Here is a 57671-nt window from a genome sequence, read left to right as displayed (position 1 = left end):
CGCAGGGGGGCTCGGTGCTCAGCAACACCACGCAGACGACGAGCAGTTCGGGGGCGCCCACGGTCAAGCGGGTGGTCCGTGAGATCCAGTCCCTGCTGCGCTCGGTGGCCGCCGCCGGCGACATCATCGAGGCCGCCGACACCCTCGCCCCCACGCACCCCGAACTGGCAGAGTTCCTCCGGGTCTACGGCGCGGGCCGCACCTCCGACGCGGTCACGCACTACCAGTCCCACCAGAACTGATCCCCCGCCCGGCGGCCGAAGGGGGTTCGGCCGCCGGGGACGCGCGGAAGACGGGGGACACCGCAGGGGAGGGGCGACGCACAGCGATGGGTGAGGTCTTCGCCGGCCGGTACGAACTGGTCGATCCGATCGGGCGCGGGGGTGTCGGTGCCGTCTGGCGCGCCTGGGACCACCGCCGCCGCCGTTATGTGGCCGCCAAGGTCCTGCTGCAGAGCGACGCCCACTCCCTGCTCCGTTTCGTGCGCGAGCAGGCGCTGCGGATCGATCACCCCCATGTCCTGGCGCCCACCAGCTGGGCCGCCGACGACGACAAGGTCCTGTTCACCATGGACCTGGTCGCCGGCGGTTCGCTGGTCCACCTGGTCGGCGACTACGGCCCGCTGCCGCCCGCCTTTGTCTGCACCCTGCTCGACCAGCTGCTGGCGGGGCTCTCCGCGGTGCATGCGGAGGACGTCGTGCACCGCGACATCAAGCCCGCCAACGTGCTCCTGGAGGCCACCGGCACGGGCAGACCGCGGCTGCGGCTGTCGGACTTCGGCATCGCGATGCGGCTGGGTGAGCCACGGCTGACCGAGACCAATCTGGTGGTGGGCACGCCGGGTTATCTCGCGCCGGAGCAGCTGATGGGCTCCGAACCGGACTTCCCCGCCGACCTCTTCGCCGTGGGCCTGGTGGCGCTGTACCTGCTGCAGGGCGCCAAACCGGACGCCAAGGCCCTCATCCAGTACTTCGCCGACCACGGGACACCCGGTGCGCCCCAGGGCATCCCCGAGCCGCTGTGGCAGGTGGTGGCCTCGCTGCTCCAGCCGGATCCGCAGGCGCGGTTCCGCACGGCCACGGGGGCGCGGAAGGCGCTCGCGGCTGCCGCGGAGCTTCTTCCGGAGCCCGGCCCCGACGACGAACTGATCGAGATATTCGACCAACTGGGCCCGCTGCCCGCGGGGTTCGCCGCGGACGGCCCGCTGAAGCGGGCTTCGGGCGTGGGGCGTACGGCCCCGGAGGATGAGCGGGGCTCTCTGCCCGGCACCGGGTCCGGGTCCGGCTGGGACCCGGACGGTACGGACGCCTCCGGCGGCACGTCCGACGGCGTGAGCGACCCCGGGTCCGTCCGGCCGGCCGCGGCAACGGGCACCCGGACAGGCGCTGGAACCGGCCCGAGGGCGCTCGATGCGGGCCCGGACAGGGGCGAAGGCGGCGTACCCGCCGATCCGCGTCTGGGCGCCGCGTCCGGCGCCTCCCCGCGGTCGCCCGGCATGTCGGACACCGGAAGCTTCCCTCTGCCGCCACCCCGGGCCACGATCACCTCCTCCCCCGTGCCCACTCCGCCGCCCTCCGAACAGGCCCCCCGGGCGCCGGTACAGCACCAGTCGGCCGGTGCCGTCCCCGACGCCTCCCCCCACGACCCCACTCACCGGCTGCGTTCCCCCCTGCCACGGCCGACCGCGTATCCCGACGCCTCCACCGCGGAATACACCGCCCAGGCCTCGCAGGCTCCGCCTCCGGGCGGAGCACTGTCGCGGCACGGTTCCACCGCTCCTCGGACCCACCGCCGGCGCAGCCGCCGCCCCGGCCCTCCGGCAAAGGCGGTCGTCCCCCTGCTGCTCCTGGCTCTGGCCTGCTACGCCGTGGGGTTCTGGGCCCTCACACGCATCTGACCTCCGCTGCCCGCGCCGCTCACGGAAGGCCCGCGGCTCACGGGACGGCCCGCCGCCGGGCCGCCAGCGCCCACGCGCCCAGCCCTGCCAGCAGTGCCGTGCCCGCGCCGATGCCGCCCACCGCGAGCGCCCGGAAGGCGGCGTCGTCGCCCGCGGCCTCGCCCTCGGCCGCCGCCTCCCGGTCCTTCCCCGTGACGGCGAAGACGCCCGGCGGCACGGACTCCCCCGCGTATCCGGGCCCCTCCTGTGCCGCACCGCTCAGCCGCACCCGCAGCGTCAGCGGAACGGGCCCGTCGCCGAAGTCGTCCGCCACCGCGGCCGAAAGGTGCGCGACGAGGTAGTAGGAGCCGGCGAACCGCAGCGCCCCGACCTGACGGCCGGCGGCGTACCGATTGGCGTACGCGACCGACGGGAGGGGTGCGAGGCTCTCCGCCTTCTGGCCGCCGTCGTAGCCGACGCCCACGTCCACGACGTGGCCGCGTACGGGGTTGTAGAGGTCCAGGTCCAGCGCGGCTGCGGTATAGCCGCTGCCGTGCGTGCTCGAACTGCCCAGTTCGGCGGTGGCGTGGAGCTGTCGGCCCCAGCCGACGGGAACCCTGTAGAAGAGTGTCTGGCCCGGGCGGATGTCGTCCCGCCAGACCCCCTGGCCGACGGGGGTGGCCCGGGTGAAGCCCGCGCCTCCGGAGCGCCGCTCGGGCTTCCCCGTGAGGGGCTGGGGCGGGGCGGAGTTCCACTCCTTCGGCGCACTCGTCGCACCGGTCCTCTCCGCAGGGGGCTCCGACACCGCGGTGAGCTCCATCTCCCAGGGGTCGGGGGAGGAGCCCTCCCCGTCCGGGTCGACGCGTTCGACGCTCAGGTGGTATGTACCGGCCTCCTGGCACAGGGACCTCCTGGGGGAGATCTCCCGCATGGCCCACGCGGCGACCGGATGGGGGCTGCCGGCGGCGCCGAAGCTCGCCGTGTCCACATCACAGGAGCGGCCCTCGCCGTCCTGCACGGACACCTTGACCCCGTCGATGACGGAGGCGGTGCGGCCGGCCGGAGGAACGGCGGTGACGGAGGTGTAGGTGCTCGTGGTGCCGTCGAGTTCGAGGCGGTAGTGGACCGTGCCGCTCGCCGGGAGGGTGCTCCGGTAGGTGCGGCCGGGCTCCAGTTCCACGGCGTCCGCGGTGCTCACGGCGCCGTCGACCCTCCGCGCGTCCTCGGCGAAGGCGTAAGACCCGGTGCCTTCGGCGGCCTCGCCCGCGACGGCCACCCGCCCCGGCAGCACACCGGCCAGTGCCAGCACCGTCACGGACGCGAGCGTCACCACGCCCGCACGTCCGCCGGCCGAGGGCCCGCCGCTCCCAGCCCGGGCCGTACCCCGCCGTCCCCTCACGCGCCACCCCTCGTCGTCGCCCGGACGTCGCACCGCGCCCATCCTGCCCCGGGGAGGAGGCCCGCCGACAAGTACCCGCCACACAAAACCCCGACCGCGTGGGCGGCCGGGGTCTGTTCAGCGTCGGATATCAGTACTCACGAACCCGTGGGCACGGAGTCAGTCGCCTCCGTCCACAGATCCTGCTCGGCGCGATCCGCCTGGATCTGGCGGTACACGAGGAGCCCGCCGATGGCGGCCAGTGCGACCAGGAGAAGCTTCTTCACCGCGCGACCTCGTCTTTCCTTGACGTAGGGGACCTCTGCCGCCCGACTATACACACCGGTCGATACCGATCGGTGACCTGCGTCGGCCTCTTCAACTGCCCTCCGGCACAGCGCAGTAGAAGCGGAGTACGGCGATCCGACCGGAGGGTGATCACGCCCGCACGAACGGTCACTTCGATGGCTTCTCCGCCACCTTCGCATCTTTTCGCCGCTTATGCGCCCATCCGTGTGGTGTTCATCTGAACATCCGCGCGCCACGGGCGTCGGTCCACCACTTCGCGAGCCTCATACACATCATGAGGAAAGTACGCAAATCGCCCAACCCGAAAGTGAGGGGCCATGGCCCGGAACAAGGTCATGAAGCTGTGGAACGCCATCGTCACCGCCTTCCTCGCGCTGTGCACGGCGCTCGGACTCATCACCACGACCGCCTCCGCGGCCGTACCGCAGACCGGCGGAACGCGCAACAGCGACAGCGCCCCGAACGTGTCGGCGCCGACGACGCCCCTCTGGTCCTGGTCACTGGTCAGGGCCCTGCCCCCCACGATGAAACAGCGCATCCACGCCGAGGCCCACGGCAAGTCTCCCAGCTGCCGGCACCGTCCGCTCCCGGACACGACGGCGGAACCCGACTCCGCGGACTGCTCCGACGACACGACGTCCACCCGCGCGGAAGCCGTCACCGGCCGCATCCCCCTCCAGCGCTGACCGCGGGGCCGCTCCTACCCCCTCCTCGTGCCGTCGCCGCTTCCCCGAGTCCTGGCGAACTTGCGTACAGCACCACGGCCCGAGCCGACACCAGAAGACCCCGGTCGACATCCGACCGGGGTCTTCTTCGCTGTGTGCGGCACGGCGCGGAGGTCAGCCGCCGAAACACCGCCGCGGTGGCTGCCGCAGCTTCCCGCTGTGGGGCGGCCGGCGCATCGGGGGAATCATGGCGGCACTGCGGTTCGTCTTCATCACCCTGCCCTGCCTCGCCGTCGTCGGCTTCACCTGCTTCGCGGCGTTCCGAGCCCGGAAGCACGAGATCTTCAAGGTGTCGGCCCACACATGCCTGTACTTCGGTCTCACCTGCGCCCTCGTCCCTGTCGGGGCCGTCGTCTGGATCTCGTCCCTCCGGGCAAGGGACCGGGTGCCGCCCACCGGCTGATGTCACCCATGGACGTCAAAGACCCCCAGTCCTGATCGACTGGGGGTCTTTACGATGGTGGGGCTAACAGGATTTGAACCTGTGGCCTCATCCTTATCAGGGATGCGCTCTAACCAACTGAGCTATAGCCCCGCCGCGCTCTGCGGAGTGTGTCCCGCGCGCTGACTCCTGAAGATTAGCGCACGACCGGGGCAGTCCCAAAATCGGTTGTCCGGCGACTGTCGGACAAGCCGGGGAAACCGCTGTGATCAGCTCACTCGTCCTCGGCCAGCGTCAGTTCGACACCGCCCACGAAACCCGCGGAGAGGTTGTAGATGAACGCGCCGAGCGTCGCCAGCGCCGTCGCCAGGACGACGTCGATGACCGCGATGATCGTCGTGAACATCAGGACGTTGGGCAGCGACAGGAACGACTGGAGGTCGAAACCGTTCGACTCGTTGGAGCCGGTCGCCTCGGAGATCGTGCTGCCGACCGTCGAGAACACGCCCATGGCGTCCATGACCATCCACAGCACCGCGGACGCGACGATCGTACAGATGCCGAGCGCGATGGAGAGCAGGAAGCTGACCTTCATCACCGACCATGGGTCGGCCTTCGACACCCGCAGACGTGCCTTGCGCACGCGCGGGGTGGTGCGCGCCCCCGTGCGGGGACGTCGTACCGCGCCGGTCTGACCGGCCGCCGTGCCGGCCTGCGCCGGGTAGGCCTGCGGCGGGTGGTACGGGCCCGCCTGCTGCTGCGACTGCCGTTCCCCCGGCAGTGGTGAGGCCGTCTGAGCAGCGGCGCCCTGGGCGGGCGCGGCCTGCTGCGGGCCTCGGGTGTCCGTCACGGTTCCCCCCTGGGATCCCTGCCTGTCGGACGAAGAGGCGTCCTTGGCAGGCGGCTTGATCGCTTTGAGATTGGTCGTGTGCGGATCCGCCGCCCGCGCGGCGGAGCCACGGCCGCCGCCGTCCGTTCCCCTGCTGGTACCGGCCGGTCCGGCGCCCGTGGCTCCGCTCACGCTGTCTCACTCCTCGTGTTACTCGGACGAGGGCGCCTCACCCTCGTCCGTACCGGTGGTCGCGTCCCCGTCGGTGGTCTCGTCCACGGCCACGTCGCCGTCGACTTCCTCCGCCTCGCGTCCAGCCTCGGCGTTACGGGCGATGCCGACCACGGCATCGCGCTTGCCCAGATTGATCAGTTGGACGCCCATGGTGTCACGGCCGGTTTCCCTGATCTCGTTGACTCGCGTACGAATCACCCCACCCGACAGCGTGATGGCGAGGATCTCGTCGGTCTCCTCGACCACCAGCGCGCCGACGAGGGTGCCGCGGTCCTCGACAATCTTGGCAGCCTTGATGCCGAGGCCGCCGCGACCCTGGACGCGGTACTCGTCGACAGCGGTCCGCTTCGCGTACCCGCCGTCTGTGGCAGTGAACACGAACGTACCGGGTCGAACAACATTCATCGAGAGCAGCTCGTCCCCCTCGCGGAAACTCATGCCCTTGACGCCCGAGGTCGCACGCCCCATGGGACGGAGTGTGTCGTCGGTCGCCGTGAACCTGATCGACTGCGCCTTCTTGCTGATCAGCAGCAGATCGTCGTCGGCCGAGACGAGTTCGGCACCGATCAGTTCGTCGTCGGAACCGTCCTCCTGCTCCCGCAGGTTGATCGCGATCACGCCGCCCGCGCGCGGGGAGTCGTAGTCCTTCAGCGACGTCTTCTTCACCAGGCCCGCCTTGGTGGCCAGGACCAGGTAGGGCACCGCCTCGTAGTCGCGGATCGCCCGGATCTGGGCGATCGTCTCGTCCGGCTGGAAGGCCAGCAGGTTCGCCACGTGCTGCCCGCGCGCGTCCCGGCCGGCGTCGGGCAGCTCGTAGGCCTTCACCCGGTAGACCCGGCCCTTGTTGGTGAAGAACAGCAGCCAGTGGTGGGTGGTGGACACGAAGAAGTGGTTGACGATGTCGTCTTCCTTGAGCTTCGCGCCGCGCACCCCCTTGCCGCCGCGCTTCTGGGCCCGGTAGTCGTCGGTCTTGGTGCGCTTGATGTAGCCGCCGCGCGTGACCGTGACGACGATGTCCTCTTCGGCGATCAGGTCCTCGATGGACATGTCGCCCTCGTAGGGGATCAGCTTCGTCTTGCGGTCGTCGCCGTACTTCTCGACGATCGCGGCCAGCTCCTGGCTGACGATGCCGCGCTGGCGGACCGGCGAGCCGAGGATCTCGTTGTACTCGTTGATCTTCGCCTGGAGTTCGTCGTGCTCCTGCACGATCTTCTGGCGCTCCAGGGCGGCCAGTCGGCGCAGCTGCATCTCGAGGATGGCGTTGGCCTGGATGTCGTCGATCCGCAGGAGGTCCATCAGGCCCCCGCGCGCGATCTCCGCGGTGTCACTGCGCCGGATCAGCGCGATGACCTCGTCGATGGCGTCCAGGGCCTTCAGCAGGCCGCGCAGGATGTGCGCCCGCTCCTCGGCCTTGCGCAGCCGGAAACGCGTGCGGCGGACGATGACCTCGATCTGGTGGTTCACCCAGTGCCGGATGAACGCGTCCAGGGAGAGCGTGCGCGGCACGCCGTCGACCAGCGCCAGCATGTTGGCGCCGAAGTTCGACTGCAGGTCGGTGTGCTTGTAGAGGTTGTTCAGGACGACCTTGGCGACCGCGTCCCGCTTCAGCACGATGACCAGGCGCTGACCGGTCCGGGACGACGTCTCGTCGCGGACGTCCGCGATGCCGCCGATCTTGCCGTCCTTCACCAGGTCGGCGATCTTCTGCGCGAGGTTGTCGGGGTTGGTCTGGTACGGCAGCTCCGTGACCACCAGGCACTGGCGGTTCTGGATCTCCTCCACCTCGACCACCGCGCGCATGGTGATCGAGCCGCGGCCCGTGCGGTACGCCTCCTCGATGCCCTTGCGGCCGACCACGAGGGCGCCGGTCGGGAAGTCGGGGCCCTTGATGCGCTCGATGAGCGCGTCCAGCAGCTCCTCGTGCGAGGACTCGAAGTTCTCCAGGTACCACTGGGCGCCGGCCGCGACCTCGCGCAGGTTGTGCGGCGGGATGTTGGTCGCCATGCCGACCGCGATGCCGGCCGAGCCGTTGATCAGCAGGTTCGGGAAGCGGGCCGGCAGGACGGTCGGCTCCTGGGAGCGGCCGTCGTAGTTGTCCGTGAAGTCGACGGTCTCCTCGTCGATGTCGCGGACCATCTCCATCGACAGCGGCGCCATCTTGCACTCGGTGTACCGCATGGCCGCGGCCGGGTCGTTGCCCGGGGAGCCGAAGTTGCCGTTGGAGTCGACGAGCGGCATGCGCATCGACCAGGGCTGGGCGAGGCGGACCAGCGCGTCGTAGATGGAGGAGTCGCCGTGCGGGTGGTAGTTGCCCATGACGTCGCCGACGACGCGGGCGCACTTGTAGAAGCCGCGCTCGGGGCGGTAACCGCCGTCGTACATGGCGTACAGCACGCGGCGGTGCACGGGCTTGAGGCCGTCACGGACGTCCGGCAGCGCACGCGAGACGATGACGGACATCGCGTAGTCGAGGTAGGAGCGCTGCATCTCCGTCTCGAGCCCGACGGGCTCGACACGCATGGCCAGGGCGTCACCCTCGGGCATCGTCACAGGAGTGTTCTCGTCGGTCATTGCTGGTGAAGGTCCTTCCTGGTGCGGTCAGCTGAGACCGACTCAGATGTCGAGGAAGCGGACGTCCTTGGCGTTGCGCTGGATGAACGCGCGGCGGGCTTCGACGTCCTCGCCCATGAGGACCGAGAACAGGTCGTCGGCCTGGGCGGCGTCGTCCAGGGTGACCTGGCCGAGGACCCGGTGCTCCTGGTCCATCGTGGTGACGCGCAGCTCCTCGGCGTTCATCTCACCGAGACCCTTGAAGCGCTGGACGGAGTCCTCGCGGATGCGCTTGCCGGCGTTGCGGCCCATCTCGATCAGCGCGTCGCGCTCGCGGTCGGAGTACGCGTACTCGAAGTCGTCCCGGCCCCACTTGATCTTGTAGAGCGGCGGACGGGACAGGTACACGTGTCCGGCCTCGACCAGCGGCCGCATGAAGCGGAACAGGAAGGTCAGCAGCAGGGTGTTGATGTGCTGGCCGTCGACGTCGGCGTCCGCCATCAGGATGATCTTGTGATAGCGGAGCTTCTCGATGTCGAAGTCCTCGTGCACACCCGTGCCGAACGCGGAGATCATCGCCTGGATCTCCTGGTTCTGCAGGATCCGGTCGATGCGTGCCTTCTCGACGTTGAGGATCTTGCCGCGGATCGGGAGGATCGCCTGGTACTGCGGGTTCCGGCCGGACTTGGCCGAACCGCCGGCGGAGTCACCCTCGACGATGAAGATCTCGCACTTGGTGGGGTCGTTCGACTGGCAGTCGGACAACTTGCCCGGCAGCGATGCCGACTCCAGCAGGCCCTTGCGGCGGGTCAGGTCACGCGCCTTGCGGGCCGCCACGCGCGCGGTGGCCGCCGCGATGCCCTTGCGGATGATGTCCGCGGCCTCGACCGGGTTGCGGTCCAGCCAGTCGTTGAGGTGCTCGTAGACGACCTTCTGGACGAAGGTCTTCACCTCGGTGTTGCCCAGCTTGGTCTTGGTCTGGCCCTCGAACTGGGGCTCGCTCAGCTTGACCGAGATGATCGCGGTCAGACCCTCGCGGATGTCGTCACCCGTGAGGTTGTCGTCCTTCTCGCGCAGCAGCCTCTTGTCCCGCGCGTACTTGTTGATCAGCGAGGTGAGCGCCGCGCGGAAGCCCTCTTCGTGCGTGCCGCCCTCGTGCGTGTGGATGATGTTGGCGAAGGAGTACACGCCCTCGCTGTAGCCGCCGTTCCACTGCATCGCGAGTTCGAGGGACAGGCTCCTGTCCCTGTCCTCCGCCTCGAGGTCGATCACGGTGGGGTGCACCACTTCCCCCTTGCGGGAGTTGAGGTACTTCACGAAGTCGACGATGCCACCCTCGTAGTGGTACGAGACGCTCTTGACCTCGTACTTCTCGTCCTCGCCCGCCTCGTCCGCCCCGGCCGTGGCCTTCGCCGACTCGCGCTCGTCGGTGAGGTTGATGCGCAGACCCTTGTTGAGGAACGCCATCTCCTGGAAGCGCCGCGACAGCGTCTCGAAGGAGTAGTCGGTGGTCTCGAAGATGTCCGGGTCGGCCCAGAAGGTGACCGAGGTGCCGTGCTCCTCCGTGGCCTCGTGCTGGGCGAGCGGGGCCGTCGGGACGCCCAACTTGTAGTCCTGCGTCCAGCGGTGGCCGTCGGTCTTGATCTCGACGGACACCTTGGTCGACAGGGCGTTCACGACGGAGACGCCCACGCCGTGCAGACCGCCGGAGACCGCGTAGCCGCCGCCACCGAACTTTCCGCCCGCGTGCAGGACCGTCAGCACGACCTCGACGGCCGGCTTGCCCTCGGAGGGGACGATGCCGACCGGGATGCCACGTCCGTTGTCGACGACCCGCACGCCGCCGTCAGCGAGGATGGTGACGTCGATGGTGTCCGCGTGACCGGCCAGCGCCTCGTCGACGGAGTTGTCGACGACCTCCTGCACCAAGTGGTGCAGTCCTCGCTCACCGGTGGAACCGATGTACATACCGGGTCGCTTGCGGACCGCGTCCAGACCCTCGAGGACGGTGATGGCACTGGCGTCGTACGAGGCGGTGACCTCGCTGCCCGAGGTGCTCGCCGCGCTGTTCACGCCGGTGTCGGTGGACGGGATGTTCTCGTTGGGGTTGCCGGAATCGGCCACGAAGCGCCCTTTCTGGCACAGCACGAGCCGGGCTCGTCGGCAGGTTGCCGGAGCGGCTGCGGCATGTTGCGTTGGTAAGCCTTGATCAGCGTTGCTCAGCTTTTCCCGGGCGGTCCCCACGTGCGGGGCGGGATTGTCTTCCATTCTACCGGTAGCACTGACATCGATGGGGGTTTGCTGGCACCTGAGTCCGCATGTGCCGCCCTCAACCGGTCTCGCCCGACTCCCGATATACGGATGGGGGCTCCAAGAGCCCCACGAGGGCACTCAGCGCTTCGAGCCGTCAACCCTTGGCTACTTAGGAGTCAGGTGGCGATTCGCCACCGTGTGCGGTGCCGCGACGAAACGGGCACCGACGGCGGGACGGCACCGTTGAGAGCTCTTTTGTGATGTCCATCACGTGTGGCTGAAGAGCCCGAAACGGGCTCCCGGTCACCCGTACGTGTCCCCAGGACCCGTGCTTCCCGGAGCGCGCAGGGGCCCGAAGCGACGGGCGGGACCGCCGGGGCCGACGACCTTGATCAGCCGCACCGTGCCGTGCCCGAGGTCCTCGTTCAGACGCGCGACCAGAGTCGGCGCGAGCAGCCGCAGATTCGTCGCCCACGCCGTGGAGTCGCAGCGCACGACCAGCACCCGCTCGTCCTCTTCGTACCGCTCCGGCTCACAGTGCTTGGCCACGTCCTCACCGACGATCTCCGGCCAGCGCCCCATCACCCCGCCCACCGCGGCCGGGGCCTCCCAGCCGCGCTCGGTGAGCAGCCGGTTGATCGCCGGGCCGAGCGCCATCGGATCACGCCGGTCGGCGCGCGCCCCGGAGCGCAGACCGCCGCGCCGCGCCTGCTTGCGCTGCTGCGCCGCGTCCCCACGCGCGCGTGCCGCCTCCCTGGCCGCGCGCAACGCCACGCGCGCGAGATCGACACCGGACGGCTCGAGGGCCTCCCCCGCACCGCTTCCGGGCGTGTCCTGTTCGCTCATACGCGCTCCACCGTCCCCTCGGTCACGGCGAACCGCGCACCCGCCAGCACATGGGGCACGTCGTCGTCGACCGCCGCGGTCACCAGGACCTGCTCGCCGGGCGCCACCAGCTCGGCCAGACGCTCGCGGCGCCGCGCGTCCAGCTCGGCGAAGACGTCGTCGAGCACCAGCACCGGCTCGTTGCCCTCCGCCCGCAGCAGGTCGTAGGAGGCCAGACGCAACGCCAGCGCGTACGACCAGGACTCGCCATGGGAGGCATAACCCTTGGCGGGCAGCTGCCCCAGCTTGAGCAGCAGATCGTCACGGTGCGGACCGACCAGGGTGACACCCCGCTCGATCTCCGGCTTGCGCGCCTGAGCGAGGGCGGCCATCAGCTGCTCGAACAGATCCTCGCGCGTATGCGCCTCGCCGGGCGCGGACGGCCTGTACTCCAGGGCGATCGGTCCGCCGCCGGGCGCGAGCTGCTCGTACGCCTTGTCCGCCAGCGGCTGGAGCGTGGCTATCAGGTCCAGCCGCTGCGCCAGCAGCTCGGCGCCCGCACGCGCGAGGTGCTGGTCCCACACCTCGAGCGTGGACAGGTCCAGGGTGCGGCCGCCGTGCCGGCGCGCCAGCGCGGCCGACTTCAGCAGGGTGTTGCGCTGCTTGAGCACCCGGTCGTAGTCGGAGCGGACACCGGCCATGCGCGGGGAGCGCGCGGTGATCAGCTCGTCCAGGAACCGGCGCCGCTCACCCGGGTCGCCCTTGACCAGGGCCAGGTCCTCGGGCGCGAACAGCACCGTACGGACGATCCCCAGCACGTCCCGGGGCCTGACCTGCGAGGACCTGTTGATACGGGCACGGTTGGCGCGGCCCGGGTTCAGCTCCAGCTCGACCAGTTGCTGCCGCTCGCCCTGACGCACCTGGGCCCGGATGATCGCGCGGTCGGCACCCATCCGGACCAGCGGGGCGTCGGAGGAGACCCGGTGGCTGCCGAGGGTGGCAAGGTAACCGACCGCCTCGACCAGGTTCGTCTTGCCCTGCCCGTTGGGCCCGACGAAGGCCGTCACCCCCGGATCGAGCGGGACCTCGACCCGGGGATAGGACCGGAAGTCGGCCAGTGACAGATGCGTGACGTGCATGGTCGTTCCGCCGACCTCCCCAGGCGTTGCGGACCGCCGCGCGGTCCTGTGGATACGGGACGTGCCCTGTGGGCTACTTCTTCTCGACCGCGTGGCCGCCGAACTGGTTCCGCAGCGCCGCGATCATCTTCATCTGCGGCGAGTCCTCCTGGCGCGAGGCGAACCGCGCGAACAGCGAGGCGGTGATCGCCGGCAGCGGGACCGCGTTGTCGATGGCGGCCTCCACGGTCCAGCGTCCCTCACCGGAGTCCTGTGCAAAACCCCGGAGCCCGTCCAGGTGCTCGTCCTCGTCCAAGGCGTTCACCGCGAGGTCGAGCAGCCAGGAACGGATGACGGTGCCCTCCTGCCAGGAGCGGAACACCTCACGGACGTCGGTCACCGAGTCGACCTTCTCCAGGAGCTCCCAGCCCTCGGCGTAGGCCTGCATCATCGCGTACTCGATGCCGTTGTGGACCATCTTCGCGAAGTGGCCCGCGCCGACCTTGCCCGCGTGCACCGAACCGAAGTCCCCCTCCGGCTTGAGGGCGTCGAACACCGGCTGCACCTTGGCGACATTCTCCTTGTCGCCGCCGTACATCAGCGCGTAGCCGTTCTCCAGGCCCCAGACGCCGCCCGAGACGCCGCAGTCGACGAAGCCTATGCCCTTGGCCGCCAGCTCCCCGGCGTGCTTCTCGTCGTCCGTCCAGCGGGAGTTGCCGCCGTCCACGACGACGTCACCCGGCTCGAGCAGCTCGGCGAGCTCGTCGATCGTGGACTGGGTCGGCTCGCCCGCCGGAACCATCACCCACACCACACGGGGGCCGCTGAGCTTGTCCACAAGCTCCCGCAGGCTGTGGACATCGGCGAGGTCCGGGTTGCGGTCGTATCCGAAGACGGTGTGACCCGCGCGGCGAATCCGCTCGCGCATGTTGCCACCCATCTTGCCGAGGCCGACGAGACCGAGCTCCATCAGTTGTGATCCTTAGGTATGCGACGTGGCGTGACGGCACGTACGTGCCGACGTCCGAGCCTAAACCCGGACGCCCACGCACATCTGTGGGCATACGCGCTCATACGCAGCCCTTACCTGCGGCTTCGCTCGGGACGGACGCTCAGCCGCTGAGCCGCACCGGCATGATCAGGTACTTGTAGGCCTCGTCCGCCTCCGCGTCCACCGCAGGACGGCCGCTGAGCAGCGCCGGCTTGGTGGACGTCGTGAAGGACAGCTGGGCCACCGGGGAGTCGATGGCACTCAGACCGTCCAGCAGGAACGTCGGGTTGAAGGCGATCGAGATGTCGTCGCCCTCCAGCTGGGCGTCGACCCTTTCCACAGCCTGTGCGTCATCGCTGGAGCCGGCCTCCAGGATGAGCACACCCTGCTCGAAGCTCAGCCGCACCGGGGTGTTGCGCTCGGCGACCAGGGCCACGCGCTTGACGGCCTCCACGAAGGGGGCGGTCTCGATCACGGCGACGCTGTTGAACTCGGTCGGGAACAGCGTGCGGTACTTCGGGAGGTCGCCCTCCAGCAGGCGCGTGGTGGTACGGCGGCCTGCGCCCTCGAAGCCGATCAGGCCCTCACCCGCGCCCGAGCCGGACAGCGCCAGGATCACCTGGTCACCGCTGGTCAGTGCCTTGGCGGTGTCCTGGAGCGTCTTGGCGGGCACCAGGGCGACCGCGGAGACCTCCGGGTTCTCCGGCTTCCACAGGAACTCGCGGACCGCGAAGCGGTAACGGTCGGTGGAGGCCAGCGTGACGGTGTCGCCCTCGATCTCGATGCGCACACCGGTGAGGACGGGCAGCGTGTCGTCCCGGCCGGCCGCGATGGCGACCTGCTGCACGGCGGAGGCGAAGACCTCGCCGGGGACCGTGCCCGTCGCGTTCGGCATCTGGGGCAGGGCCGGGTACTCCTCCACAGGCAGTGTGTGGAGTGTGAACCGCGAGGAGCCGCACACCACCGTCGCCCGTACACCGTCTGTGGAAATCTCCACCGGCCGGTTGGGGAGGGCGCGGGAGATGTCGGCCAGCAGACGGCCCGAGACGAGGACCGTGCCCTCCTCCTCGACCTCCGCCTCCACCGACACCCGCGCGGAGACCTCGTAGTCGAAGCTGGACAGGCTCAGCTGGCCGTTCTCGGCCTTCAGGAGCAGGCCGGCGAGGACAGGGGCCGGCGGACGGGCCGGGAGGCTGCGCGCCGCCCAGGCCACTGCCTCCGCGAGTACGTCGCGTTCCACCCGGATCTTCACTGTTGCCGCCTCCTGCTGTTGCCGGCGCTTCTCGCCCTGCCTGGCTTCGTCGTCTGACTCGGTGTCCTCGGCCCCTGGGAAGGGAAGGACACCGGGGACCAGTCTGACGCACCGCACTGACAGTAGGTGCCCCTCGGGGTCAAGTCGTGACGAGTGGCAGTCGGGGCCGAGACAGCGAGTTGTGCACAGGACCCCCTTCGAAACGGATTCCTTGCTCTCTCTAGTTGGGAGTAGTAGTAGGGCCTGTGGATACCGTGGATAACCTTGTTTTCGCAGGTCAGGCTGAGGATTTTATCCACGGGGCCTGTGGGTGGAGGCCGTGGACAACTGGGCTTCTCTGTGGAGAACGGAAAGTTCTGCACATCCCGTGCACAGGGAGGGGCTAGTTCTCCCCAGCTCCGTCCCCAGGTTTGCGGCTCTTTCCCACAGGCCCCTGCGGCAGTCCGATGTGACGCCTTTCACTCGCCCCGGTGAAAAGGCGCGTCACGTTGCCGAACAGTGGACAGTCATGTGGAGAACCGGGCAATCACTGGGGACAACCGCCTCCAGCCTGTGGGTTGCCCGTGGACAACTCGATGCCCCGGATACGGGCCTCCGAGTTGTCCACAGCCTGTGGAGATCGTTCATCCACGTATCCACATCCCGTTGACCTGGCCCGATGGCCCCTCGACAGGTTGCCCTGTGGACAAGATCGGGACAACTTCCCGGTCCCCAGGATGTGGACGGGAAAAAGTCGCTGAATCTGTGGAGGAAGGCCGTAACCCGGCTTCGGAATCGAACAGTGCCGGAGGGTTCCGCGAGGAGGCGAGGCGCTCCGGGACACGAGGAAGGGCGCCCCCGGATCGCTCCGGGGGCGCCCTCGTCGAAGTCGGCCGGCCTGTGCGGGCCGTTCAGCCGGCCTTGATGCGGTTGGTGAGCTCGGTGACCTGGTTGTAGATGGAGCGCCGCTCGGCCATCAGATTGCGGATCTTCCGGTCGGCGTGCATCACCGTGGTGTGGTCGCGGCCGCCGAACAGCGCGCCGATCTTCGGCAGTGACAGGTCCGTCAGCTCACGGCACAGGTACATGGCGATCTGGCGGGCCGTCACCAGTTGCCGGCCCCGGGAGCTGCCGCACAGGTCCTCGACCGTGAGGCCGAAGTAGTCGGCCGTGGCGCTCATGATGGCCGTCGAGGTGATCTCCGGCGTCGAGTCGTCACCGCCGGGCATCAGGTCCTTGAGGACGATCTCCGTCAGGCCCAGGTCCACCGGTTGCCGGTTGAGCGAGGCGAACGCCGTCACCCGGATCAGCGCGCCCTCCAGCTCGCGGATGTTCCGTGAGATCCGGGAGGCGATGAACTCCAGCACCTCCGGCGGGGCGTTGAGCTGCTCCTGCACCGCCTTCTTGCGCAGGATCGCGATGCGCGTCTCCAGCTCCGGCGGCTGGACGTCGGTGATCAGGCCCCACTCGAAACGGTTCCGCAGCCGGTCCTCCAGCGTGACCAGCTGCTTGGGCGGCCGGTCGCTGGAGAGCACGATCTGCTTGTTGGCGTTGTGGAGCGTGTTGAAGGTGTGGAAGAACTCCTCCTGTGTCGACTCCTTGTCCGCCAGGAACTGGATGTCGTCGACGAGCAGGATGTCCATCTCGCGGTACCGCTTGCGGAAGCTGTCGCCCTTGCCGTCGCGGATGGAGTTGATGAACTCGTTGGTGAACTCCTCCGAGCTCACGTACCGCACGCGCGTGCCGGGGTACAGGCTCCGCGCGTAGTGTCCGATCGCGTGCAGCAGGTGGGTCTTGCCGAGCCCGGACTCGCCGTAGATGAAGAGCGGGTTGTAGGCCTTCGCCGGTGCCTCGGCGACGGCGACCGCGGCCGCGTGCGCGAAGCGGTTGGACGCGCCGATGACGAACGTGTCGAAGAGGTACTTCGGGTTCAGTCGTGCGGTCGGCTCACCGGGGCCGGACGCCGGGGCCGGCTGTGCCGCCAGCGGGCCGGGCGCGCCGGTGGTGGGCAGGTTGGGGCCCACGGGGCCGCCGCGGTGGACGTGTCCGGAGCCGGAGGGGGGTTCGGGCCGTTCGCGGCGCATGGCGTCGCGCTGGTCGTAGTCGCCGCGTGACGTGTTGTATTCGGAGCGCTGCTGGTCGTAGGACGGCCGGTCCACGGGCTGCGGACGGTAGTCCTGCACGGACGGGCCGCCGCCGTAGCCGTCCTGTGAGCCGTAGGTGTCCTGCGGGGGAGTGGCGTACGGGTCCCGCTCCGGAAAGCCGAGGCGCTGCTGTTGCCAGCCGTATTCCTCCTGCGCCGGCCGCGGCCAGGCCCCGGGCTCCGGACGCTGGTATTCCGAGGGGTAGGCGGGGCGGGCGGTGGGCAGCTGGTCACCGGAGGGGCCCTGCTGCTGGTCGGTGCGGCGGCGGCCGTATCCCTCGTAGCCGTCGTATCCCTCGTACGGTTCGCGCTCCTGCCGCTCCTGCCGCTCCTGCCGCTCCTGCCGCTCCTGCCGCTCCTGCCGCTCCTGCCGCTCCTGCCGGTCGGGCCGCTCGAGGTGGTCGGGGCGGTCCTGGCGGACGGCTGGGAGCTCGGACTCCTCGTAGCGCGGCTGGGGGCGGGGCGCCGGTGGGGGTGAGGGTTCGCCGGCGGTGTCGTCGACGGTGATCGCGATGCGGATCGGGCGTCCGCACTCGCGGCTCAGGCTCTCGCTGACGACGGGGGCGAGGCGGCCCTCGAGTACGCCCTTCGCGAATTCGTTGGGTACGGCGAGCAGCGCGGTGTCGGCGACGAGTGCCAGCGGCTGGCAGCGCCGGATCCAGTGCTCGTCCTTGACCTCGACTCCTTGTCCGCGGCCCTCCCCGAGGAGTTGCTCCAGTACGCGTGGCCACACTGCGGCAAGATCGGCAGGTACGTCAGCCACAGGGCACGCTCTCTCACAGGTCCTTCGATCGTGTGATGGGAAGGACGGGTCGGGATGTCAATCGGGGGGTGAGGGGTCAAGGGAAGGAATCGTCAAGGGAACGAATCGGAGTCCAGCCAAGGTAGTCAGCGCGACCGGTACGGTTCAAGTTGTTGTCCCCAGGCTGTGGACAAGTGTCTCTCAGTCATCGCCGGTTTGACCGAATGGCGCAGCCGCGCGTACCGTGACCAGGTCGAGTTGTCGATGGCTGCTGCCGCCTGCCTCCGATGGGCACAGATCACGCAAGGTGATCGGTCAGCGGTGCACTCGGGCGTAACGCGAGCTACTCGTGGGCGCACGGTGACAGCCAGGACGGCACCCCGCAAACACCGAGTCTTTCTGGAGCCCCCGAGTGAGCAAGCGCACCTTCCAGCCGAACAACCGTCGTCGCGCCAAGACCCACGGCTTCCGGCTGCGTATGCGTACCCGTGCCGGCCGCGCGATTCTCGCGTCCCGCCGTGGCAAGGGTCGCGCCCGTCTGTCCGCCTGATCCCGGTCAGGTCATGCCGTCGTGCTGCCCACCGAGAACCGGCTGAGGCGGCGCGAGGACTTCGCGACCGCGGTACGACGAGGGCGCCGGGCAGGAAGCCGGCATCTCGTCGTCCACCTTCGTAGCGATACCACGGACCCGCATGCGCCTGGGGAGAGCGCTCCCCCGTCGCGTGCGGGTTTCGTCGTGAGCAAGGCCGTGGGCGGTGCGGTGGTGCGCAACAAGGTGAAGCGCAGGCTTCGCCATTTGATGCGCGAGCGAGTCGACCGGCTGCCCCCCGGTAGCCTGGTAGTCGTACGAGCGCTGCCCGGTGCGGGTGACGCCGACCATGTACAACTGGCCCGAGACCTGGATGCCGCCCTGCGGCGGCTGCTGGGAGGGGGCGCGCGATGAAGTACCCGCTGCTGGCTCTGATCAAGATCTATCAGTGGACGATCAGTCCGCTGCTGGGGCCGGTGTGCAAGTACTACCCGTCGTGTTCCCACTACGGCTACACGGCCATCGACCGGCACGGTGCCATCAAGGGCACAGCGCTCACGGCCTGGCGCATCCTCCGGTGCAATCCGTGGTCGCTGGGTGGTGTGGACCATGTCCCTCCGCGCAAGCGTCCGCGGTGGCACGAAATGCTGCGTGACGCCTGGCGTGCACGTAGGGGCGGGACCTCCGCCGCCGAACCGGCCACCGAGGGACGGACCTCTTCCGCAGGTCCGACGGGTCCTTCGAGCCCGGCCGCAGAGACTCCGTCCCATGCCCAAGGAGCATGATTAGTGGACACGATTGCCAGCCTCTTCAGCTTCATCACGACACCTGTCTCTTGGGTCATCGTCCAGTTCCACAGCGTGTACGGCGCCATTTTCGGCCCTGACACCGGGTGGGCCTGGGGCCTGTCGATCGTGTCCCTGGTGATTCTGATCCGGATCTGCCTGATCCCGCTCTTCGTGAAGCAGATCAAGGCGACGCGCGCGATGCAGACGCTCCAGCCGGAGATGAAGAAGATCCAGGAGCGCTACAAGAACGACCGGCAGCGCCAGTCCGAAGAGATGATGAAGCTGTACAAGGAGACGGGCACCAACCCGCTCTCCTCGTGCCTTCCCATCCTGGCGCAGTCGCCGTTCTTCTTCGCCCTGTACCACGTGCTCAACAGCATCGCGTCGAACGACACCGTCGGTGTGATCAACGACCGTCTGCTGGAGAGCGCGCAGAAGGCCCACATCTTCGGTGCTCCGCTCGCGGCGAAGTTCACGGACAGCTCGGACAAGGTCGAGGCGCTCAACTCCTCGCTGATCGATGTCCGTGTCGTCACGGCCATCATGATCATCCTGATGTCGCTGTCGCAGTTCTACACGCAGCGCCAGCTGATGACGAAGAACGTCGACACCTCGGTGAAGACGCCGTTCATGCAGCAGCAGAAGATGCTGATGTACGTCTTCCCCATCATCTTCGCCGTCTTCGGCATCAACTTCCCGGTCGGTGTCCTCGTCTACTGGCTGACCACCAACGTGTGGACCATGGGCCAGCAGATGTATGTCATCCACAACAACCCCACTCCGGGTTCCAAGGCGCAGGCCGCGTACCTGGAGCGCCTCTCCAAGAGCGTCTCCAAGCACGGCAAGACCCGCGGCCGCGGTGAGCGCGCCATCGTCAAGGCCATCGTCGCCAAGGGCCGGGACCGCAACGAGTACGAGCGCAAGTTCGTCAACGGCCTGAACAAGGCGGGTCTCGCCGCCCAGGCCGATGGCACGGTGATCAAGAGCGAGAGCACGGCCGCGGCCCAGGCCGAGGACGTCGCCTCCGGGGCCGCCGCCAAGCGGCAGCAGCCCAAGCGGCAGAGCAAGTCCCAGCGCCAGTCCGGCACGGCCAAGGCGGCCGGTGAGACCACCTCGCTGACCAAGTCCGACGAGCCCGAGGACGCCGAGCCCGCCGCTCCTGCCAAGAAGGACAACGCCAAGCCCGCGGGGAGCACCCGCAGCAAGGCCCAGTCCGGGCAGCGCAAGGGTCCGCAGCGGCCCAAGTCCCCGTCCAAGAAGTAAGAAGGAGTCCATCCCGTGACGGAAGGCACCACCTCCGCCGCTGCCGAGGGTGCAGACACCCTGTCCCGCCTGGAGCAGGAGGGCGAGATCGCGGCGGACTATCTGGAGGGTCTGCTCGACATCGCCGACCTCGACGGCGACATCGACATGGACGTCGAGGCCGACCGCGCCTCCGTCTCGATCATCAGCGACACGGGCAGCCGTGATCTGCAGAAGCTGGTGGGTCGTGACGGTGAGGTGCTGGAGGCGCTCCAGGAGCTCACGCGCCTGGCCGTGCACCGGGAGACCGGGGACCGCAGCCGTCTCATGCTCGACATCGCCGACTACCGGGCCAAGAAGCGGACCGAGCTGTCCGAGCTGGGCGCCAAGGCCGCGGCCGAGGCCAAGAGCAGTGGCACGGCCGTGAAGATGGACCCGATGACGCCGTTCGAGCGCAAGGTCGTGCACGACGCGGTCAAGGCGGCCGGCCTGCGCAGCGAGTCCGAGGGCGAGGAGCCTCAGCGCTTCGTCGTCGTGCTTCCCGCCTGATCGGCCTTACGTTCCACCGGCCCCGTCTGTTGCGCAGACGGGGCCGAACTTTGTCAGCCTGATAGTTCTGTGGTTCTGGTGTCGGCGCCCGGTGCCGGCACGGTACGGAAGGACGGTCCCCCGTGACGGAGGCAGCGGAGCTTCCCCCCGCGCCCGAGCAGGCACGCGAGGTGTTCGGCGATCGCTTCGAGGACGCGGTCCGGTACGCGGAGCTGCTCGCCGAGGCGGGCGTGCAGCGCGGCTTGATCGGGCCGCGTGAGGTGCCCCGCCTGTGGGAGCGGCATCTGCTGAACTGTGCGGTGCTCTCGGAGGTCGTGCCCGAGGGCGTGACGGTGTGCGATGTGGGCTCGGGTGCCGGCCTGCCGGGCATTCCCCTGGCGCTGGTCCGGGAGGACATCAAGATCACTCTGCTGGAGCCACTGCTCCGGCGTACCAACTTTCTGACCGAGGTCGTCGAGCTGCTCGGACTGGACCACGTGACGGTCGTGCGTGGCCGGGCCGAGGAGGTCATGGGGAAGCTGCCTCCGGTGCACGTGGTGACCGCTCGCGCCGTGGCTCCGCTCGACCGTCTGGCCACATGGGGCATTCCTCTGCTGCGTCCCTATGGCGAGATGCTGGCGCTCAAGGGCGACACCGCGGAGGAGGAGCTGAAGAGCGCGGCGACGGCGCTGAGCAAGCTCGGCGCCGTGGAGACGTCCATCGTGCATGTGGGCGAGGGCGTCGTGGATCCGATGTCCACGGTGGTGCGGGTCGAGGTCGGGGAGAGCCCGGGCGGTGTGCGGTTCGCAGCGAAACGTGCGAAGGCTGCGCGTACGGGGCGGACCCGGCGCCGGCGCTGAAAGCGGACGAGGCTGAGCCGCCGGTGGCCGGTCCATCGAGATGGGGCCCGATGGAGTTGTAACCCTATGGAGGTGTGACTCGATGGGGGTGTGGTCCGTCCTGGGAGTCGGACGTACTCCACACAAGCTGCCGAACCCGCGCGTGCCGGAGTGTCGCGGCGGTGCCGCCTCGGCCGCTGTGCATCGTGTTTCACGTGAAACGTCGCTCACTGCTGCACGGCATCATCGGTCGGGGCCGCGCTGCGGCCGAACCCCGTGACCGAAAGCCTCTCGGTTCGCTCGGAGAGGCTCCTGTTCCCGACGAGACACCGGCCTCCTCAAGGGGTATGGAGTTGTCCACAGAGGTGGATTTCTCCACAGAACGCCAGGGCTCACTGGTTCACGACCCCGAAGGCATGGGAGGCTCTGTTCATAGCGAGCCTGAAGTCGAGGAGAGTGAATCCTTGCGGTCCGACGCCAACATCGCGGGACCGATGACCGATCCGGTCCCCGGTCCCCGTACCGAATCGACGGGAGCGGATGTTTCACGTGAAACACCGCCTCCGATGGACGACACTCCCATCGGTCGTGCTGCCCAACTGGCGGTGGAGGCTCTGGGGCGAGCCGGCGAGGGCCTGCCACGGCCCGAGCAGACCCGCGTCATCGTGGTCGCCAACCAGAAAGGCGGTGTCGGCAAGACGACGACCACCGTCAACCTTGCCGCGTCGCTCGCTCTGCACGGCAGCCGTGTCCTGGTGATCGACCTCGACCCCCAGGGAAATGCGTCCACAGCCCTGGGCATCGACCATCATGCGGAAGTTCCCTCCGTCTATGACGTCTTGGTGGAGGGCAAGCCGCTCGCGGAGGTCGTCCAGCCGGTCCCCGATGTCGAAGGGCTCTTCTGCGCACCCGCCACGATCGATCTCGCCGGTGCGGAGATCGAGCTGGTGTCGCTGGTGGCGCGGGAAAGCCGGCTGCAGCGGGCGATCCAGGCGTACGAGCAGCCGCTGGACTACATCCTCATCGACTGCCCGCCCTCGCTCGGCCTGCTGACGGTCAACGCGATGGTGGCCGGTCAGGAGGTCCTGATCCCGATCCAGTGCGAGTACTACGCGCTGGAGGGGCTGGGGCAGCTGCTGCGCAATGTCGACTTGGTGCGGGGGCACCTCAACCCCGCCCTGCACGTGTCGACGATCCTGCTCACCATGTACGACGGCCGGACGCGCCTCGCGTCGCAGGTCGCGGACGAGGTGCGCACCCACTTCGGTGACGAGGTACTGCGGACGAGTATTCCCCGCTCCGTCCGTATCTCGGAGGCGCCGAGTTATGGGCAGACGGTGCTGACTTACGATCCTGGATCAAGCGGTGCCCTCTCCTACTTCGAGGCGGCACGAGAAATTGCGTTGAGGGGTGTCGGCGTCAGCTATGACGCATCGCAGGCCCACCTCGGCGTACAGCAGAATGACCCGAGCATGGTGGAGGGCGTCCAGTGAGCGAGCGACGGAGAGGGCTGGGCCGTGGTCTCGGCGCACTGATCCCTGCTCCCCCGACAGAGAAGGCGGTGACACCGCCCGCGGTGGGCAGCGCGGCTTCCCCGTCTCCTTCGGTGGTGCCGATGTTGCCGAACGAGCGTGGAGCCACGCTGCCGACTGTTTCACGTGAAACGGAAGAGGCTTCGGTTCACGGTGCCGCGGCCGTGCCGCCCATGGGCGCGTACTTCGCCGAGATCCCTCTCGATGCCATCACACCGAACCCCCGGCAGCCGCGTGATGTCTTCGACGAGGATGCGCTGTCCGAGCTCATCACCTCCATCAAGGAGGTCGGTCTTCTCCAGCCGGTCGTCGTACGGCAGGTGGGTCCTGGGCGCTATGAGCTCATCATGGGTGAGCGGCGGTGGCGGGCCTGCCGTGAGGCGGGACTCGAGGTGATCCCCGCGGTCGTGCGGGCGACGGAGGACGAGAAGCTCCTCCTGGACGCGCTGCTGGAGAACCTGCACCGCGCCCAGCTGAATCCGCTGGAAGAGGCCGCCGCCTACGACCAGTTGCTGAAGGACTTCAACTGCACGCAGGACCAGCTGGCGGATCGCATCGGCCGCTCCCGGCCGCAGGTGTCCAATACGCTGCGTCTGCTGAAGCTGCCGCCGACCGTTCAGCGCCGGTTGGCCGCAGGTGTGCTGTCCGCCGGACACGCACGCGCGCTGCTGTCCGTCGAGGATGCCGAGGAGCAGGACCGGCTGGCCCACCGGATCGTGGCCGAAGGACTCTCGGTGCGGGCGGTCGAGGAGATCGTGACCCTGATGGGTTCACATCCCCAGAAGGCTCAGCGGTCCAAGGGACCGCGCGCCGGAGCTCTTGTCTCCCCGGCACTGACGGATCTGGCGACGCGTCTCTCGGATCGCTTCGAGACGCGGGTGAAGGTCGACCTGGGGCAGAAGAAAGGCAAGATCACCGTCGAGTTCGCCTCCATGGAGGACCTCGAGCGCATTCTCGGCACCCTCGCTCCGGGTGAGGGACCCGTTCTGCAGAAGAGCCTGGTGGACGACGACTCGGTGGAGAGCGAGTCCTGACCCCTCGGTGGTTTCGGCCGGGCGGCCGACTGGGTGACCAGGGGTGGACCGTGTTCCGGTGTGTACCGGAACACGGTCCACCCTTTGCTTTTTGGCGGTATCGATGGAATCGCTTCATGGATACGATGCGTTCGGACAGGGCGCATCCACCCGGCAGTACCTCTGAGAGCAAGGCAGGGGCCATGCGAATGACGAGCCGCACCGGTCTGGTGAGCGCGGGGCTGGGGGTGGGTGCCGTCAGCGGCTTCATCGGCAGCCTGCTCAGGGAACGGAGCGCTCTGACAGCCGCCCGCGAGGCAGCGGGCGAAGGAAGCGAGGAACAGCCTTCATGGGCCGTCGGCTCGTACCGCTCACGCTGGACAACCTTCCGGATCTCCCCCAGCGCTGCCGCTCATGCGTCTTCTGGGAACTCGACCCCGTCAGTGGCGAGGCAGCGGTAAAGGCGGGCACGTCCGCGGTCGAGAAGGAGTCGTGGATCTCGGCCGTCCTCCTGGACTGGGGATCCTGCGGAAGGGTCGTCTACGTCGATGACGTCCCCGTGGGCTTCGTCCTCTACGCTCCACCCGCCTATGTGCCACGCTCCGCGGTTTTCCCCACCAGCCCCGTGTCACCCGATGCGGTGCAGCTGATGACCGCGTTCATCATGCCGGGGTATCAGGGGCAAGGACTGGGCCGGGTGATGGTGCAGACGGTGGCCAAGGATTTGCTGCGCCGGGGCTTCAAAGCGATCGAGGCGTTTGGCGACGCCCGCTGGAAGGAACCGGCCTGTGTCCTGCCCGCCGACCATCTGCTGGCCGTGGGTTTCAAGACGGTCCGACAGCACCCCACCCATCCCCGGCTGCGGCTGGAGCTGAGGACGACGCTCTCCTGGAAGGAAGACGTCGAGATGGCGCTGGACCGGCTGCTCGGGGCTGTGCAGAAGGAGCCGGCGCTGCGCCCCCTTTGACGCTCCTCATGCGAATGGGCCAGCCCTTCGGGGCTGGCCCATTCGTGTTTCACGTGAAACATGCGCCGCCGGTGAGGCGGTCGGTCATCACTTGGCGACGGTGATGAACTCCTCGAGGTCGCGGACGATCGCGGCCTTCGGCTTGGCGCCGACGATGGTCTTGGCGACCTCGCCACCCTGGTAGACGTTCAGGGTCGGGATGGACATGACGCCGTACTTGGCGGCCGTGGCCGGGTTCTCGTCGATGTTCAGCTTGACGATCTCGATCTTGTCCCCGTACTCGGAGGCGATCGCCTCGAGGGACGGAGCGATCTGACGGCACGGACCGCACCAGGCGGCCCAGAAGTCCACCAGGACGGGCTTGTCGCTCTTGAGGACGTCCTGCTCGAAAGAGTCGTCGGTCACGTTCTTCAGGGTGCCGGCCACAGCGGGCTCCTTAACTGGTCGGTGCGTGGGGCGGGTGGGGGTCAGACAGCGGTCTTCTCGGGCTCGGCCTTCTCCTCGTCCGCGAGAGCGGCGAGGAAGCGCTCGGCGTCGAGGGCGGCGGAACAGCCTGTACCGGCCGCGGTGATCGCCTGGCGGTAGGTGTGGTCGACCACGTCACCGGCGCCGAAGACGCCGGTGAGGTTCGTACGTGTCGAGGGCGCCTCGACCTTCAGGTAGCCCTCCTCGTCCAGCTCCAGCTGGCCCTTGAAGAGCTCGGTGCGCGGATCATGGCCGATCGCGATGAACAGGCCGGTCACCGCCAGGTCGGAGAGCTCGCCGGTCTTGACGTTGCGCAGCTTCAGGCCCGAGAGCTTCTGGTCGCCCTGGACCTCGGCGACCTCGCTGTCCCAGACGAACGAGATCTTCGGGTCGGCGAAGGCACGCTCCTGCATCGCCTTGGAGGCACGCAGAGTGTCACGGCGGTGGACGATCGTCACGGACTTGGCGAAGCGGGAGAGGAAGGTGGCCTCCTCCATCGCGGTGTCGCCACCGCCGATCACGGCGATGTCCTGGTCCTTGAAGAAGAACCCGTCACAGGTGGCACACCACGAGACACCGCGGCCGGAGAGGGCGTCCTCGTTGGGCAGGCCGAGCTTGCGGTGCTGCGAGCCGGTGGTGACGATGACGGCCTTCGCCTTGTGGACCGTGCCGGCGGTGTCCGTGACGGTTTTGATCTCACCGGTCAGATCGACGGCGACCACGTCGTCAGGGATGAGCTCGGCACCGAAGCGCTCCGCCTGGGCCCGCATGTTGTCCATCAGCTCGGGTCCCATGATGCCGTCCTGGAAGCCGGGAAAGTTCTCGACCTCGGTGGTGTTCATCAGCGCGCCGCCGGCGGTGACGGCGCCCTCGAACACCAAGGGCTTCAGCGACGCACGGGCGGTGTAGAGCGCCGCCGTGTAGCCGGCGGGCCCTGATCCGATGATGATCACGTTACGGACGTCGCTCACGGCTGGATTCCTCGTCTCTGGTCTGCGGCTGTCGACCGGGGGGAGCTTCTTTCGGAACTCTCACCCCACCCAACGGATCCTAAGGGGCGCGCATTCCCGTCGTGCCCGGGCACACGGGCAAGGCCCGATGCCGGCAGGGAGAAGCGCACACCGTACGGGATACCACGCGGGAGGGAGACGAAGCGTCGGTCGTCAGGTGTGGGCCGGGTGTCAGGAGCGCGTGCGTCGGTCGTCAGGAACGCGTGTAGGAGTGCTTCAGCAGAACCTTCGCCGTGGCGGCCGCGGACGGATTGTCCACGCAGGTCGCCTCGACGATGTACGCGGTCACACGGGTGTCGTCCGAGGCGTCGGGAAGAACGACGAGCAGAGCGTCCTTCCCCTTGTAGGTGCCCTTCTCGGTGGCGAGTGCGGCGTCGTTGCGACCGATGCCGTCACTGACGCACTTCGGTACCGCGGGCTTCTTGAGGACCCTGGGACTGACGGTGTCGGACTCCGACTGCGACCCGAAGGTGCGTGCGGTGTCGGAGCCCTTCATCTCCCCCTGGCTCTGTGCGAGGAGATCGGTGACCTGCTTCTCCAGCTTCCCCTCGGAGAAGGTGTCCGAAGCGGACGTCCGGGGACCCTCGTCCTGACCGGTGTCTCCGTTCATGGAGGACAGCACCGCCGACCCGAGTCCCAGAGCGGCGACCGTGAACACGGTCCCCAGGACGGCGACTCGGCGGCGCCCACCGTGCGGACGGCCCTTGCGGCCCGGTCCGGTCGTGGTGGAACGGGGACGCCCGGCAGGCCGGTCCTGGGACACCAATGTTTCACGTGAAACATGCGCGGACTCGTCGTCGGAGGGGGAGGGAGAAGTGTCGGCGGGTTCTTCGACAGCCTCGGGTTCCGGCGTCATGGCGTGCAGCAGGGCTTCTGCGGCCAGTGCGGCGTCGATGCGGCCCGCCACTTCTGCGGGCATGCGGGGCGGGCCCGGCGCCGTGCCGAGCAGGTCCCGGATCTCCTCGAGCGAGGCATGGACGTCCGCGCAGAGCGCGCACTCGTCCAGATGCCGGCGTACGTCGGCGCTCCGGGCGGACGGAAGGAGCCCTTCGGTCAGGTCGGAGATCTCCGCGACGTCCGGGTGCTCCGTCATGTCTGTCGTCGACGTCACGCTCGCCCACCTCCGCCCTTCACTGCAGCCGGGTCGTTCGATCCTGGGTCCGGCGGATCCGCTTGCCGCGGGTCCGCTGCGGGTGGGACGGGCGTCCCCTGCGTCCGGTTCCGTCCCTCGCCCTGTCTCCTGCTCCCACCGGGGCTGTCCGGCCGTAGATGGGCGAGCAGGGGCAGGAGTCTGGCTCTGCCCCGTGCACAGCGGCTCTTCACCGTGCCGGTGGGCACATCGAGGATGCGGGCGGCTTCGGCGACCGGATAGCCCTGCATGTCCACGAGGACGAGCGCGGCTCGCTGATCGGGCGGGAGGGTGCCCATGGCTTCGATGAGCTGACGGTGCAGATCGTTGCGCTCCGCGGGCGCGGAGGCGGACTCGTGGGGTTCGAGCAACTGCTCCAGACGCTCCGTGTCGTCGACCGGAGCGGTCTTGCGGGAGGCCGCCTTGCGGGCGCGGTCCAGGCAGGCGTTCACCGTGATCCGGTGCAGCCATGTCGTGACGGCCGAGTGGCCGCGGAAGGTGTGGGCGGCCCGGTAGGCGGAGACGAGGGCGTCCTGGACGGCGTCAGCGGCCTCCTCGCGGTCGCCGAGCGTCCGGAGGGCCACGGCCCACAGCCGGTCGCGGTGCCGGCGTACGAGCTCCCCGAAGGCGTCGGGGTCGCCCTCCACATGGCGGGCGAGGAGGTCCTGATCACTGACGTTGCCGTAGGTGCTGTCGTCTGCCATCGGACCCCCTCCCCCTCCGGCTTCGTGGGCTCTCAGCCCTTGAACGTCACTTCGGTGACGGCCTGCTTATAGCCTGCGCCGCTGTAACCGTCGGAGGGAGCGTTCGGCACAGCGGTGATCCACACCAGGACGTACTGGGTCTTGAGCGGCTTGGCGGCCTCGACCGTGAGTGACGCACCACTGGTGGTCGCGGTTCCGATCTCCTTCATTCCCTCGATCCCTGTCGAGGGCGACAACGAGTCGGTGGCGTAGAGGTGCACGGTCGTGTGATCACCGGCGTACCGGAGGCCCATCGACGCGGTCGACAGCTTCTGAGGTGAACCGAGGTCGTAGACGATGCCGACGCCGGGCTTGTACGGCGCGAGTGTCGGGCCGGCGTTGTACTTCTTCGTGCGCCAGTAGGTGGAGTTGTCGCCGTCGTAGGTCTTGGCCACATCCTCCGGTGCCTGCGCTTCCCCCGTGACGACATACTCCTGGGAGCCCTGGACGCTGATGGGCTTGGTCGGCTTGGGCCTGTCGTCGTTCTTGTCGTCGCCGTCCGTCGTCTGGGTCTTGTTCGTGTCGTCCGCCTTGCCGTCCTGCTCCAGGAGCGCGTCCGCGAGCTGCCAGCTGCCCAGGCCCAGCGCGGCGATCAGCAGGGCCGAGACGGCCCACTTCAGCGCCTTGCCCGTGCGGCTCTGCAGCGGGGGAGACGGCACCGGCTGGGTGACGCCGGGGTGCGGTGCCGGCCGGCCGTAGGTGCCCTGCTGGTAAGTCGTGCGCTGGTACTCCGGCGGAGTGGTGAACGCGGGCTCCGGCGGGCGGATGCGGGGCATCTCGCCGATCGCCTTCACCAGTTCCTCGGGCGTGGTGCACGCCGCCTCGTGGCGCGAGGCCGTGGCGCCGTCGTTGGCGAGCGCCCGCATGGCCAGTTCGGACAGCCCGCGGTGGACACCTGCGCGCACCTGGTCGGGCGGGATCAGCCCGATGTCCTTCGGCAGTCCGGACATGCCGTGGGCGTCGCTCTCGTACGGCCAGCGCTGGGTGAGCGCCGCGTAGAGCAGGGCGCCGATGGACTCGGTGTCGGTGCGCTGCGGGGTTTCGGAGCTGATGCCGCGCAGCGCCGCGTTCACCGCGAGGCCGCGGATGCGCCACTGGCCGGTCGAGGTGCGCAGGACCGCGTTGGGGTTCAGCCGCAGATGGGCGAGGCCCTCACGATGGGCCGCGGCCATGGCGGCGGAGATCTGACTGACCATCTGGTAGGCGTCGTACACCTCCAGCGGGCCGGCCGCCAGGAGCGTCGTCAGTTCGGTGGCGTCGGGGAGCCACTCGTGCACGACGTAGACGACGTCGTCCTCCTCGACGGCGTCCAGGACCTGGACGAAGCGCGGGTCGCCCAGCAGGGCGGAGGACCGGGCCGCGGCCAGGACGGACCGGGCGCGCGCGTGATCCGCGGGCAAGATGTGCACACCGACGGCGCGGCGGAGCTTCTCGTCCACGGCACGCCAACTGCTGAACCCGTCCAGACGGGTGACGCACTCTTCGAGGCGGTAGCGCCTGGCGAGCTTGTGACCGCTGTGCAGTTCGGGTGGCGAGGTCATCGCGGAACCGTCGGTCCCGCTGCTCTCCTGTGCCTCGTCGTTGTCCGTGTCCCGCTCCCGGTTCTGGGCCACCCCGTCGGCCGTGGACTGGTCCGCCTGTGCGGTCAGCGGCTGCTCGCCGCTGTTGTCTGCCACGTCGACGGCAGCTGTGCTCCGTTCGGCCACCGTCGTTCCCTGCCTCCCCATCCCATGCGCGTCGGCCGGCGTCCGTCGCGCGCCGTTCGACGCCGAGACCAATTGTGCCCACAGTCCGCCGCTATGCACGACACACAGTGGCTGACGATGGTTGTGCGCCTACCCCCTGGCTCAGCGTCCAAGGCGTCCGCGCACCATACCGACCAGCGAGTTGACTTCCTCGATCCGCATCCGTCGGGCGGCCACGAAGAAGACTCCGAACAGTACGGCCCCACCGGCCAGCAGCGCCGCGAACGAGCCCAGGACGCCCTGGCCGAGCGTCTGCACGATCCCGTAACAGGCCGCGCCGCTGAGCAGCGCGGCGGGAACGGAGGCGATGCACAGCCGTGCGTAGGTCCGCAGCACCCGGGCGCCGTCCAGGTCCCCGCCCAGCCGCTTGCGCAGCCGGCGCCAGGCGACGCCGACACCGATCACGTAGGCCAGGCCGTACGAGGCGGCCATGCCGACCACGGCCCAGCGGGCCGGGAGCACGAAGTAGCAGATGCCCGAGGCGATCGCGTTGCCCGCGGCCACGATGACCGTGTTGTAGAAGGGGGTTCGGGTGTCCTCGTACGCGTAGAAGGCCCGCAGGACGACGTACTGCACGGAGTAGGGGATCAGGCCGAGGCCGAAGGCCATCAGCATGTAGCCCATGTTGGTGGCCGCGCCGGTACCTGAGGAGCCGAACATCAGCGTGCACATCGGAATGCCGAGTGAGACGAAACCGAAGGAGACCGGCACGATGGCGACGGCCGTGGTGCGAAGGCCCTGGGAGATGTCGTCGCGGACGGCGCCTCCGTCGTCTTCGGCGGCCGAGCGGGAGATGCGCGGCAGCAGGGCGGCCATCAGGGAGACGGTGATGATGGCCTGGGGCAGACCCCAGATCAACTGGGCGTTGGCGTATGCGGCGAAGCCGGTGCCCTTCACATCGGAATCCAGGCCCGCGGCAGTGGACAGCTGAGTCACCACCAGAGCGCCTGCCTGGTTGGCGAGGACGAACAGGATGGTCCACTTGGCCAGCATGGCCGCCTTGCCCAGTCCGTGCCCCTTCCAGTCGAAGCGCGGGCGGACGCGGAACCCGGTCTCGCGGAGATAAGGGATCATCGCCAGGGCCTGGACGACCAGACCGAGCAGGACGCCGATGCCGAGGAGCCGCTGACCCTCCGGAGGGATGTTCGCGACCTCCATCTGAGAGTCCGCGGCGGTGCCGTAGACCCAGATGAAGACGCCGAGCGTAACGATGATGACGATGTTGTTCAGGACCGGGGTCCACATCATCGCGCCGAAACGGCCGCGGGAGTTCAGGATCTGACCCATCACCACGTGAATGCCCATGAAGAAGATCGAGGGCAGGAAGTAGCGGGTGAAGGTGACGGCGACGTCGTTGGCCTCGGGGTTGCCGGCGACCGGGTTCGACAGGGCGCGTACCAGGAGCGGGGCGGCCAGCCACGCGAGGGCGGTGAGCGCCGCCAGGGCCACCATGACGAGCGTCAGCAGACGGTTCGCGTACGCCTCGCCCCCGTCCTCGTCCTCTTTCATCGCCCGCACGAGCTGCGGTACGAAGACGGAGTTGAGGCCACCGCCGACGGTCAGGATGTAGATCATGGTCGGCAGCTGGTAGGCGACCTGGAACGAGTCACCGAGCAGACCGAGGCCCAGGGCCGAAACGATCAGCGCGGACCGGACGAACCCGGTCAGGCGGGAAACCATCGTGCCCGCCGCCATCACGGCGCTCGACTTCAGCAGTCCCCCCGCCCGGCCGGCCTTCTTCGGGGCGGGGGCGGGAGCCGGTTCAGGTACGGGAGCCTCTGCGGTGGGAGGCGGTGTGGCGCCCGCGTAGTGGCCGGGTGCCGGGGACGACGGGCCCGGCACCGGTGTGGAGCCGTAGGGCTGCTGGCCGCTCACCGGCGGATGGGCCGGGTGTCCACCGACGTGCTGCTGGGGGTACCCGCCACCCTGCTGGTCAGGGAAGGCCCCGCTCTGCTGCTGATCGCGGAACAGATGGGCGAAGGCATCCGGCTCGTGGCGCTGGTCCCCGGCCTGGCCGACCAGGTCGTCCACACCCACGAACTGTGTGGTGCGCGGATCGTCACCGTACGGCAGATACTGCGTCGGTCCGTCCGGCTCCGGTGCGGGGGTCTGGGCCCACACCCGCGGGTCGGGAGCGTACGGAGACTGGGGCGGCTGCCCGTACAGCGGCTGCTGAGGGGGGTAGGCGCCGGGAGGGGGCGGCGGGTGCGCGGCGCGGTCGTAGAGCGCCTCGGCGACCGGGTCCTGGGCGGTGAGGTCCTGCGCCCGGTAGGGATCCTGGTCGTAGGCGTCCTGGAGGTACGGGTCGGCGGGCGGCTGCGGCACCTGGCCGTGCCCGGGCGGCGGACCCTGCGGGGGGTCCGACTCGGGATGGCCCGAGTTGCCCGCGGCATGGCCGCGGTCACCGTCGTACGGCGCGTTCATGGTTACCCCACCTCATCGTCCCGGGCCCACCGGCCACGACATCCTCAACGGTCCACTCTCTCACCCGTGCCGGACGGGTCGGCGTTCTCCGGTGCGGTGTCCGGTGCCGGGTCACTCGGCTGCTCCGGGTCGTCCGCCCGCGCGTCCGTCCCGGACTCCCAGGTGAGACGCTCCCCGTCGGCTTCCGGGTTCTGCGAGTCGTCGGCGTCCTCGTCCGCCTCGCGGGCCGCGGCCCGCTTGCGCTGGGTGTACATCCGGAAGCCGGCGAGGACGAGCAGCAGCACGCCACCGCCGATGACCAGCATCACCGTGGCGGTGATCTCGGTGACCTTCACGTCGAACGTGACGGGTGCGCCGTACCTCTGGCCGTCCTGTGTGTACAGCTGGGCGACCACCGTCGCCCGTCCGTTGGCGTTGGCGGACGTGGTGAACTTCACCGACTGGCTGTGGCCGCCTGAGACCGCGACGGGCTGCTCCTCATAGGCGTCCCCATCGATCTCGAGACGGGTCGGGTTGGTGGAGGTGAGCCGCAGCACCAGATGCTCTACGCCCTGCACCAGGTTGTTCTGGACCGTCACGGGGATGGTGGCACTGCGACCGGAGAGTTTCGTCTCCGACTTGTCGATCAGCCTGACCTGGCCGATGAGCGTGTCGAGGTACGACTCGATGCCGCTCCGGTAGATCGCAGCCTCGGACTGCCGACCCCTCCACGACACGGACATCGCCCGGTTCAGGGCACGTCCGAACGGGGTCACCACCCGGGACTGGTCGGAGAGGATCACCTTGAACTTGTCGAGCTTGGCCTGCGTCCTCCCGATCTGCTCGAACGTCGCACGCGGCAATTCGTGCTTACGCAACGAGGAGGGGTACGCGGAGGCCGCGGGGACCTTGGTGGTGGCGGCGGGATCCGGTTCGGCCTCGGCGGCCGCCGTGAGGTCCTGCGACTCGGACCAGGCCCCGTCCTGGAGGATCGTGAGTGCCTCGGCCATCGTCTGGGCCTGGCTCGCGGACGGCGTGCGCTGCGGCGCGACGACGACGCTGCGCTGCTGCCCCGTCTGCAGGCCGAGGGTCAGGCTCTGGGCCAGGAACCGCTGCACCGCGAGCGTGGAGGTGGAGGCCTTGGTCATGTCGCCCTGGAACGCCGTGGACAGCCGTGCGTCCGCGACGACGGCCGTGGTGCCGCCGCCGATGGGCCGGGGCGCGGAGGGCGTGTACGACAGGCCGCCGGTCTCCTCGAAGGTGTCGCTGCGGGCGATCACCTTGTCGGCTCCGGCGGATGTGGCGACCTTGACGATGGAGGGGTCGACGGCGCCGTTGACGGGCCAGGCGAAGTCCGTGACGGGTTTGACGTGGAGGATCGCCTCCACGGTCCCGGCGACGTCGGTGGCTTCCTTGAGGTGGCCCAGCGAGCCGGTGACGGATGTGCCGTTGTGCGCGAGGGAGGCCAGGTCGGGGTCGCCGAACGGCAGCACGACGACCTCCTTGTCCGTCACGGCTTTCTGTACCTCGGTGAGCCACCGCTTGGCGACCGACTGGTGGCCGCCGACGACGGTGTCGTCACCCTCGCCGGGGACCTCGTAACGGTCGGTCATCGCCTCGACGGACGCCAGCAGGTCCGGATCGATCACCCAGGTGACGTCGAGGTCCTTGCCCAGCGCCACCATCCGGTCCAGTCGCCCGCCCGGGGCGATCTCCTTGGCGAGGTCGTCGTCGTGGAAGACCGGCGTCTGCTGCTCGTCCGAACCCGTCTCCGCCGTCATGTGGACGGTGGAGATCAGCGGCCACATGAACGTCGTCTCGGTCTTCGTGCCGGCTTCGTCGGGCTGCCACGGCAGGAACGTGCGCTGGACGCCGAGGGTCTGCTCCCACGACTGGGCTGAGGTCTCCCCGGAGAGCGACACGGCCAGCTGGTAGACGCCGTCCTGCCCGAGGTCCAGCTTGTCCACCGGCACCGAGATGGTGAAGGGCTGCGAGACACCCGGAATGAGCTCGGCGAACTCCTCGGAGTACTTGTCCCCGACCTCCGGGCCGATGGCGCTCTGCACGTCGGTGCTGTTCTTGGCGACGCTGTCGATGCCCGAGCGGGTGTTCAGCAGCGGCCCCACATGAAGCCCCACGTGGGCGTCGGTGACGGTCTGCTTGCCCTTGTTGGTCACCGTTCCGGACACGGTGACGGTGTCGTCCTCGGTGGGGGCGCCGGGGGTGAGGGTGTCGACCGAGACGGAGACCGGGCCCGCGCCGGAGGCGGCCTGCGGCGCGTCCACCCCGGCGGCGTCCGCGGGGGGCGCGGCGGGCAGCTGGATGAGCCCGGCCAGCAGGGGCACTCCGGCGAGCAGGGCTCCGGTGCGCCGCAGCCAGCGGCGGGCAGGTGAGGGACTGGTCCCCTGGAAGTCTGCCGCCTCGGCCACGCGCTCGCCCGTCCCTCTTCTTCGTCAGTGGTCGTCGGAATGTGCGTCCACGCATGGTAACGATGTGCGCTGGAAGGAAGTGCCGCGGACCGGTCCACAAGATCGGGGGACGCTGGCCTTGTCCATGTATCGACGGGGGTGTCCGCACACACGTAATTGAGGGCGCTCCCCGCCGTTCGGGCCACGTACCCTCTTCTGTTGTGCCGAACGCCAACGAAGAAACCAGTGCCCTGAGCCAGGCGCAGGACCGCGCCGTGAGTGAACTGCTGCGGGTCGCCCCTGTCGCCGACGACCTCGCCCGCCGCTTCCAGGAGGCCGGGTTCTCGCTCGCGCTGGTGGGCGGCTCGGTGCGGGACGCGTTGCTCGGCCGCCTCGGCAATGATCTGGACTTCACGACCGATGCCCGCCCGCAGGACGTACTGAAGATCATGCGTCCCTGGGCGGATGCCGTCTGGGACGTCGGGATCGCCTTCGGTACGGTCGGTGCGCAGAAGGACGCCCGCGTCGGAGATGCCGACCGAAGCTTCCAGATCGAGGTGACCACCTATCGCTCGGAAGCGTACGACCGCACTTCCCGCAAGCCGGAGGTGTCGTACGGCGACTCGATCGAGGAGGATCTGGTCCGCCGTGACTTCACGGTGAACGCGATGGCCGTCGCGCTGCCGGAGAAGCGGTTCATCGATCCGCACGGCGGCCGCGCCGATCTGGCCGCGCGGGTGCTGCGCACCCCGGGCACGCCCGAGGACTCCTTCTCGGACGATCCGCTGCGGATGATGCGGGCCGCCCGTTTCGCGGCCCAGCTCGACTTCGAGGTGGCACCCGAGGTCGTCACGGCGATGAAGGAGATGGCCGGGCGCATCGAGATCGTCTCCGCCGAGCGGGTACGGGACGAGCTGAACAAACTGATCCTCTCCACGCACCCGCGCAAGGGGCTGTCCCTGCTCGTGGACACCGGGATCGCCGAGTACGTGCTGCCCGAGCTGCCGGCTCTGCACCTGGAGCGGGACGAGCACCACCGGCACAAGGACGTCTACGACCACACGCTGATCGTCCTGGAGCAGGCGATGGCCCTGGAGGAGGACGGCCCCGATCTGACCCTTCGCCTGGCGGCCCTGCTGCACGACATCGGTAAGCCGCGCACGCGGCGCTTCGAGGAGGACGGCCGCGTCTCGTTCCACCATCACGAAGTGGTCGGGGCGAAGATGACCAAGAAGCGCATGACGGCGCTCAAGTACTCCAACGAGCTGGTGAAGGACGTCTCGCGTCTCGTCGAGCTCCATCTGCGCTTCCACGGCTACGGCACGGGAGAGTGGACGGACTCCGCTGTGCGTCGCTATGTCCGTGACGCCGGACCGCTTCTCGGCCGGCTCCACAAGCTGACCCGTTCGGACTGCACCACGCGCAACCGGCGCAAGGCCGCCGCGCTCTCCCGTGCGTACGACGGCCTGGAGGCGCGCATCGCCCAGCTTCAGGAGCAGGAGGAGCTGGACGCCATTCGCCCGGACCTTGACGGTAACGAGATCATGGAGATCCTCGGCGTCAAGCCGGGCCCGGCCGTCGGTCAGGCGTACAAGCACCTGCTGGAACTCCGGCTGGAGAACGGTCCGATGGGGTATGACGCGGCGGTGGCGGCACTCAAGGAGTGGTGGGCCGGGCAGCAGGGCTGAGGACGTGAAACGGGGCGATGTTTCACGTGAAACATCGCCCCGCGGACACGCGCGAGGGGTGACGTTTCACGTGAAACGTCACCCCTCACCGTCTGCCCTACTTGTCCTTCAGGCAGAGGAGGAAGCTCTTGCTGCCGTTGGTCTCCGTGTACACGTACTCGAAGTCCTTGGCTGCCGCGCCGCACTTGTTCTGAGCCGTGAGACCGGAGAAGTCGCCCTCCATCTTGGCGAGCACCGTGTACTGCGCCTTCGCGTCACCGCAGTCGACGACCTCGAGGTCCGGGTTGTTGTCGTCCGTGCTGCCGCGGTGCATGCAGTCACCGACGGCGGCGGTGTTGGCGTCGTCCTGGCTGGTGATCCAGCCGCCGATGGCCACACCGGCGACGATCAGGACGATGGCGATGTTCTTGATCACCTTGAAGCTGATCTTGCGGCCCTGCTGCGGGGGAACCGGAGCACCCGGCGGGGGGAACCCGGGCTGGCCCGCCTGCTGCGGGAAGGGGGCCTGGCCCTGGGGCTGGCCGTAGGGCTGCTGCTGGCCCTGCGCGAACGGGTTGCCCTGGGGCGGCGGAGTGGTCACTTGGGATCCCCCTGGAACGTGGGTGCGTGGCGCGAAAGACGCGTTGATAAGACGCACGTAAGCTACCGGCCCGCACTGACAACTCTGTAGCCCAATAAGGCTCTGTGGCCCTGATGTGACACTTACTGACGCTCAAAACGTGTCATAGTCACCGCTACTGCTCCGTAGGTAACGGCGATCGTTACCACCAGTGGGACCGATCGGCCGTCCGGCGGGAGCATCAGGGCGGCCACTCCCGCGGCGCCGACGAAGGCCACGTTGAACAGGACGTCGTACACGGAGAAGATCCGGCCGCGGAAGTCGTCGTCGACACAGGCCTGGACGAGGGTGTCCGTGGCGATCTTCGCGCCCTGGGTGGTCAGACCCAGGACGAACGCCCCGGCCAGCAAAGGGCCGGAGGCGAAGGGCAGACCGAGCGCCGGCTCCAGTACGGCCGCCGCCGCGGCGCACACCGCGATCCAGCGGCCGGGACCGAGCCGTCCCGCGGCCCAGGGCGTGAGGACGGCAGCGGCGAAGAAGCCGGCGCCGGACACGCCCAGGGCCAGCCCCAGCAGGGCGAGTCCCTCGTCGGTGGTCGACGTCAGGGCGTACCGGCAGAGCATCAGCAGCATGACGAGCATCGCGCCGTAGCAGAACCGCATGAGCGTCATCGCCGTGAGCGCCCAGGCGGCCTCTCTGCGCCGGGGCTCGGCGAGGTGCCGTACGCCCGCCCTCAGGTCACGAGCGGTTCCGGTGAGTGCCGTGGCCAGCCGGGGACGTATCAAGGCCCGGTCGGGACCGAGCAGTTCCTTCGCCATCCGGAGCGATGCCACGGCCGCGCACAGGTACAGCGCGGCGCCCACGAGCACCACGGCCGCGTCGGAGTCGGCGACGACCAGACGGACGACGAAGGCGAGACCACCGCCCGCGGTCGCGGCGAGCGTTCCGGCGGTCGGGGACAGGGAGTTGGCGACGACCAGCCGCTCGCTGTCCACCACGCGCGGCAGTGCGGCGGACAGCCCGGCGAGGACGAAGCGGTTGACGCCCGTGACGCACAGGGCGGCGACGAAGAGGAGCCAGTCGGGCACCCGGCCGAGGATCAGGAGAGCGGTCACCGAGGCCATCAGGGCGCGCAGCAGGTTGCCGTACAGAAAGACCTGACGGCGGCGCCAGCGGTCCAGGAGGACTCCCGCGAAGGGGCCGACCACGGAGTACGGGAGGAGCAGGACCGCCATCGCGGAGGCGATCGCCGCGGCCGACGTCTGCTTCTCGGGGGAGAAGACCACGTAGGCGGCGAGCGCGACCTGGAAGACGCCGTCGGCGCCCTGGGAGAGCAGCCGGACGGCGAGCAGGCGTCTGAAGCCCTGGAGGCGCAGCAGAACGCGCAGGTCACGGACGACGGCCATGGGGCACAGCCTCACATACGAAGGGGGTCCCCGGGCCATACGACCCGGAGACCCTCAACTGCCCGCAGCGGGGAGGTCTTAGCGCTCGACCTCGCCCTGGATGAACTTCTCGACGTTCGCACGGGCCTCGTCGTCGAAGTACTGCACCGGCGGGGACTTCATGAAGTACGAGGACGCCGAGAGGATCGGGCCGCCGATGCCCCGGTCCTTGGCGATCTTCGCGGCGCGCACGGCGTCGATGATGACACCGGCGGAGTTCGGGGAGTCCCAGACCTCGAGCTTGTACTCCAGGTTCAGCGGGACGTCACCGAACGCGCGGCCCTCCAGGCGGACGTAGGCCCACTTGCGGTCGTCCAGCCAGGCCACGTAGTCGGACGGGCCGATGTGGACGTTGTCCGCGCCCAGGTCCCGGTCGGGGATCTGGGAGGTGACGGCCTGCGTCTTGGAGATCTTCTTGGACTCGAGGCGCTCGCGCTCGAGCATGTTCTTGAAGTCCATGTTGCCGCCGACGTTCAGCTGCATCGTGCGGTCCAGGACGACACCGCGGTCCTCGAACAGCTTCGCCATGACGCGGTGCGTGATGGTGGCGCCGACCTGGGACTTGATGTCGTCACCGACGATCGGGACGCCCGCCTCGGTGAACTTGTCCGCCCACTCCTTGGTGCCGGCGATGAAGACCGGGAGGGCGTTGACGAAGGCGACCTTGGCGTCGATGGCGCACTGGGCGTAGAACTTCGCCGCGGCCTCGGAACCGACGGGCAGGTAGCAGACGAGGACGTCGACCTGCTTGTCCTTGAGGACCTGGACGACGTCGACCGGGGCCTCGGCGGACTCCTCGATGGTCTCCCGGTAGTACTTGCCGAGACCGTCGAGGGTGTGACCGCGCTGGACCTGGACGCCGCTGTTCGGCACGTCGCAGATCTTGATGGTGTTGTTCTCGGAGGCGCCGATGGCGTCCGCGAGGTCCAGGCCGACCTTCTTGGCGTCCACGTCGAAGGCGGCGACGAACTCGATGTCACGGACGTGGTAGTCGCCGAACTGGACGTGCATCAGGCCCGGGACCTTGGACGCCGGGTCGGCGTCCTTGTAGTACTCGACGCCCTGCACCAGCGATGCGGCGCAGTTGCCCACGCCGACGATGGCTACGCGAACCGAACCCATTCCGGTTGCTCCCTGTGTGTACGAGTGAGGCCCTTGGGCGGGTCTCACGTGGCGGTGTCGTCGGGCGTATCCGGCCGGGGGTCGTCCCCGGTCCGGGGCAGGCCGCCCGTCGTTCCAGATGTGGTGTCCTGCTGAGCGGGTTCCCCGGTGGCGGATCCCTTCAGGTCCCGCCCGGCCCGCTCGCTCTCGATGAGCTCGTTCAGCCAGCGCACTTCGCGCTCCACGGACTCCATTCCGTGGCGCTGGAGCTCGAGCGTGTAGTCGTCGAGGCGCTCCCGGGTCCGGGCCAGGGAGGCGCGCATCTTCTCGAGGCGCTCCTCCAGCCGGCTGCGGCGGCCCTCGAGCACGCGCATGCGTACGTCGCGCGACGTCTGCCCGAAGAAGGCGAACCGCGCGGCGAAGGTCTCGTCCTCGTACGCGTCCGGTCCCGTCTGGGACAGCAGCTGCTCGAAGTGCTCCTTACCCTCCGCCGTCAATCGGTAGACGATCTTGGCGCGGCGCCCCGCGAGCGGAGCGGCGAGGGCGTCCTCGCTGGTGTTCCCCGGTTCCTCGATCAACCAGCCGTTGGCGAGCAGCGTCTTGAGGCAGGGGTAGAGCGTCCCGTAGCTGAACGCACGGAACACACCCAGTGACGTATTGAGTCGTTTGCGCAGCTCGTAACCGTGCATCGGAGATTCGCGGAGCAGGCCGAGTACGGCGAACTCGAGGATCCCGGAACGCCGGCTCATCGTCGCCTCCTCTCTGCCGCGGTCACGCCGTGACGGGCTCGTGTGCGGCTCGTCGCCGCCTTTATGCCGAGCTGATGTATCGACTCGATACATCAAGACGATAGAACGGCCGCCCGGATGCGACAAGGGGAAAAAGAGTGAACGGGATCACATCGCCGGTTCATCGGGAGCAAGTTGCCTGATTTGAGGTGAACTTCTGTGCTCGGCGGGTTTTGGCGGTGCGTAGTCTGTGCGCCATGCACACCACCGGGAACCGAGTGACGCCCGGGGGCGTCTTGGTCCCAGGTGTAGTACGGGTGAATGCGCGAAGCGCCGAATCCGTACTTCGGGGGGACCGGAAACCAGCCGCCGTTTCCAGGCGCGCAAGGGTGCGCCTGCCCGAGGAGTAGTCGTTCGATGAGCGAGCACCGTCGCAAACCGCCGCAGCCGCAGGGAGGCGGACGTGCCGCGGCCCGACGCGGCCAGTCCGGTTCGTCCTCCGGCCGCCGCGCGGCACCGCGAGGCGCCACCGGGTCTCCGTCCGATTCCTATGGGTCGGGTTCCCGCGGCTCGGGGGGTGAGGAACGTACGTACGGCAGCCGCGCCGAGGCGCGACGCGCGGCACAGAGAGGCGGGGGCAACCGCCGAGCCGGTGCCGCCGGGCCCGGGCGCGGCAGAGGGCGCGCGGCTCCTCCCGGCAAGAAGCGGATCATCGACTATCCCCGCTACGACAAGGACGGCTGGCGCCGCTGGATGCCGTCCTGGAAGCTGGTGTCCGGACTGGGCATCGCTTTCTTCGGCAGTCTGGTGGCCGTCGCCGGCATCGGGTACGCGATGGTGGAAGTGCCCAACATCGCGTTGACGGCCACAGCGCAGAACAACGTCTACTACTGGTCCAACGGCGATCAGATGGTCTCCACGGGCGGTGAGCGCAACCGCCAGATCGTCAACCTCTCGCAGATCCCCAAGGCGATGCAGCACGCCGTCATCTCCCAGGAGAACAAGACCTTCTACGACGACAGCGGCATCGACCCGAAGGGCATCGGCCGTGCCGTGCTCAACATGGCCAGTGGCGGTGACACGCAGGGTGGCTCCACGATCACCCAGCAGTACGTCAAGAACGCGATGCTGGACGACCAGTCACAGACGCTCTCCCGGAAGTTCAAGGAGATCTTCGTCTCGGTCAAGGTGGGTACCACCATGGACAAGGACGACATCCTCGCGGGCTATCTGAACTCGGCGTACTACGGCCGTGGGGCCTACGGGATCCAGGCCGCCGCCCGCGCGTACTTCAACAAGGAAGCCATCGACCTGAACCCGGGCGAGTGCGCCTTCCTCTCGGCGGTCCTCAAGGGCGCCACCTACTACGACCCGGCCGGCGCGACGTCCGTGGACCCGCAGGGTGCTACGCCCGACAAGAACCGGGAACGTGCCCTGGGGCAGATGCAGGACACGCTGGACAAGATGGTCGAGTACGAGTACCTGAGCGCCGAGGACCGGGCCAAGTACACCAAGCTGCCCAAGTGGCAGAACCCCCGTTCCAACACGGCGCTGAGCGGTCAGATCGGTTACCTCGTCGACCTGGCCAAGGCGAACATCGTCAACAACAGCGAAGAGACCGGCATCACGGAGGACGACCTGGCGAAGGGCGGCTACTCGATCCACACGACCTTCGACAAGAAGATGGTCGATGCTCTCGAGAAGTCGGTCACGAAGGTCAAGAAGGCGAACATCGACCCCGAGAAGCGCCCGGAGGAGGACACTCACGTCCAGTTCGGTGCGGCTTCGGTGGATCCTGCGACAGGCGCGATCAAGGCCATCTACGGCGGTGAGGACGCGACCAAGCACTTCACCAACAACGCCGACGCGACCGGCGCCCAGGTCGGTTCCACGTTCAAGCCGTTCGTCCTGGCCGCGGCCATGAGCTGGGGTGTCCGGAACCCGGACCTGGACGCGGTGCAGTCGCAGGACGAGCGCACCATCGTCTCTCCGAAGAGCCTCTACAGCGGCAAGAACAAGCTCAAGATCAAGGAATACGACGGGACGATCTGGCAGAACGAGAAGGGCGAGCAGTGGGAGCAGGTCAACGACGGCGACGAGACGTACGGCACGCCGCCCGACTACAAGATCGATCTCCGTGAGGCGATGCGTGAGTCGGTGAACTCCTCCTTCGTGCAGCTCGGCATGGATGTCGGCCTGGACAAGGTGAAGGAGGCGGCGACCGGCGCGGGCGTCCTGGAGAGCAGCCTCGCCGGTGCCAACTACCCGTCGTTCTCCATCGGTACCTCCAGCCCCAGCGCGATTCGCATGGCAGGCTCGTACGCCACGTTCGCGGCGAGCGGCAAGCAGCGTGATCCGTTCTCGGTGAAGAAGGTGTCGAGCAAGGACGGCACGGTCTTCACCCACAAGACGGTGACGGAAGAGGCGTTCACCGCGGAGGTCGCCGACAACGTCACGGACGTCCTGAAGACCGTCGTCGAGGAGGGAACCGGTACCAACGCTCAGCTCCCCGACCGCGAGGTGGCCGGAAAGACCGGTACGACGGACGGCAACAAGTCCGCCTGGTTCGTCGGCTACACCCCGCAACTGTCGACCGCGATCAGCATGTTCCGGTACCCCGACGACGAGAGCATCAAGAACCGCCAGTTCCTGGAGATGTACGGAACGGGCGACCAGGAGAGCATCCACGGTGCCTCGTTCCCGTCCGAGATCTGGGCGGACTTCATGAAGAAGGCCATGAAGGGCAAGCCGGTGAAGGAGTTCCCGACCCCCGAACCCATCGGGGAGATCGTCAACGACACTCCGACGCAGAGCCCCACTCCCACGCCCACCGAAAGCGAGGAGGAGGAGGAGAAGGAGACCTCGGCGCCTCCGTCGCCCACGCAGACCGAGACCACGCCGACGCCGACCGACACCGCCACCTGCAGGCCGTTCGACTTCAACTGCGAAGACGAAGAGGAAACGGGCGGTACGGACAACGGCGGCACGGACAACGGCGGCACGGACGGAGGGGCGACCAGTTCGCCGGATCCCACGGCCAGCAGCGACACCGGAAACAGCAGAGGCAATGGCAACGGGAGCGATGGAGGTCTCTTCGGTTAGTCGGCCTGTCGCCCGGCTTGGGTGTTTCACGTGAAACATGGGCCGTCGCACCCCTGGGTGCGGCGGCCCTCGGCGTTTCCTCGGTCATGTACGGCAGGATGTGCGGCATGCCCAGTGGAGAATCGACGCAGACGAGCGTTCACGAGCCGGAGCCGGTGCGGCCGACCGAGGAGGACCGGGTCGCCGCGGCCGGCAGCGAGCTGATCGGCGGTCCGCTCGGGCGGCGTGCTCTGACCGGGACCTCCTGGTGGACTCCGGTGCGGGTGATCGCACTCGTGGCGATCGGCATGTTCGCCCTCGGCTTGGTGCAGAAGGCACCCTGCTACAACGGCGCCTGGTTCTTCGGCGCCAGCTCCCAGTACACGCACGCGTGCTACTCGGACATCCCGCACCTCTATCAGGGGCGCGGCTTCGCCGACGGGCTGGTGCCGTACTTCGACAGGCTCCCCGGGGACATGGAGTACCTCGAGTACCCGGTGCTGACCGGCCTGTTCATGGAGGTCGCCGCCTGGCTCACCCCCGGCAGCGGCAGTATCCAGGACCAGGAACAGTGGTACTGGATGGTCAATGCCGGGATGCTCATGGTGTGTGCGGCCGTCATCGTCGTCTGCGTGACCCGTACGCACGCGCGGCGGCCCTGGGACGGCCTGCTGGTCGCGCTGGCACCGGCCTTCGCGCTGACCGCGACCATCAACTGGGACCTGCTGGCAATCGCTCTGACGGCCGCCGCGATGCTGATGTGGTCGCGGGAACGCTCCCTCGCCTTCGGTGTCCTCCTCGGGCTGGCCACGGCCGCCAAGTTCTACCCCGTGCTGCTGCTCGGACCGCTGCTGGTGCTGTGCTGGCGCGCGGGACGATGGCGGGAGTACGGCACGGCCCTCGGCGGCGCGGCCGTCGCCTGGCTCGTCGTGAACGGACCCGTGATGCTCTTCGCGTTCGACGGCTGGTCGAAGTTCTACGCGTTCAGTCATGAGCGACCCGTCGACTTCGGTTCCTTCTGGCTGATCCTGGCGCAGAACTCGGACGACCCGCTGAGCACCGACACGGTCAACACGCTCGCCACGGTGCTGCTGCTGCTGTGCTGCGCGGGTGTCGCGGCGCTCACGCTCACGGCTCCCCGACGGCCGCGTTTCGCCCAGCTCGCCTTCCTGATCGTCGCGGCCTTCATCCTCACCAACAAGGTCTACTCGCCGCAGTACGTCCTGTGGCTGGTGCCGCTGGCGGCCCTCGCCCGGCCGAAGTGGCGGGACTTCCTCGTCTGGCAGGCCTGCGAGGTGGCGTACTTCCTGGGCATCTGGATGCACCTCGCCTACACGACCAGCGGGGACGCCCACAAGGGACTGCCCACCGACGGCTACCACTGGGCGATCGGCGCGCACCTGCTGGGGACGCTCTACCTGTGTGCCATGGTCCTGCGCGACATCCTGATGCCGGAGCGGGACCCGGTGCGCCGGTCCGGTGACGACGACCCCTCGGGCGGGGTGCTGGACGGGGCGGAGGACGTGTTCGTGCTCGGGGCTGTGGCTCACCCGGCGCGGCACGCGGCACACTTCGAGGGGACCCCGGTCGAATGGGGCAGGAAGGAAGCCACCGGAGGTTCGCTCTGAGCGAACGGCCCGGAGGGTGGTGTCCGCTCAGAGCACAGGAAAGGCCGTACACGGGAGAACCGTGTACGGCCTTCTCGCTGTCAGCGGTCGAGGAGCCGGTCGAACTGCGTGGTGGTGTGCCGGAGATGGGCCACCAGTTCCTCGCCCACCGTCGGTTCCGGCGCGTCCGCGGGCACGAACAGGATCGACACCTGCATGTGCGGCGGTTCGGCGAACCAGCGCTGCTTGCCGCCCCAGACGAACGGCGAAAGGTTCCGGTTGACCGTGGCGAGACCGGCGCGGGCGACGCCCTTGGCGCGCGGCATGACGCCGTGCAGGGCCTTGGGGGCCTCCAGGCCCACCCCGTGCGACGTACCGCCCGCCACGACCACCAGATAGCCGTCGGAGGCGGCCTTCTGCTGCCGGTAGCCGAACCGGTCCCCCTTGGCGACGCGCGTGACGTCCAGGACCGCGCCCCGGTACTCGGTGGCCTCGTGGTCCCCCAGCCAGAGCCGGGTGCCGATCCGGGCGCGGAAGCGGGTCTGCGGGAACTGCTGCTGCAGCCGGGCGAGTTCGTCGGCCTTGAGATGGCTCACGAACATGGTGTGCAGCGGGAGACGGGCCGCCCGCAGACGGTCCATCCAGCCGATGACCTCCTCGACGGCGTCCGAGCCGTCGGTGCGGTCCAGCGGCAGGTGGATGGCGAAGCCCTCCAGCCGGACGTTCTCTATCGCCGAGTGCAGCTGAGGCAGGTCCTGCTCGCTGATGCCGTGCCGCTTCATCGAGGACATCACCTCGATGACCACCCGGGCGCCGACCAGGCCGTACACGCCGTCGACGGACGACACCGAGCGGATGACCCGGTCGGGCAGCGGCACCGGTTCCTCGCCGCGCCGGTACGGCGTCAGCACCAGCAGGTCACCGCCGAACCAGTCCTTGATCCGGGCGGCCTCGTACGTCGTGCCGACCGCGAGGACGTCCGAGCCCAGCCGGGTGGCCTCCTCGGCCAGCCGCTCGTGGCCGAAGCCGTAGCCGTTGCCCTTGCAGACCGGGACCAGTCCCGGGAACTGCTCCTGCACGTGCTTGTGATGCGCCCGCCAGCGCGCGGTGTCGACGTAGAGCGTGAGCGCCATGGCCGGACCTGGAACCTTTCTCGTGGCTGCGGTGTATCAGAGGTATGGGAGCTTATGGAGCCGTCGGAGCGGCACAACAGAGGTCAGCGGCGCGACATGTAGATGTCGAGCGCCTTGTGGAGCAGCTTGTTCAGCGGGAAGTCCCACTCGCCGAGGTACTCGGCGGCCTGGCCGCCGGTGCCCACCTTGAACTGGATCAGACCGAAGAGGTGGTCGGTCTCGTCCAGCGAGTCGGAGATGCCGCGCAGGTCGTAGACGGTCGCGCCGAGCGCGTAGGCGTCGCGCAGCATCCGCCACTGCATCGCGTTCGAGGGCCGGACCTCGCGGCCGATGTTGTCGGAGGCGCCGTAGGAGTACCAGACGTGCCCGCCGACGATCAGCATCGTCGCCGCGGACAGGTTCACGCCGTTGTGCCGGGCGAAGTACAGCCGCATGCGGTTGGGGTCCTCGGTGTTGAGGGCCGTCCACATGCGCTGGAAGTACGACAGCGGGCGGGGCCGGAAGTGGTCGCGCACGGCCGTGATCTCGTACAGCCGCTGCCACTCGGGCAGATCGTTGTAACCGCCCTGGACGACCTCGACGCCGGCCTTCTCCGCCTTCTTGATGTTGCGGCGCCACAGCTGGTTGAAGTTCCTGTGGACGTCCTCCAGGGCGCGGTTGGCCAGCGGCACCTGGTAGACGTAGCGGGGCTGGACGTCACCGAAGCCGGCGCCGCCGTCCTCCCCCTGCTGCCAGCCCATGCGGCGCAGCTTGTCGGCGACCTCGAAGGCGCGGGGTTCGATGAAGTCGGCCTCCAGGTCGCGCAGACGCTTCACGTCCTGGTCCTGGATGCCCCTCTTGATGGTCGAGGCCTCCCAGCGCCGGATGATCACCGGCGGACCCATCTTCACCGAGAACGCGCCCTGCTGCTTCAGGTGCGCGAGCATCGGCTCGATCCACTCCTGAAGATTCGGCGCGAACCAGTTGATGACCGGTCCTTCGGGCAGATAGGCGAGATAGCGCTTGATCTTGGGCAGCTGCCGGTAGAGGACGAGACCGGCACCGACCAGCTCACCGGTCCGGTCGTCGAACCAGCCGAGGTTCTCCGAGCGCCATTCCGCCTTGACATCAGCCCAGGCCGGGACCTGCATGTGACTCGCCGACGGCAGGCTCTGGATGTAGGCCAGATGCTGCTCTCGGCTGATGGTCCTCAGGGTCAGGCTCATTCGGGGCGCTCCTCGGGCTGGTGTGTCCCCATGGGTTCAGGGGCTCCGGCTCTCGCGCGAAGCCTACTGCGCCTCGGGGGCGCCCCGGTTGGGCGCACGGGACCTTCGCCCCGGCCCGTCGCCGGCCGGGGCGTTCGGCGACGTTCGAAAGAGGGGAGGTCCGACGTCAGTCGAAGAGCCCGCCGAAGAGGCCCCCGTGCGCCATGCCCAGGAAGAACCCGACCGCCGCGGCACCGAGGCCCAGGACGAGGCCGAAGCGCTCGCGGGTCGTCACCGAGATCCACTGGCCGTACGCACCGGTGAGGATCCCCACCAGGCCGGTCCAGGAACTGAGCAGGTGCAGATGGTGGAACATCGCCGTGATGAAGGACGTGAGGCCCAGCACCAGGGTCACCGCCAGCAGGGTGTCCTGGAGCGGGTGGGGCTTGCCGTCCGTGGCGAAAAGGCCTCCGGCGGTGTTGGGTCGCAATGCCTGTGCCATGGGGCACCTCCTGCGAAAGGCGGCGGATCGTAGCGCCGTACACACCCGATGTGTACAGATTGACTGTCCCCACAGCCGGATTTCAACCGGAAGCCGCTGTGCGGGTACTCTGTACCGTCCGCACCGGTGTCTGTCCGGACAGAGCCAGGCGAGTCGGGGAAGGGCCACGGTCCGTCCCGGCCGGCCTGGGAGATCGCCGCCCGGCCTCGATTGTCAGTGGCGGCTGTTTTACTGACAGGCATCGTTGCAACAACGCATCACGACCCTCCTGCCACGGAACGACCGTGGCCGCTGAGTCCAAAGGAGGTGGGTTCCACATGCGTCACTACGAGGTGATGGTCATCCTCGACCCCGACATCGAGGAGCGCGCTGTCTCCCCGCTGATCGAGAACTTCCTTTCTGTCGTCCGTGACGGCGGCGGAAAGGTCGAGAAGGTCGACACCTGGGGCCGTCGTCGTCTCTCGTACGAGATCAAGAAGAAGCCCGAGGGCATCTACTCGGTCATCGACCTGCAGGCCGAGCCTGCGGTCGTCAAGGAGCTCGACCGCCAGATGAACCTGAACGAGTCGGTCCTCCGGACCAAGGTCCTCCGCCCCGAGACCCACTGAGCCCTTCCGCTCAGTTGGTCCCGGGACTCGAGTAGCAGCACAAGCAGCCAGCAGCAAACCCGCCGAGAGGTTCCCCATGGCAGGCGAGACCGTCATCACGGTCGTCGGCAATCTTGTCGACGACCCCGAGCTGCGCTTCACCCCGTCCGGTGCGGCCGTCGCGAAGTTCCGTGTCGCGTCGACCCCCCGCACCTTCGACCGCCAGACGAACGAGTGGAAGGACGGCGAGAGCCTGTTCCTGACCTGCTCGGTCTGGCGTCAGGCGGCGGAGAACGTCGCCGAGTCGCTCCAGCGAGGCATGCGCGTCATTGTGCAGGGCCGGCTGAAGCAGCGGTCCTACGAGGACCGTGAGGGCGTCAAGCGCACGGTCTACGAGCTGGACGTCGAGGAAGTCGGCGCCAGCCTGCGCAGCGCCACGGCCAAGGTCACCAAGACCACCGGTCGCGGTGGCCAGGGAGGCTACGGCGGCGGCCAGGGCGGCGGTGGCGGCCAGGGTGGTGGCGGCTGGGGCGGTGGCCCCGGCGGTGGCCAGCAGGGCGGCGGCGCCCCCGCCGACGACCCGTGGGCGACCGGCGCTCCCGCCGGTGGCCAGCAGGGCGGTGGCGGCGGTGGCTGGGGCGGTGGCTCCGGCGGCAGCGGCGGCAGCGGCGGCGGCTACTCGGACGAGCCCCCCTTCTAGGCGGGCCGTACCCACACTTCTTGATCACACAGGAGAAACATCATGGCGAAGCCGCCTGTGCGCAAGCCTAAGAAGAAGGTCTGCGCATTCTGCAAGGACAAGGTCACGTACGTGGACTACAAGGACACGAACATGCTGCGGAAGTTCATTTCCGACCGCGGCAAGATCCGTGCCCGCCGCGTGACCGGCAACTGCACGCAGCACCAGCGTGACGTCGCCACGGCTGTCAAGAACAGCCGTGAGATGGCGCTGCTGCCCTACACCTCCACCGCGCGATAAGGGAAGGGTGACCGACTCATGAAGATCATCCTCACCCACGAGGTCTCCGGCCTCGGTGCCGCGGGCGACGTCGTCGACGTCAAGGACGGTTACGCTCGCAACTACCTGGTTCCGCGGAAGCTCGCGATCCGCTGGACCAAGGGCGGCGAGAAGGACGTCGAGCAGATCCGTCGTGCTCGCAAGATCCACGAGATCCAGACCATCGAGCAGGCCAACCAGGTGAAGGCCCAGCTCGAGGGCGTCAAGGTCCGCCTGGCCGTCCGCTCCGGCGACGCCGGTCGTCTCTTCGGTTCCGTCACCCCGGCCGACATCGCTTCGGCGATCAAGGCCGCCGGTGGTCCCGAGGTCGACAAGCGCCGCATCGAGCTGGGCTCGCCGATCAAGACGCTGGGCGCCCACGAGACGTCCGTGCGTCTGCACCCCGAGGTGGCCGCCAAGGTCAGCATCGAGGTCGTCGCCGGCTGAATGCCGCGCTCGCTGAGGCAGTGAGCATGGGGGCCGCACCCTTCGGGGTGCGGCCCCCATCGCCGTGTTTCACGTGAAACGGTCAGCGTGCGGCGCCCGTGACGATCCAGCGGCCGGAGCGCGTACGGAGCCACAGGGTCAGCATCCGCACGGTCATCATGAGCGTCATCGTGGCCCACAGTGCGGTGAGTCCGCCCCCGAACGAGGGAACCAGCAGGGCGGCGGGAGTGAACACCGCGAGGGTCAGCAGCATTGCCCAGGCCAAGTACGGTCCGTCGCCCGCGCCCATCAGGACTCCGTCCAGGACGAAGACGATGCCGCAGATCGGCTGGGACAGCGCCACCAGCACCAGGGCGGGCAGGGCAGCGTCCGTGACCGTGGCGTCACTGGTGAACAGGGGCAGGAACACCGGCCGGGCGAGCATCACCAGGACGCCGAGGACGATACCGACCGCGATACCCCACTCGACCATGCGGCGGCATGCCTCACGGGCACCCCGGGTGTCGCCGGCGCCCAGATAACGTCCGATGATGGCCTGACCGGCGATGGCGATGGCGTCCAGCGCGAAGGCGAGCAGGCTCCACAGGGAGAGGATGATCTGGTGGGCCGCGATGTCGGAGTCGCCTAGACGTGCGGCGACGGCTGTCGTGATCATCAGGATCGCCCGGAGCGAGAGGGTGCGCACCAGCAGAGGAACGCCCGCTTGGGCGGACGCCCTGATCCCGGCGGCGTCCGGGCGCAGCGACGCCCCGTGCCTGCGTGCCCCGCGCAGCACCACGGCCAGATAGACCGCGGCCATGCCGCACTGGGCGATGACGGTGCCCCAGGCGGAGCCCGCGATGCCGAGGCCGGCGCCGTAGACCAGCGCGACATTGAGCACACCGTTGGTGACGAAGCCGGCGAGGGCGACGTAGAGCGGTGTCCTGGTGTTCTGCAGTCCGCGGAGGACACCGGTCGCGGCGAGCACGACCAGCATGGCCGGTATGCCGAGTGTGGAGATCCGCAGATAGGTGGTCGCGTAGGGGGCCGCTGTGTCGGAGGCGCCGAAGAGGTCCACGAGGGCGGGTGCCGTGGGCAGGACGACGGCCATGACGGTGGCGCCGAGGAGCAGGGCCAGCCAGATTCCGTCCATGCCCTGACGGATGGCCGACGGGAGGTCACCGGCTCCGACGCGCCGGGCGACGGCGGCCGTGGTGGCATAGGCCAGAAAGACGAAGATGCTCACGGCGGTCATCAGGAGGGCCGAGGCGACGCCGAGACCGGCGAGCTGTGCCGTGCCCAGATGGCCGACGATGGCGCTGTCCGCCATGACGAAGAGCGGCTCGGCGACGAGAGCGCCGAAGGCGGGGACTGCCAGCATGACGATCTCGCGGTCATGCCGTCGTCGAGCGGCTCCGGGCCGCGCGGGGGCCTGTGTCATGTGCACCAATCTAATCGTCCACAGGTAAGAGATGCAAAGCTTTAGAGACCCTTACTTGGTCTCTCTGGGTGTGGGCTTGCGTACACCTGATGAAGCGATCTTGAGCCGACCTGGCAACTTTTTCTTCTGCACAGCCGGTGGATGATGAACCCGCAGGTCACGACCTTGCTGGCGGCAAAGGTGCGGGCTTGTTCACAGGACTGTCCACCGGCTCGTGCACAGGTTTCGCGGAGTTCTCCACAGCATTGGGCCGGTCGTCCACATGCCCTGTGGATAACCGGATTGGCTGACGGTGCCGACGGGCCTACGGTGGTCCGGCGCTCGCTCCGTCCACCGGTTTCAGAAACGCCGCAAATCCGGCGTGCGACAAGCGGAGTTGGGCTTCTTGATTTGTCAGTGCCGTGCCGTAGAACAGAGAGGCACGGCGAGGTCCGTTCCGGCGGACGGGAGGAGGTGGCTCGGTGAGCATTTCCGAGCCCTTGGACGACCCGTGGGCCGAGAGCGGACCCAGTGATCGTCTGCCCGCCTCCCGTCGCCGCGAGGACCGGGGCAGTGGCCGCGACGAGCAGCACGACCGTGGCCGGGACAACGGCGGATGGGACGGCGCAGGCTCCGCGTTCGAAAGGGTGCCGCCGCAGGACCTCGATGCCGAGCAGTCCGTGCTGGGCGGCATGCTGCTGTCCAAGGACGCCATCGCCGACGTCGTAGAGATCCTCAAGGGCCACGACTTCTACAAGCCGGCCCACGAGACCATCTACACGGCCATCCTCGACGTCTACGCCAAGGGAGAGCCGGCCGACCCCATCACCATCGCCGCGGAGCTGACCAAGCGCGGTGAGATCAACAAGGTCGGCGGGGCCTCGTATCTGCACAACCTCGTCCAGACGGTCCCCACGGCGGCCAACGCGGCCTATTACGCGGAGATCGTGCACGAGCGCGCCGTGCTGCGCCGCCTGGTCGAGGCGGGCACGCGCATCACGCAGATGGGGTACGCGGCCGACGACGACGTAGACGAGATCGTCAACCGAGCGCAGGCGGAGATCTACGCGGTCACCGAGCAGCGCACCAGCGAGGACTACCTGCCGCTCGGCGACATCATGGAGGGCGCGCTCGACGAGATCGAGGCGATCGGATCGCGCAGCGGTGAGATGACCGGGGTGCCCACCGGGTTCACCGACTTCGACTCGCTCACCAACGGCCTGCACCCGGGACAGATGATCGTCATCGCCGCGCGTCCCGCGATGGGCAAGTCGACGCTCGCCCTGGACTTCGCGCGGGCCGCGTCCATCAAGAACAACCTGCCGAGCGTCATCTTCTCGCTCGAGATGGGGCGCAACGAGATCGCGATGCGCCTGCTGTCCGCCGAGGCCCGGGTCGCCCTGCACCACATGCGCTCCGGCACGATGACCGACGAGGACTGGACCCGCCTGGCACGCCGGATGCCGGATGTCTCGGCGGCACCGCTCTACATCGACGACTCCCCGAACCTGTCGATGATGGAGATCCGCGCCAAGTGCCGTCGCCTCAAGCAGCGCAACGACATCCGGCTGGTTGTCATCGACTACCTCCAGCTGATGCAGTCCGGCGGTTCCAAACGCGCCGAGAGCCGGCAGCAGGAGGTTTCGGACATGTCCCGTAACCTCAAGCTGCTCGCCAAGGAGCTGGAGGTCCCGGTGATCGCGCTCTCCCAGCTCAACCGTGGCCCCGAGCAGCGCACGGACAAGAAGCCGATGGTCTCCGACCTGCGTGAGTCCGGGTCCATCGAGCAGGATGCCGACATGGTCATCCTGCTGCACCGCGAGGACGCCTATGAGAAGGAGTCCCCGCGCGCGGGTGAGGCGGACCTGATCGTGGCGAAGCACCGAAACGGTCCGACGGCCACGATCACGGTCGCCTTCCAGGGCCATTACTCGCGCTTCGTGGACATGGCGCAGACCTGATCCGTTCCTGGTGAACTGAGGGCATGACGACACCTCATCAGGAAGAACTGCTGCCCGGTACGCGGCGGGCGTTGCTGCACAGGGTCGCCGTCGCCCAGAGCGAAGGACGCGCGCCGTCGCTCGTCGCGGCCGTGGTGCGGGGCGGGAAGGCCGTGTGGACGGGAGCGTGGACGTCGGTGGAAGGACACGCTCCGGACGAGCACGTGCAGTACCGGATCGGTTCGATCACCAAGACCTTCACGGCCGTTCTGGTGCTCCGGCTGCGTGACGAGGGAGCGCTCGATCTCGCCGACCCACTGGAGAGGCACCTGCCGGGTACGGGGGTGGGCGGGGCGACCGTCGCCGAACTGCTCGCACACAGTGGTGGGCTGGCCGCCGAGACGCCCGGGCCCTGGTGGGAACGGACCCCTGGCTCCCTGCGCCCCGGTCTCGCCGACGTGCTGGGCGAGCGGCCCCTGGTGCACCCCGTCGGCCGGCGGTTCCACTACTCGAACCCCGGATACGCGGTGCTCGGTGCCCTGGTCGAGAAGCTGCGCGGTGCCCCGTGGGAGGAGGTGCTCCGGCGCGAAGTGCTCGCACCTCTGGGCCTGCGTCGCACGACTGTGCGCGCGGAAACGCCGCACGCGGGTGGCTGGGCGGTGCATCCGTGGGCCGATGTGATGCTGCCCGAGCCCTTGGAGGACCTCGGGGTGATGGCGCCCGCCGGCCAGCTGTGGTCCACCGCAAGTGATCTGGCGCGCTTCGCCGCCTTCCTGGTCGAGGGTGACGAACGGGTGCTGAGCGCCGGGTCGTTGCGGGAGATGAGGACACCGGCCGCGCCGGTCGAGGCGGCGGACGTGGCGAGCGGCTATGCGTACTGCCTGGGCATGGAGATCCGTCACCAGCACGGGCGTTCTCTTGTCGGGCACACAGGTTCACTGCCGGGCTTCCTCGCCTGTCTCACGATCAGCGTGGCGGACGACGTGAGCGCGGTGGTCCTGGCCAACTGCACCTCCGGACCGGCGCCGTTCACGGTCGCAGCCGATCTGATCCGGATCGTCGCCGAGGCGGAACCGCGTATCCCGGCTCCCTGGCAGCCGCTGCGAGAGGCGGATCCAGCGGTACTGGAGTGGGTGGGGCAGTGGTACTGGGGGACGTCCGCGTTCGCGCTCCGGCTCTCGGCCGACGGCCTCGTCGCGTTGGAGCCGTTGTCCGGCAACGGCCGGCGCTCGCGTTTCCGACCGACAGCGGACGGCGCCTGGGTGGGCCTGGAGGGCTACTACGCCGGAGAACTCCTCAAGCCCGTACGGCGGTCGGACGGGTCGCTGAGCCATCTCGACCTGGGCTCGTTCGTGTTCACGCGTCAACCGTACGACGAGAGGGCTCCTGTGCCGGGCGGAGTGGACCCGGAGGGATGGCGGGGCATCGGCTAGCTCCCGGCCGCCAGGGAGTGGAAGCGGGTCCTGTTTCACGTGGAACAGGGCCCGGCCCTCTTCGTCACAACGGCAGTTTGAAGCCCACGTGGGAGGCCGTGAAACCGAGTCGCTCGTAGAAGCGGTGGGCATCGGTCCGGGTGCTGTCGGAGGTCAGCTGGACCAGTTGGCAGCCCTCGCGGCGGGATGCGTCGATCGCCCACTCGACGAGCCGGCTTCCCAGGCCGCTGCCGCGCGCGTCCGCGTGGACGCGGACCGCTTCGACGATCGACCGGGTGGCACCGCGGCGGGAGAGTCCGGGAACGATCGTGAGCTGGAGCGTGCCGACGACGCGGCCTTCGCGGACCGCGACGACCAGGTGCTGATTCGGGTCGGCGTCGAGCCGCTCCAGAGCGGTCAGGTAGGGACCGAGGTCGTCCGGCGACTCGCGCCGCGCGCCCAGGGGGTCGTCCGCGAGCATGCCGACGATCGCGGGAACGTCGTCGGCGACCGCGGCCCGTATCTCCAGATCTTCCATGCCGGAACCCTACGCGGGCACCGGCGCCTTCAGCGTTTCCACGGCCCGGACCAGGGGAGCGAGGTCGGGATTCTCCGCCGCCGCATCGAGGGCCCCGCGCAGGGCCGTGTCGTTGGTCGGCCGCGCCTCGTCCAGCAGCTTGAGACCGGCCTCGGTGACGTTGGTGTAGATGCCCCGGCGGTCGGTGGGGCACAGGTAGCGCTCCAGCAGTCCGCGGTCCTCGAGACGGGTGACCAGGCGCGTGGTGGCGCTCTGGCTGAGCACGACCGCGTCGGCGACCTGCTTCATCTGCAGATGGCCCCCGTCGCCGTCGTGCTGCCGGCTCAGTACGTCGAGCAGGGAGTACTCCCGCACGCTCAGGTCGTGCCGGGCCTGAAGGGCGCGCTCGATGTGGGTCTCGATTCTCCCGTGCAGCAGGGAGAGTGCGCACCAGCCCTGAGCGAGGGCGGTGAGCGCGGGATCCGTGGCGGTCATGGGCGTTTCCTCCGTCCAGGAGCTGCTGACACCAGGGTAGAGCAAGTCTGCAATATACGGCGCTTGCAAATATCAAGCGTCTGCAATTATTGTTGAGGCGCGCAAAACGCTCCTGCAATCGTCTGGGAAGGTCTGTCCCCCATGCCTCTCGCGCTTCTGGCCCTCGCGATCGGGGCCTTCGGGATCGGAACCACGGAGTTCGTGATCATGGGTTTGCTGCCCGAGGTCGCGGGTGACTTCGGTGTCTCCATCCCCACCGCCGGTTATCTGGTGACCGGCTACGCGCTGGGCGTCATGTTCGGCGCCCCGCTGATGACCGTGCTCGGCACCAGGATCTCCCGCAAACGGATGCTGATGCTGTTGATGGGGCTGTTCGTCGCGGGGAACCTGCTCTCCGCGCTGGCCCCGTCCTTCGGCCTCATGCTGACCGGACGGGTGGTCGCCTCGCTGGCCCACGGTGCCTTCTTCGGTATCGGCTCGGTGGTCGCGGCCGACCTGGTCGCCCCGGACAAGAAGGCCGGAGCCATCGCCCTGATGTTCACCGGACTGACCGTCGCCAATGTCGTCGGTGTTCCGCTGGGCACGCTCGTCGGCCAGTCCATCGGCTGGCGGGTCACCTTCGGCATCGTCGCCGCCCTCGGCGTCGCCGGCCTGGCCGGCATCGCCAGGCTCGTCCCCGACATGCCCAAGGCCGAGGGAGTGCGACTGCGTCACGAACTGGCCGCCCTGAAGAACGTCCAGGTCCTGCTCGCCATGGCGATGACCGTTCTGGGATTCGGTGGCGTCTTCGCGGCCATCACCTACATCGCACCGATGATGACGCACGTCGCCGGCTTCGCCGACGGCTCCGTGACCTGGCTGCTGGTCCTCTTCGGCCTCGGCATGGTCGGCGGCAACCTCATCGGCGGCAGGTACGCGGACCGCGCCCTGATGCCCATGCTGTACCTCTCCCTGGGCGCCCTCGCCGTCGTCCTCGCACTCTTCACCCTGACCGCGCACAACAAGATCGCCGCCGCCGTCACCATCGCCCTCATCGGCGCCCTGGGATTCGCCACGGTGCCGCCCCTGCAGAAGCGGGTCCTCGACCAGGCGCACGGCGCTCCCACCCTGGCCTCGGCCCTGAACATCGGTGCCTTCAACCTCGGCAACGCGCTGTCCGCCTGGCTCGGCGGCCTCGTGATCGGGGCCGGCCTCGGCTACACCGCACCCAACTGGATCGGTGCCGTTCTCGCCGCGAGCGCCCTGGTGCTGGCGTTCGTCTCGGCCGCTCTCGAGCGCCGCGGCATTCCATCCGGCACCGTACTCGCCGGCCCGGCGCCCACCGAGCGGCAAACCGCCGTCCCCCACTGACCCACAGGACCGGCGGACGTGGGGCCAGGGCCGCCCCCACGTCCGCCGGTTCCCCGCCCGGCACCATCGACATCACCGAGTACCACAAGGAGAACTCTCCTCATGAGCACCACCACCACCGTCGCCCCGCTCACCACCGCGGAAGCCGAAGCCCTGGTCAGCGCGGCGTACCAGGCCGCGGACGCGGCCGGTGTCACGGTCAGCGTCACCGTCCTCGACGCGGGCGGGCATCTGCTCGCCTTCCGCCGGGACGACCGCGCCGTGCTGATCTCCGGGGAGACCAGCACCCGCAAGGCGTACACCGCGCTCCAGTTGAACGCGCCGACCGCCGACCTCGTGGACGCCGTGCAGCCCGGAGGCCTCTTCCACACCCTGCCCACTGCACTCGACCGGCCGCTGCTGTTCATCGCCGGAGGCGTGCCCGTCCGGCGCGACGGCCGGCTGATCGGCGCGATCGGTGTCGGCGGTGGCGCACCGGAGCAGGACCATGTCTTCGCCACGGTCGCCGTGGAGGCCCTCGTCTGACGAGAACGCCCACCGGACGCGACGGCGCCGGCCCCGGGATCCGGCGC

51 protein-coding genes and 1 tRNA gene (1 of these 52 running past the window's edge) are annotated in these 57671 nt (G+C 68.7%); 24 read left to right on the top strand and 28 right to left on the bottom strand.

Annotated elements, in window-relative coordinates; translation table 11 throughout:
- Together ACFXAE_RS20880 and ACFXAE_RS20875 are read left to right on the top strand one after the other, a co-directional pair.
- Positions 1-242, top strand: partial view of a DNA-binding protein gene (locus ACFXAE_RS20880; protein WP_217128010.1) — the 3' end only. Its footprint begins 307 nt before the window's first position; only the last 242 of its 549 coding nucleotides appear in the window; its start codon lies beyond the left edge, outside the window; it ends in the stop codon at positions 240-242.
- Positions 243-328: 86 nt separating this feature from the next.
- The gene (locus ACFXAE_RS20875; protein ID WP_384716779.1) at positions 329-1897 is read left to right on the top strand and encodes a protein kinase; all 1569 of its coding nucleotides are present in this window, start codon (positions 329-331) and stop codon (positions 1895-1897) included.
- 37 nt (positions 1898-1934) lie between these two features.
- On the opposite strand, the gene ACFXAE_RS20870 is transcribed toward ACFXAE_RS20875, so the two are convergent.
- Together ACFXAE_RS20870 and ACFXAE_RS20865 are read right to left on the bottom strand one after the other, a co-directional pair.
- Entirely contained in the window at positions 1935-3317 is a 1383-nt protein-coding gene (locus tag ACFXAE_RS20870; protein WP_384716776.1) for a hypothetical protein, read from the bottom strand.
- 95 nt (positions 3318-3412) lie between these two features.
- Positions 3413-3541 carry a DLW-39 family protein gene (locus ACFXAE_RS20865; protein ID WP_003999697.1) on the bottom strand — a complete coding sequence of 43 codons (129 nt, stop codon included), beginning with the start codon at positions 3539-3541 and terminating at the stop codon, positions 3413-3415.
- A 339-nt stretch (positions 3542-3880) separates the two neighbouring features.
- Between ACFXAE_RS20865 and ACFXAE_RS20860 the strand changes: the two genes are divergently transcribed.
- Positions 3881-4249 carry a DUF6344 domain-containing protein gene (locus ACFXAE_RS20860; protein ID WP_384716773.1) on the top strand — a complete coding sequence of 123 codons (369 nt, stop codon included), beginning with the start codon at positions 3881-3883 and terminating at the stop codon, positions 4247-4249.
- A gap of 226 nt (positions 4250-4475) precedes the next feature.
- Positions 4476-4691 carry a hypothetical protein gene (locus ACFXAE_RS20855; protein WP_384716770.1) on the top strand — a complete coding sequence of 72 codons (216 nt, stop codon included), beginning with the start codon at positions 4476-4478 and terminating at the stop codon, positions 4689-4691.
- A gap of 55 nt (positions 4692-4746) precedes the next feature.
- Here the strand turns inward: ACFXAE_RS20855 and ACFXAE_RS20850 are convergent.
- From ACFXAE_RS20850 to dnaA, 9 genes are all read right to left on the bottom strand, one after another.
- Positions 4747-4823: transfer RNA gene (locus ACFXAE_RS20850), tRNA-Ile, on the bottom strand.
- Positions 4824-4944: 121 nt separating this feature from the next.
- A complete protein-coding gene (locus tag ACFXAE_RS20845) occupies positions 4945-5691 on the bottom strand; it encodes a DUF3566 domain-containing protein (RefSeq protein ID WP_384716767.1) in 747 nt (248 codons plus the stop codon).
- An 18-nt stretch (positions 5692-5709) separates the two neighbouring features.
- Positions 5710-8304: a DNA gyrase subunit A gene (gene gyrA, locus ACFXAE_RS20840; protein WP_384716764.1), complete on the bottom strand. Its 2595-nt coding sequence runs from the start codon at positions 8302-8304 to the stop codon at positions 5710-5712.
- Positions 8305-8346: 42 nt separating this feature from the next.
- Entirely contained in the window at positions 8347-10407 is a 2061-nt protein-coding gene (gene gyrB, locus ACFXAE_RS20835) for a DNA topoisomerase (ATP-hydrolyzing) subunit B (RefSeq protein ID WP_384716761.1), read from the bottom strand.
- A 432-nt stretch (positions 10408-10839) separates the two neighbouring features.
- Positions 10840-11382 carry a DUF721 domain-containing protein gene (locus tag ACFXAE_RS20830; protein ID WP_384716758.1) on the bottom strand — a complete coding sequence of 181 codons (543 nt, stop codon included), beginning with the start codon at positions 11380-11382 and terminating at the stop codon, positions 10840-10842.
- Positions 11379-12500: a DNA replication/repair protein RecF gene (gene recF / locus ACFXAE_RS20825; RefSeq protein WP_384716755.1), complete on the bottom strand. Its 1122-nt coding sequence runs from the start codon at positions 12498-12500 to the stop codon at positions 11379-11381. The genes ACFXAE_RS20830 and recF overlap by 4 nt, the downstream gene beginning before the upstream one ends.
- A gap of 73 nt (positions 12501-12573) precedes the next feature.
- Entirely contained in the window at positions 12574-13449 is an 876-nt protein-coding gene (gene gnd, locus ACFXAE_RS20820) for a phosphogluconate dehydrogenase (NAD(+)-dependent, decarboxylating) (protein ID WP_384716752.1), read from the bottom strand.
- A gap of 142 nt (positions 13450-13591) precedes the next feature.
- Entirely contained in the window at positions 13592-14722 is a 1131-nt protein-coding gene (gene dnaN, locus ACFXAE_RS20815; protein ID WP_360401169.1) for a DNA polymerase III subunit beta, read from the bottom strand.
- Between the two features lie 890 nt (positions 14723-15612).
- The gene (gene dnaA / locus ACFXAE_RS20810) at positions 15613-17607 is read right to left on the bottom strand and encodes a chromosomal replication initiator protein DnaA (RefSeq protein WP_384716748.1); all 1995 of its coding nucleotides are present in this window, start codon (positions 17605-17607) and stop codon (positions 15613-15615) included.
- 391 nt (positions 17608-17998) lie between these two features.
- Between dnaA and rpmH the strand changes: the two genes are divergently transcribed.
- The 9 genes from rpmH (at position 17999) to ACFXAE_RS20765 (ending at position 25024) form a co-directional block, all read left to right on the top strand.
- Complete coding sequence (gene rpmH / locus ACFXAE_RS20805; RefSeq protein WP_003949374.1) at positions 17999-18136, top strand: 50S ribosomal protein L34; 138 nt, start codon at positions 17999-18001, stop codon at positions 18134-18136.
- 21 nt (positions 18137-18157) lie between these two features.
- Positions 18158-18529, top strand: a complete 372-nt coding sequence (rnpA, locus tag ACFXAE_RS20800) for a ribonuclease P protein component (protein WP_384716745.1) — start codon at positions 18158-18160, stop codon at positions 18527-18529.
- The gene (gene yidD / locus ACFXAE_RS20795) at positions 18526-18900 is read left to right on the top strand and encodes a membrane protein insertion efficiency factor YidD (RefSeq protein ID WP_384716742.1); all 375 of its coding nucleotides are present in this window, start codon (positions 18526-18528) and stop codon (positions 18898-18900) included. The genes rnpA and yidD overlap by 4 nt, the downstream gene beginning before the upstream one ends.
- Before the next feature lie 3 nt (positions 18901-18903).
- Positions 18904-20166 carry a membrane protein insertase YidC gene (gene yidC / locus ACFXAE_RS20790; protein ID WP_384716739.1) on the top strand — a complete coding sequence of 421 codons (1263 nt, stop codon included), beginning with the start codon at positions 18904-18906 and terminating at the stop codon, positions 20164-20166.
- A 15-nt stretch (positions 20167-20181) separates the two neighbouring features.
- Entirely contained in the window at positions 20182-20694 is a 513-nt protein-coding gene (locus ACFXAE_RS20785; protein WP_384716736.1) for a protein jag, read from the top strand.
- 122 nt (positions 20695-20816) lie between these two features.
- Positions 20817-21533 carry a 16S rRNA (guanine(527)-N(7))-methyltransferase RsmG gene (gene rsmG / locus ACFXAE_RS20780; protein ID WP_384716733.1) on the top strand — a complete coding sequence of 239 codons (717 nt, stop codon included), beginning with the start codon at positions 20817-20819 and terminating at the stop codon, positions 21531-21533.
- Between the two features lie 395 nt (positions 21534-21928).
- The gene (locus ACFXAE_RS20775) at positions 21929-23005 is read left to right on the top strand and encodes a ParA family protein (protein WP_384716846.1); all 1077 of its coding nucleotides are present in this window, start codon (positions 21929-21931) and stop codon (positions 23003-23005) included.
- Positions 23002-24078, top strand: a complete 1077-nt coding sequence (locus tag ACFXAE_RS20770) for a ParB/RepB/Spo0J family partition protein (protein ID WP_384716730.1) — start codon at positions 23002-23004, stop codon at positions 24076-24078. The genes ACFXAE_RS20775 and ACFXAE_RS20770 overlap by 4 nt, the downstream gene beginning before the upstream one ends.
- A gap of 328 nt (positions 24079-24406) precedes the next feature.
- Positions 24407-25024 carry a GNAT family N-acetyltransferase gene (locus ACFXAE_RS20765; RefSeq protein ID WP_384716727.1) on the top strand — a complete coding sequence of 206 codons (618 nt, stop codon included), beginning with the start codon at positions 24407-24409 and terminating at the stop codon, positions 25022-25024.
- Positions 25025-25111: 87 nt separating this feature from the next.
- On the opposite strand, the gene trxA is transcribed toward ACFXAE_RS20765, so the two are convergent.
- From trxA to ACFXAE_RS20730, 7 genes are all read right to left on the bottom strand, one after another.
- Positions 25112-25450, bottom strand: coding sequence for a thioredoxin (gene trxA, locus ACFXAE_RS20760; protein WP_361750505.1), 339 nt, complete (start codon positions 25448-25450; stop codon positions 25112-25114).
- A 41-nt stretch (positions 25451-25491) separates the two neighbouring features.
- Complete coding sequence (trxB, locus tag ACFXAE_RS20755) at positions 25492-26460, bottom strand: thioredoxin-disulfide reductase (protein WP_384716724.1); 969 nt, start codon at positions 26458-26460, stop codon at positions 25492-25494.
- Positions 26461-26692: 232 nt separating this feature from the next.
- Positions 26693-27610, bottom strand: a complete 918-nt coding sequence (locus ACFXAE_RS20750) for an anti-sigma factor family protein (protein WP_384716721.1) — start codon at positions 27608-27610, stop codon at positions 26693-26695.
- Complete coding sequence (gene sigM, locus ACFXAE_RS20745) at positions 27607-28332, bottom strand: RNA polymerase sigma factor SigM (RefSeq protein ID WP_384716718.1); 726 nt, start codon at positions 28330-28332, stop codon at positions 27607-27609. Before sigM ends, ACFXAE_RS20750 begins: the two co-directional genes overlap by 4 nt.
- Positions 28333-28364: 32 nt before the next feature.
- The gene (locus ACFXAE_RS20740) at positions 28365-30077 is read right to left on the bottom strand and encodes a protein kinase family protein (protein ID WP_384716715.1); all 1713 of its coding nucleotides are present in this window, start codon (positions 30075-30077) and stop codon (positions 28365-28367) included.
- A 141-nt stretch (positions 30078-30218) separates the two neighbouring features.
- Positions 30219-32540: a murein biosynthesis integral membrane protein MurJ gene (gene murJ / locus ACFXAE_RS20735; RefSeq protein WP_384716712.1), complete on the bottom strand. Its 2322-nt coding sequence runs from the start codon at positions 32538-32540 to the stop codon at positions 30219-30221.
- 44 nt (positions 32541-32584) lie between these two features.
- Complete coding sequence (locus ACFXAE_RS20730) at positions 32585-34948, bottom strand: DUF6049 family protein (RefSeq protein ID WP_384716709.1); 2364 nt, start codon at positions 34946-34948, stop codon at positions 32585-32587.
- A gap of 200 nt (positions 34949-35148) precedes the next feature.
- Here ACFXAE_RS20730 and ACFXAE_RS20725 point away from each other — a divergent pair, with 200 nt between their 5' ends.
- Positions 35149-36615: a CCA tRNA nucleotidyltransferase gene (locus ACFXAE_RS20725; RefSeq protein ID WP_384716706.1), complete on the top strand. Its 1467-nt coding sequence runs from the start codon at positions 35149-35151 to the stop codon at positions 36613-36615.
- Positions 36616-36712: 97 nt separating this feature from the next.
- On the opposite strand, the gene ACFXAE_RS20720 is transcribed toward ACFXAE_RS20725, so the two are convergent.
- The 4 genes from ACFXAE_RS20720 to ACFXAE_RS20705 all read right to left on the bottom strand — a co-directional run bounded on the left by ACFXAE_RS20720 (position 36713) and on the right by ACFXAE_RS20705 (position 40469).
- Complete coding sequence (locus ACFXAE_RS20720) at positions 36713-37195, bottom strand: hypothetical protein (protein ID WP_384716703.1); 483 nt, start codon at positions 37193-37195, stop codon at positions 36713-36715.
- Between the two features lie 122 nt (positions 37196-37317).
- Positions 37318-38580 carry an MFS transporter gene (locus tag ACFXAE_RS20715; RefSeq protein ID WP_384716700.1) on the bottom strand — a complete coding sequence of 421 codons (1263 nt, stop codon included), beginning with the start codon at positions 38578-38580 and terminating at the stop codon, positions 37318-37320.
- Between the two features lie 78 nt (positions 38581-38658).
- Entirely contained in the window at positions 38659-39741 is a 1083-nt protein-coding gene (locus ACFXAE_RS20710; protein ID WP_384716697.1) for an inositol-3-phosphate synthase, read from the bottom strand.
- Positions 39742-39785: 44 nt separating this feature from the next.
- Complete coding sequence (locus tag ACFXAE_RS20705) at positions 39786-40469, bottom strand: helix-turn-helix transcriptional regulator (protein ID WP_384716694.1); 684 nt, start codon at positions 40467-40469, stop codon at positions 39786-39788.
- Between the two features lie 396 nt (positions 40470-40865).
- Here ACFXAE_RS20705 and ACFXAE_RS20700 point away from each other — a divergent pair, with 396 nt between their 5' ends.
- Positions 40866-43550, top strand: a complete 2685-nt coding sequence (locus tag ACFXAE_RS20700; RefSeq protein WP_384716691.1) for a transglycosylase domain-containing protein — start codon at positions 40866-40868, stop codon at positions 43548-43550.
- 98 nt (positions 43551-43648) lie between these two features.
- Positions 43649-45157, top strand: coding sequence for a glycosyltransferase family 87 protein (locus ACFXAE_RS20695; protein WP_384716842.1), 1509 nt, complete (start codon positions 43649-43651; stop codon positions 45155-45157).
- Between the two features lie 80 nt (positions 45158-45237).
- On the opposite strand, the gene ACFXAE_RS20690 is transcribed toward ACFXAE_RS20695, so the two are convergent.
- From ACFXAE_RS20690 to ACFXAE_RS20680, 3 genes are all read right to left on the bottom strand, one after another.
- Positions 45238-46269 carry an alanine racemase gene (locus ACFXAE_RS20690; protein WP_384716688.1) on the bottom strand — a complete coding sequence of 344 codons (1032 nt, stop codon included), beginning with the start codon at positions 46267-46269 and terminating at the stop codon, positions 45238-45240.
- Positions 46270-46352: 83 nt separating this feature from the next.
- Positions 46353-47474 (bottom strand): peptidoglycan bridge formation glycyltransferase FemX, encoded by a 1122-nt coding sequence (femX, locus tag ACFXAE_RS20685; RefSeq protein WP_384716685.1) that lies wholly within the window; start codon positions 47472-47474, stop codon positions 46353-46355.
- A gap of 166 nt (positions 47475-47640) precedes the next feature.
- On the bottom strand, positions 47641-47955 hold the full coding sequence (locus tag ACFXAE_RS20680; RefSeq protein WP_384716681.1) for a hypothetical protein: 315 nt from the start codon (positions 47953-47955) through the stop codon (positions 47641-47643).
- A 317-nt stretch (positions 47956-48272) separates the two neighbouring features.
- Here ACFXAE_RS20680 and rpsF point away from each other — a divergent pair, with 317 nt between their 5' ends.
- The 4 genes from rpsF to rplI all read left to right on the top strand — a co-directional run bounded on the left by rpsF (position 48273) and on the right by rplI (position 49986).
- Positions 48273-48563 (top strand): 30S ribosomal protein S6, encoded by a 291-nt coding sequence (gene rpsF / locus ACFXAE_RS20675; RefSeq protein WP_142194331.1) that lies wholly within the window; start codon positions 48273-48275, stop codon positions 48561-48563.
- A 76-nt stretch (positions 48564-48639) separates the two neighbouring features.
- Complete coding sequence (locus ACFXAE_RS20670) at positions 48640-49242, top strand: single-stranded DNA-binding protein (protein ID WP_384716678.1); 603 nt, start codon at positions 48640-48642, stop codon at positions 49240-49242.
- 42 nt (positions 49243-49284) lie between these two features.
- Positions 49285-49521, top strand: coding sequence for a 30S ribosomal protein S18 (rpsR, locus tag ACFXAE_RS20665; protein ID WP_003949403.1), 237 nt, complete (start codon positions 49285-49287; stop codon positions 49519-49521).
- An 18-nt stretch (positions 49522-49539) separates the two neighbouring features.
- A complete protein-coding gene (rplI, locus tag ACFXAE_RS20660; protein ID WP_361750473.1) occupies positions 49540-49986 on the top strand; it encodes a 50S ribosomal protein L9 in 447 nt (148 codons plus the stop codon).
- A gap of 82 nt (positions 49987-50068) precedes the next feature.
- On the opposite strand, the gene ACFXAE_RS20655 is transcribed toward rplI, so the two are convergent.
- Entirely contained in the window at positions 50069-51406 is a 1338-nt protein-coding gene (locus ACFXAE_RS20655; protein WP_384716674.1) for an MATE family efflux transporter, read from the bottom strand.
- 461 nt (positions 51407-51867) lie between these two features.
- Here ACFXAE_RS20655 and dnaB point away from each other — a divergent pair, with 461 nt between their 5' ends.
- Entirely contained in the window at positions 51868-53346 is a 1479-nt protein-coding gene (dnaB, locus tag ACFXAE_RS20650) for a replicative DNA helicase (RefSeq protein ID WP_384716671.1), read from the top strand.
- 23 nt (positions 53347-53369) lie between these two features.
- Entirely contained in the window at positions 53370-54758 is a 1389-nt protein-coding gene (locus ACFXAE_RS20645) for a serine hydrolase domain-containing protein (RefSeq protein WP_384716668.1), read from the top strand.
- A gap of 64 nt (positions 54759-54822) precedes the next feature.
- Here ACFXAE_RS20645 and ACFXAE_RS20640 read toward each other — a convergent pair whose 3' ends face one another.
- Entirely contained in the window at positions 54823-55275 is a 453-nt protein-coding gene (locus tag ACFXAE_RS20640) for a GNAT family N-acetyltransferase (protein ID WP_384716665.1), read from the bottom strand.
- A gap of 9 nt (positions 55276-55284) precedes the next feature.
- Positions 55285-55749 (bottom strand): MarR family winged helix-turn-helix transcriptional regulator, encoded by a 465-nt coding sequence (locus tag ACFXAE_RS20635; RefSeq protein ID WP_384716662.1) that lies wholly within the window; start codon positions 55747-55749, stop codon positions 55285-55287.
- A gap of 141 nt (positions 55750-55890) precedes the next feature.
- Here ACFXAE_RS20635 and ACFXAE_RS20630 point away from each other — a divergent pair, with 141 nt between their 5' ends.
- Together ACFXAE_RS20630 and ACFXAE_RS20625 are read left to right on the top strand one after the other, a co-directional pair.
- Positions 55891-57099, top strand: coding sequence for an MFS transporter (locus ACFXAE_RS20630; RefSeq protein WP_384716659.1), 1209 nt, complete (start codon positions 55891-55893; stop codon positions 57097-57099).
- Between the two features lie 102 nt (positions 57100-57201).
- Entirely contained in the window at positions 57202-57624 is a 423-nt protein-coding gene (locus ACFXAE_RS20625) for a heme-binding protein (protein ID WP_384716656.1), read from the top strand.
- The last annotated feature ends 47 nt before the right edge of the window (positions 57625-57671 follow it).

It is taken from the genome of Streptomyces sp. NPDC059454 (assembly GCF_042749965.1).
In the GTDB taxonomy this organism is placed as follows: domain Bacteria; phylum Actinomycetota; class Actinomycetes; order Streptomycetales; family Streptomycetaceae; genus Streptomyces.
Note: the sequence above shows the minus strand (reverse complement) of the source record. Positions and strands in the feature narration are given on the sequence as shown.

Bases quoted from the DNA above. Each gene is read 5' to 3' on its own strand.
- ACFXAE_RS20875 (WP_384716779.1), top strand. From the start codon at position 329: ATGGGTGAGGTCTTCGCCGGCCGGTACGAACTGGTCGATCCGATCGGG.
- ACFXAE_RS20870 (WP_384716776.1), bottom strand. From the start codon at position 3,317: ATGGGCGCGGTGCGACGTCCGGGCGACGACGAGGGGTGGCGCGTGAGG.
- ACFXAE_RS20860 (WP_384716773.1), top strand. From the start codon at position 3,881: ATGGCCCGGAACAAGGTCATGAAGCTGTGGAACGCCATCGTCACCGCC.
- ACFXAE_RS20855 (WP_384716770.1), top strand. From the start codon at position 4,476: ATGGCGGCACTGCGGTTCGTCTTCATCACCCTGCCCTGCCTCGCCGTC.
- gyrA (WP_384716764.1), bottom strand. From the start codon at position 8,304: ATGACCGACGAGAACACTCCTGTGACGATGCCCGAGGGTGACGCCCTG.
- ACFXAE_RS20830 (WP_384716758.1), bottom strand. From the start codon at position 11,382: ATGAGCGAACAGGACACGCCCGGAAGCGGTGCGGGGGAGGCCCTCGAG.
- recF (WP_384716755.1), bottom strand. From the start codon at position 12,500: ATGCACGTCACGCATCTGTCACTGGCCGACTTCCGGTCCTATCCCCGG.
- gnd (WP_384716752.1), bottom strand. From the start codon at position 13,449: ATGGAGCTCGGTCTCGTCGGCCTCGGCAAGATGGGTGGCAACATGCGC.
- yidD (WP_384716742.1), top strand. From the start codon at position 18,526: ATGAAGTACCCGCTGCTGGCTCTGATCAAGATCTATCAGTGGACGATC.
- ACFXAE_RS20775 (WP_384716846.1), top strand. From the start codon at position 21,929: ATGGGAGGCTCTGTTCATAGCGAGCCTGAAGTCGAGGAGAGTGAATCC.
- ACFXAE_RS20765 (WP_384716727.1), top strand. From the start codon at position 24,407: ATGGGCCGTCGGCTCGTACCGCTCACGCTGGACAACCTTCCGGATCTC.
- sigM (WP_384716718.1), bottom strand. From the start codon at position 28,332: ATGGCAGACGACAGCACCTACGGCAACGTCAGTGATCAGGACCTCCTC.
- murJ (WP_384716712.1), bottom strand. From the start codon at position 32,540: ATGAACGCGCCGTACGACGGTGACCGCGGCCATGCCGCGGGCAACTCG.
- ACFXAE_RS20715 (WP_384716700.1), bottom strand. From the start codon at position 38,580: ATGGCCGTCGTCCGTGACCTGCGCGTTCTGCTGCGCCTCCAGGGCTTC.
- ACFXAE_RS20710 (WP_384716697.1), bottom strand. From the start codon at position 39,741: ATGGGTTCGGTTCGCGTAGCCATCGTCGGCGTGGGCAACTGCGCCGCA.
- ACFXAE_RS20705 (WP_384716694.1), bottom strand. From the start codon at position 40,469: ATGAGCCGGCGTTCCGGGATCCTCGAGTTCGCCGTACTCGGCCTGCTC.
- ACFXAE_RS20700 (WP_384716691.1), top strand. From the start codon at position 40,866: ATGAGCGAGCACCGTCGCAAACCGCCGCAGCCGCAGGGAGGCGGACGT.
- ACFXAE_RS20695 (WP_384716842.1), top strand. From the start codon at position 43,649: ATGTGCGGCATGCCCAGTGGAGAATCGACGCAGACGAGCGTTCACGAG.
- ACFXAE_RS20690 (WP_384716688.1), bottom strand. From the start codon at position 46,269: ATGGCGCTCACGCTCTACGTCGACACCGCGCGCTGGCGGGCGCATCAC.
- femX (WP_384716685.1), bottom strand. From the start codon at position 47,474: ATGAGCCTGACCCTGAGGACCATCAGCCGAGAGCAGCATCTGGCCTAC.
- ACFXAE_RS20680 (WP_384716681.1), bottom strand. From the start codon at position 47,955: ATGGCACAGGCATTGCGACCCAACACCGCCGGAGGCCTTTTCGCCACG.
- rpsF (WP_142194331.1), top strand. From the start codon at position 48,273: ATGCGTCACTACGAGGTGATGGTCATCCTCGACCCCGACATCGAGGAG.
- ACFXAE_RS20670 (WP_384716678.1), top strand. From the start codon at position 48,640: ATGGCAGGCGAGACCGTCATCACGGTCGTCGGCAATCTTGTCGACGAC.
- rpsR (WP_003949403.1), top strand. From the start codon at position 49,285: ATGGCGAAGCCGCCTGTGCGCAAGCCTAAGAAGAAGGTCTGCGCATTC.
- rplI (WP_361750473.1), top strand. From the start codon at position 49,540: ATGAAGATCATCCTCACCCACGAGGTCTCCGGCCTCGGTGCCGCGGGC.
- ACFXAE_RS20655 (WP_384716674.1), bottom strand. From the start codon at position 51,406: ATGACACAGGCCCCCGCGCGGCCCGGAGCCGCTCGACGACGGCATGAC.
- ACFXAE_RS20645 (WP_384716668.1), top strand. From the start codon at position 53,370: ATGACGACACCTCATCAGGAAGAACTGCTGCCCGGTACGCGGCGGGCG.
- ACFXAE_RS20640 (WP_384716665.1), bottom strand. From the start codon at position 55,275: ATGGAAGATCTGGAGATACGGGCCGCGGTCGCCGACGACGTTCCCGCG.
- ACFXAE_RS20635 (WP_384716662.1), bottom strand. From the start codon at position 55,749: ATGACCGCCACGGATCCCGCGCTCACCGCCCTCGCTCAGGGCTGGTGC.
- ACFXAE_RS20630 (WP_384716659.1), top strand. From the start codon at position 55,891: ATGCCTCTCGCGCTTCTGGCCCTCGCGATCGGGGCCTTCGGGATCGGA.
- ACFXAE_RS20625 (WP_384716656.1), top strand. From the start codon at position 57,202: ATGAGCACCACCACCACCGTCGCCCCGCTCACCACCGCGGAAGCCGAA.